This window comes from Mediterraneibacter sp. 210702-DFI.3.120 (assembly GCF_020561005.1).
GTDB classification, from domain to species: Bacteria; Bacillota; Clostridia; order Lachnospirales; family Lachnospiraceae; genus Mediterraneibacter; species Mediterraneibacter faecis.
Window position 1 is genome coordinate 1 of the sequence record NZ_JAJCNG010000015.1, and the last position, 57,671, is coordinate 57,671.

The following is a 57,671-nucleotide window of genomic DNA, read 5'->3' on the forward strand; positions in this document are numbered from 1 at the left end:
TAGGGCGAATGCCCTTAACCGAAAGGACGTCAGTTCTTTCGGTTGTTGCAGATGCGTAAACTGCGTTCCCCAACTCTAACAAATAGATCCGATAGCCAAAACAGCTGTTTTGCAAACATCTGAATAATAATCAAAAAACAAAAGAGACCATGCTCAACACAGTCTCTCTCTTGTACTATTTTATTTTCTTTCAACTTCTCTCGGAAGACGTTCGTACAACCATGTCATACGTTTCAGTCTCTTCACCGTCTCTTCATCAAACTGTCCCTTCTCCATTCTCCAGGTCCAGTTTCCGCCAAGTGTAGACGGTACATTGATTCTCGCCTTTCCATCCAGGTTCAGTAAATCCTGCATCGGAGTTACGCAAAGGTTCGCCTTACTGCTCATTGCAAGTCGGATGAAATCCCACGCCAGATCATCTTCATCCAGGCGTTGTGCATTCATATACTCTTTTGCAAAATCTCGCGTCGCTTTATCTGTACTGTGATACCATCCTCTTGTTGTATCATTGTCATGCGTACCCGTATATACAACACTGTTTTCCGGATAATTATGCGGGAGATATGCAGAGCCTCCATTTGGATCAAATGCAAACTGTATTACTTTCATTCCCGGGAATCCACTGTCGGATAGCATCTGAAGTACACTTTCTGTCAGGAATCCAAGGTCTTCTGCAATAATATTCAATTTGCCAAGTTTTTCTTCAATTGTACGGAACAGATCCATTCCCGGGCCAGGCATCCATGTTCCATCCACGGCTGTCTTATTTCCATAAGGAATGGAATAATATTCGTCAAATCCACGGAAATGATCAATTCTTACTACATCATATAATTTGAGACAATGACGGATTCTCTTAATCCACCAGTCGTATTCTGTCTTTTTATGATATTCCCAATTATACAGCGGATTGCCCCACAACTGTCCTGTTGCAGAAAAATCATCCGGAGGACATCCTGCTACTGCCACCGGATTATTCTCTTCATCAAACTGGAATAACTCCGGAGATGCCCATGTATCTGCACCGTCAAATGCAACATAAATCGGAATATCTCCAACGATCTGAATTCCCTGTTCATTTGCATAAGCGTGAAGCTGTGACCACTGTTTATCGAATTCATACTGCTGGAATTTGTAAAAATCAATCTCTTCTGCAAGTTCTTCTCTCGCATTCTCAAGTGCTGCTTCCTCGCGGTTTTTCAGGGCTTCTTCCCATTCATTCCAGCTAATTCCACCTTTGCTGTCCTTGATTGCCATGTAAAGACTATAATCATCCAGCCAATACGCATTTTCTTTGATAAAGTTATCATATGCTTCATCTTTTTCGAAACGCTCAAATGCCTTTTTCAGCACTTTAAATCTTGAATTGTAGATTTTTTCGTAATCAATACTGCCTGCCTGCTCTCCAAAATCATACACTTTACATTCTTTTTTTGTCAGAAGTCCTTCTTTGATCAGTGTCTTCAGATCAATAAAATATGGATTTCCAGCATATGTGGAGAAAGACTGGTACGGGGAATCCCCGTATCCAGTCGGTCCAAGCGGCAGAATCTGCCAGTAACTCTGTCCAGCCTCTTTTAACTGATCAATAAATTTATACGCCTCTTTTGAGAAACAGCCAATTCCGTATTTTGATGGCAATGAAAATACCGGTAATAATACTCCGCTCGCTCTTTTCACGTTCTTCTCCTCCTCTTACAGATGCCAGATATCTCTGTTGTACTCTTCAATTGTTCTGTCAGATGAGAAATACCCTGCTTTTGCAATATTTACAAGTGCTTTCTTAGCCCATGTTTTCTGATCTGCATAAGCTCTCAATGCTTCTTCTTTCTTTTCTTTATAGCTGTCGAAGTCAAGAAGAGTCATGAACCAGTCTTTACTGATAATCTCATGCTGCAGTCTCTCAAGATTCTCTTTCTCTCCAACTTTCAGAACTTCCTCGCTTGTAATAAAGTCAATTGCTGCCTTGATCGCAGGATTCTTCTCATAGAAATCTCTTGCGACATAATCAGCCTTTGCATAATGCTCGATTACTTCATCACTGGATGCACCGAATACAAAAATGTTATCGTTTCCAACGAGTTCATGAATCTCAACATTTGCTCCATCCTCTGTTCCGAGTGTTACAGCTCCGTTCAGCATGAATTTCATATTACCTGTTCCACTGGCTTCTTTAGATGCAAGTGAAATCTGCTCAGAAATATCACAAGCCGGAATTAATTTTTCAGCCTTTGTTACGTTATAATTCTCAACCATAACAACCTTCAGGTATGGACTTACCTCTGGATCATTGTTGATGATCTCCTGCAGACAAAGAATCAAATGAATGATATCTTTTGCGATCACATAAGCCGGTGCTGCCTTTGCTCCAAAGATAGCTGTCACCGGTGCAGCCGGAATCTTTCCTGCTTTGATCTCAAGATATTTATCAATGATATATAATGCATTCAGCTGCTGACGTTTGTACTCATGCAGACGTTTGATCTGAATATCAAAGATTGTATCAGGGCTTACTTTTACTCCCTGTGTCTCTTCCAGATATTTGCAGAGTGCTTCTTTATTTGCATGTTTAATCTCTACTAATCTGTCAAGAACCTTCTCATCATCCTTAAATGCAAGAAGTTTCTCAAGTTCAGCTGCATCTTTCTTGTATCCCTCTCCGATCAGTTCATCAAGAAGCTCTGTGAGAGCCGGATTACAATGTAGTAACCAGCGACGGAATGTAATACCATTTGTCTTATTGTTAAACTTCTCTGGATAAATCTTGTAGAAATTATTCAGTTCTGTCTCTTTCAGAATCTCTGTATGAAGAGAAGCAACACCGTTTACACTGAATCCGTAATGGATATCAATGTGTGCCATATGAACTGTATCATTTCTGTCAATAATAGAAACGCTTTCATCTTCATATTTTCTTCTTACTTTATCATCCAACACTTCGATGATCGGCATCAGCTGCGGAACTACCTTCTTCAGGTAATATACAGGCCATTTTTCCAGTGCCTCTGCAAGGATTGTATGATTTGTGTATGCACATGTCTTAGAAACAACTTCGATCGCCTCATCCATGTCTAATCCTCTCTCTACAAGAAGACGGATCAGTTCCGGAATTACCATTGTCGGGTGAGTATCATTGATCTGGATCACTGCATAATCAGCAAGATCATGAAGGTTGCATCCCTTTGCTGTACATTCATCAAGAATCAGCTGTGCTCCTGCACTTACCATGAAATACTGCTGATAGATTCGAAGCAGTCTTCCGTTCTCATCACTGTCATCTGGATATAAGAAAAGTGTCAGGTTCTTCTCGATGTCTTCTTTATTAAAAGCAATTCCATCCTCTACGATTGTCTCATCTACAGAGTCAATATCAAAGAGATGTAATTTATTTGTCTTATTGTTATATCCTGTTACTTCAATATCATACATTCTCGCATTTACATTAAGTCCTTTGAAAGATACCGGATAAACAACATCTGTCTTTTTCAGCCAGGATTTTTCTTCAATCCATGGATTCGGAGTTTCTCTCTGAAGGTTATTTTTAAACTCCTGTTTGAAAAGTCCAAGATGATAGTTCAGTCCGACACCGTCTCCTGCAAGTCCAAGTGTTGCGATTGAATCAAGGAAACATGCTGCCAGTCGTCCAAGTCCACCATTACCAAGTGACGGCTCTGGCTCTACTTCTTCGATTTCTGCAATATTCTTACCGTTCTGTGCAAGTACATCTTTTACTTCATTAAAAATACCAAGGTTGATCATGTTGTTAGAAAGCAGTTTTCCGATCAAGAACTCTGCAGAAATATAGTAAAGTTTTTTCTTACTATCTGTACGTTCCTTTTCTCCTGCCATTTCCTGCACCATACTAAGAAGTGCTCCGTAGATTTCTTCATTGGAAGCCTGTGCAATCTCTTTACCAAGTTTCTGCTGTAATGTTTCCTGAATGTTCATTTGAATAATCTCCCTTCAAATCTGATTCTGTTTTTATGTTACATACTTTGTTTCTTTGTTTTTAACTTATGATTGTATTTTAATACGATTATCTTCAAATATCTTGCAATATACTTGCACTTTATTGTACAATACTATCATTCTTATAATTCAATCTAGTTTGACCAGCAGGTGTGTCAGATATCATTTTATTGAAAGGATCTCATTTTTATATGAACATTAACGAATATCAGAATTATCATGAAACAAAAGCGCATACATCCGCAGAATTTCCTTATAATACTTATCTCTGCTCGATCCCTCTCGATTTCCCTGGAGTACCACTGCACTGGCACGATGAGTTGGAACTTGTTGTCATTAAAAGAGGGCAGGGTTTTGTTTCTGTGGACTTTGATAAGCGTCTGGTTCACAGTGGAGATATTATTATTATTCCCCCTAGATGTCTCCATGCCATCGAACAGGATGATACTTTTAAAATGGAATACGAAAATATTATTTTCAAACCAGATTTACTTTCTTCCGGAGCAAACGATCTGTGCATGATTCAATACATCGTTCCACTTCTTGACGGTTCTCTTCCTATTGAATATTTTCTCACTCCGGCTCTCGGATCTTTTGAAGCCTTAAGCAATTGTATCCGACAGATTGACCTTGTCTGTGCTGATCAGACACCTGGATGGCAACTTGCTGTGAAAAGTTCTCTGTTTAACTTTTTCTTTCTTCTGATCTCTGAACGTCAGAAAAAAACAGTCTCCACTTCCTCCAATTCCAAATCTTTGGAGAAAATGAAAACTGTTTTAAAATACGTAGAAAATCATTATACAGAAAAACTAACGATTGATGACATGGCTGAACTTACTTATTATAGTAAATCCCATTTCATGAAGTTTTTCAAAGCCCACATGGGAATCGGATTCACTGAATACTTAAATGATTACCGACTTACAATGGCTGCCAGACTTCTCAAATCATCCGATGACTCTATTCTGATGATTGCTGATGCCAGTGGTTTTGACAACCTGTCCTACTTCAACCGCATTTTCAAAAGAAAATATGGTATTTCGCCTGGGGCTTACAGGAAAGCATAGTAACTATCCAGAAACAATTATGAGTGATAATACAGTTCGATTGGATCAATCGGATCAAATGGATGTTCTTCTTCCATTTTCTTATTCCGCCCACGACGTTTCATTAGCTCACCACTCTTGTTGTATACCCAGAAAGAATATACAAGGAGCTTATTTACCTTCCCGATCTTCTCTTTTGTCGTCTTATTATAATAGACACCACCTGTCTTGAATGCAGTCTTCTTATGAATCAAAGAGATCAGCTCAGTCTCTGTTTTAACCGGCTCCGGCAAAATTGTGTATGCCCGTCCGACACAGTCTGTCTTGTGGGAATCACTTCCACCGGTCATCACCTTACCGTATTTCTCTGCCAGTTTTAAGGCACCAGCATTAGAATCCTTCGGTTCACAACAATTGAATGTCTCAATAAAATCAAATCGTTTAACAATCTCAGGTGAGAGGTAGTATCTTCTCGCATGAGTGAAACTCATGTACTTTTCTCCGCATGGATGTGCCGGTCCCAAAACTCCACCATTACGGTGAACCAAATCGATCAGAAGTGCAAGCGGCATTCCACGCATCTCAAGTAGACGCATCTTTACACCCTCTGGCATAATTACAAGAATATGCCCTGCATCTCTCGTATCATATTCAATTCCTTTGAGTACCACAAAATCGGTATGTTTCTTTCCTTTTAAATTCTTCTTCCAGTAGCGGTAGCCATTATATGTGTCGTGATCCGTGATCACCATTCCCTGAAATCCGTGTTCCTTGAGTATCGTGATATATTCCTCAATCCCTACCCTGCTGTCTATGGACCCCTCTTTCACGTGACAGTGCATGTCTATCTTCATATTTGAGTCCTCCTTTTCCGCAGTCCTGATTTTATAAAAAGTACTATGTGAAATAACTTTATTTTCGTTCTTTAAAAAGACTGCTTATTGATAAATTCATTATACCTCGTTTATATAGGAGTGACAAGCAGCTCTTTAATTACGGAAGTTGAAGAGTTACTGTTCAATATCTGATTCGTCACTTTCATTGCAGATTCCACACCGAATCGAAGTAAATAATAATCCTCAACACTTTTCAAATCTTCCCATGCAATCGGAAGAATTTCAACTTTATATTGTTCCTGCACGTTCTCTCAATTCCTTTCTTGCTTCGGAGATACTTCTTGTCTTTGCTCCGTTTAACCTTTCTTCTTCTGCCTGCATGATTTTCGCACGAAATTCCAATGCCTGTTCCCTTTTCTCAAAGGCATCAATATTCATAAATACTCCGTCATCCTCGTCATTTTTTGTTATATAAATCGGTTCACTCGTTGACCTTGCAAGATTGGAAATAGTAGAATAATCGTTTCGTAATGTTGCTGAAGCCTTGATAATATTTGTTTTCCGAATACACTTTGTTCAGAATGTTAATAAGAGCAAGAACAGGCACCACATACGGTAAACTGTTCTTGCTCTTATGTTACATACTTTCAAAGGGATGAGGTAAAGCGGGCTGATACCCGTGGTAATAGTAGAACTGGCATTGCGACCATTCAATTAAATTTTAGATCCCAATTGAAAGAATCCTGGTTCAACAAATCTTACTGCACCTTCGCAATATCGATCAGTGACAGTTTCTTAATATCTGTATTCTCAAGACTTGTGATCAATGCATATGCTGTGTCAATTGCAGTCAGTACATTCACACCTGTCTCGATTGCATTTCTACGGATTACAAATCCATCTCTTGAATGCTCTGCACCCTGTGCCGGGATATCGATAACAAGATCGATCTTATGTCCGAGGATCAGGTCAAGAAGGTTCGGTGATTCCTGCTCGATCTTACGAACCGGAGTAGCCTTTACTCCCGCCTCATTCAGCGCGCGTGCTGTTCCGCTTGTAGCAAAGATATGGTATCCAATCTTCTCAAATCTTCTTCCGATCTCTACTGCATCTGCATGGTCTTCATCGCGGACTGTCATGATCATGTTTTTATGCTTCGGAAGCTTGATTCCAGCTCCGATAAATGCTTTGTAAAGTGCTTCATCAAATGTCTTTGCAATTCCAAGACACTCTCCTGTAGACTTCATCTCAGGTCCAAGGCTGATATCAGCTCCGCGGATCTTCTCAAAGGAGAATACCGGCATCTTAACCGCTACATAATCAGCTTCCGGCTGAAGTCCCGGTGTGTATCCAAGATCTTTGATCTTCTTTCCTGTGATAACCTGTGTTGCCAAAGGAACAATCGGGATACCTGTCACCTTACTGATATATGGTACTGTACGGCTGGAACGTGGATTTACTTCGATTACATATACATCATCTTCGCCGCACACAATAAACTGGATATTGATCATACCGATAACATGGAGTGATTTTGCAAGTCTTCTTGTATACTCAGCAATCTTTGCTTTTGCTCCTTCTGTCAGGCTCTGTGCCGGATATACGGAAATACTGTCTCCGGAGTGGATTCCTGCACGCTCGATATGTTCCATGATACCCGGGATCAGGATATCAGTTCCGTCGCATACTGCATCGACCTCAATCTCTTTTCCCTGAAGGTATTTATCTACAAGGATCGGGTGATCCTGTGCGATTCTGTTAATGATTCCGATGAATTCATCAATATCATTGTCGTTGATCGCAATCTGCATTCCCTGTCCACCCAGAACGTAGGAAGGACGAACCAATACAGGATATCCAAGTCTGTTGGCAACTTCTTTCGCTTCTTCTGCTGTGAATACTGTTCCACCTGTCGGGCGTGGAATCTCGCACTCTTCAAGAATCTCATCAAAGAGCTCACGGTCTTCGGCTTTGTCTACATTCTCTGCAGATGTACCAAGGATCGGTACTCCCATCTTCATAAGTGCTTCTGTCAGCTTGATTGCTGTCTGTCCACCAAACTGTACAACTGCTCCATCCGGTTTCTCAATATCAACGATACTCTCTACATCTTCCGCTGTCAGTGGCTCGAAGTACAGCTTATCAGCAATGTCAAAGTCAGTACTTACTGTCTCCGGGTTATTATTTACAATGATTGTCTCATATCCGTCTTTTGCAAATGCCCATGTACAATGTACAGAACAGAAGTCGAACTCGATACCCTGACCGATACGGATCGGACCGGATCCAAGAACAAGTACTTTCTTCTTATCTTTTGTCTGTTCAACTTCATTCTCGCTTCCATATACAGAGTAGTAATATGGTGTCTCTGCGGCGAACTCTGCTGCACAAGTATCTACGATCTTATATGCTGCAACGATACCGTTTGCATGACGCATATCGTGAATTTCCTGCTCTGTCTTACCTGTCAGCTGTGCGATCACATTATCCGGGAACTCGATACGTTTTGCTTCTGCAAGAAGTTCTGGTGTAAGTTCCTGTGTCTTCAGAGCTGTCTCCATCTCTGTGATGATCGCAAATTTATCGATAAACCACTCATCAACTTTTGTAATCTCGTGGATCAGATCGTAAGAGATTCCTCTTCTGCATGCTTCTGCGATTCTCCACATACGCATGTCATCTACTTTCTTCAGCTGATCGATCAGTTCATCATCTGTCAGATCTGTGAAGTCATAAGACATCAGACTGTCTACATGCTGCTCCAGAGAACGGATTGCTTTCATAAGAGCTCCCTCGAAGTTATTACAGATGCTCATAACTTCTCCGGTTGCTTTCATCTGTGTTGTCAGTGTTCTCTTCGCACTGATAAATTTATCAAATGGAAGTCTCGGGATCTTAACTACTACATAGTCAAGCATTGGCTCAAAACTTGCATAGGTCTTCTGTGTGATTGCATTCTTGATCTCATCCAGATTGTATCCAAGTGCGATCTTCGCTGCAACCTTCGCGATCGGGTATCCTGTTGCTTTGGAAGCAAGTGCAGAAGAACGGCTTACACGAGGGTTTACCTCGATTACACAATATTCAAATGTCTCTGGGTGTAATGCATACTGTACGTTACATCCACCTGTGATATTCAACTCACTGATAATGTTCAATGCGGAAGTACGTAACATCTGATATTCTTTATCGCCCAGTGTCTGAGAAGGTGCGACTACGATACTGTCTCCAGTATGAACTCCAACCGGGTCAATATTTTCCATATTACATACTGTAATACAGTTTCCTGCTCCGTCACGCATTACCTCGTACTCGATCTCTTTCCATCCTGCGATACAACGTTCAACAAGAACCTGACCAACACGGGAAAGACGAAGACCATTCTCAAGAATCTCTACTAACTGCTGAGAATCATGTGCGATACCACCACCGCTTCCTCCCAGTGTATAAGCAGGACGAAGAACAACCGGATAGCCGATCTTATTTGCAAATGCAAGTCCATCTTCTACATTTTCTACAACGAGAGAAGCTGCAACCGGCTCACCGATCTTCTCCATTGTTGCCTTGAATTCCAGACGGTCCTCTGCCTTCTTAATGGTCTCAGATGTTGTTCCGATCAGGCGTACATTATTCTCTTTTAAGAATCCAGCCTCTTCGAGTTCCATTGCAAGGTTCAGTCCAGCCTGTCCTCCAAGTGTTGGAAGTACACTGTCTGGTTTCTCCTTTTTGATCAGCTGCTCAACAACCTCAATTGTCAGTGGCTCGATATAAACACGATCTGCGATATCTTTATCTGTCATGATTGTTGCAGGGTTTGAGTTGAGAAGTACAACCTCAATCCCTTCTTCTTTCAGTGAACGGCAGGCCTGAGTTCCAGCATAATCGAACTCCGCAGCCTGTCCGATGACGATCGGACCAGAACCGATAACTAATACTTTTTTGATACTATTATCTCTTGGCATTATTTCTCTCCTCCCATCATCTCAAGAAAACGATCGAACAGGTATCCTGAATCCTGTGGTCCCGGGCATGCTTCCGGATGGAACTGAACTGTAAAAATGTTCTTTCCAACATATGCAAGTCCTTCGTTTGTTCCGTCATTTACATTCTTAAATGCAGGAACTGCAACGTTTGGATCAATCTTGTCTTCATCAACAACATAGCCGTGATTCTGTGAAGAAATGTAGACTCTGCCTGTCTGAAGATCTTTCACCGGATGATTTCCTCCGCGATGTCCGTATTTTAATTTGTAAGTTGTACCACCTGTTGCAAGTGCCATCAACTGATGTCCAAGGCAAATGGCAAATATTGGGATATCTGTTTCATAAAGCTTTTTGATTTCTTTGATAATTGATGTACATTCTGCCGGATCTCCAGGTCCATTGGAAAGCATAATGCCATCTGGATTAGATGCGATGATCTCATCCGCTGTTGTATCGGCCGGATAAACGGTCACTTCGCAGCCGCGATCATTTAAAGATTTTGCGATGTTTTTCTTAGCTCCGAGATCAAGAAGTGCAACCTTCTTGCCTGTTCCTTCTAAAACGTATTTCTCCGCACATGTAACTTTGGAGACAACACCTTCTACCTTATAATTCTTCAACTTAGAGATTACTTCATCAAGATCGTAATTCTCGTTTGTTGTGATCATACCATTCATGGTACCTTTTTCTCTTAAAATCTTTGTAAGAGCACGAGTATCAACTCCCGCAATACCCGGAATATCATATTTCTTGAGGAAATCCTGAATTGTACCTTCACATCTGAAGTTACTTGGCATTCTGGATAACTCCCTCACAATATATCCATCTGGCCACGCCTTTAATGACTCCATATCCGGTGTAATTCCATAATTACCAATCAGCGGATATGTCATAACCACTGCCTGTCCCGCATAAGAAGGGTCCGTCAGTACCTCAAGATATCCTGTCATTGAAGTATTAAACACGATCTCACTGATCATATCTCTCGTCGAACCAATGCTTGTTCCTGTAAACACAGTACCGTCTTCCAAAATAAGAAACGCTTTCATCTGTTCACCCTTTCCCTTCGTAAAAATATTTTTTCTCAAAAGGAAGGCGCTCATGGAGTCTTTATCCCAGAGCGCCCTCTTTCTCAAATTGTAAAGATTATACTACAGCATGAGAGACATTTCAACATCATTTTTGATGAATAACTTAGTACTTTTATTAATATATATTGGTATTTTTTACTTATAAATGGTATTTTATGCATTTTTATGAATACCAGAAGATCATTATGATCCGCTTTCTGTCATCCACGGCATACGTATATTTCACTTCTTCCAATTGTCTAAAGTCAACAAGAAACTGCGCCGCCTGTGGAATCAAATTATCTATAATTTTCTCTTTTGCAACTTCATAAACAGCATTTTCCGAAAAGCGGATAGCAAACATTTCCTGTTCCTGTTCTATCCCTGCTTTCATTTTTTCATAGATTTCATTCTCATCAAATGTTTCATAGTACAGACCGTTGATTCGATAATATTCCAGATCATTGGAATCGCACACCGGATACGGCACAAAATCATCCTGCTGATGATCTGTAAAAATTTCTTCATCTGTACAACATAGATACTCATAATTCACAAGATCATGAGGCAGCGTTTCTCCCGTCTCATTCTCCTGAAAGATCGGATCTCCGAAAGTCACATCCATCTGATAATACTTATCATTACATTTCACTATATTCCATGCATGTGCCCCCTGCTCTTTTACTGTTCCCACAACGTAAATACATTCTATTCCCATCTGTTTCAACAGATATTGCGCTGCCCTGGAATATCCTGCGCAGACGGATTTTTTCCCAACCAAAGAACTATAAATATTCTGATTATCCAATGCGTTTTGATCATAATCCACAGTATCTACAAGATATTTGAAAATGTACTTGATCTTCTCATACGCTGTCTCACATCCCTGTGCACCTGCAAGTGCCTCTTGTGCCGCATTTTCAATCTGCTCCCGTCTGGATTCTCTCTGATCTGGTGTACAGATATAAGACGGATGAAACTCTGTGTAGTCTTTGTATACCGTCATTTTTGAGCTGCCGTCACACCAGAACAATTCCGGCCGGTCATACATCAGATATTCGTATATCTTTCCTGCCTCGTCATTCTCGCCTGCATGAAGAAGAATGGTCTCTTCCATGGAACGAACCCCCTGCAGGATCTCACGATAAACCTGTTTTTCCTGCTCCGACAGCTGCTGATAATAAAAACCATCTGCAACATCTTCTTCTGATACATTTAACTCCGGAAATTCTATTTTCTGACCAGAATCAGACAAAAGGACATTTCCAGACTCACGGAATAATCCTGGTACTACTTTTGTCATCTTTAATACACCTGCCACTCCGATGATCACAAGAAGAAGCACAAGAAACACGAATCCTTTTCTTGTTGTTTTTCTATTTCTTCGTCGTTTTTTCCTTCGTCTTCTGTCTCTTTCCATTAATTTCACTGTCTCCTGTCTGAACTGTTCCTGTACTTTATGAAAGCTCTGCTATTCTTGACACGCCAACATAAATTTCCGATATCTTATACCATGTTTTATAATCTATCTCTCCTGTTACCGGAAGACCGAATATAGATTGAAATTTCCGGACAGCCGCTTCTGTTTCAGGTCCATAGATTCCATCTTCCGTCAATTTGGGGATTTCCGGATATGCACCTGCAATCACATTCAGTTCTTCCTGTATCTGACGCACTTTGGGGCCTTGTGAACCTTGTTCCAGTGTATATCCCGGCCAGGAGGACGGAATACCTGAGATTGCTTCTGCCGTATTGATATACATATCGTCACCATAATAATACCTTAGAATTTCAATCGGAGAAAATCCCTGTTCTCCCAGACTTTTTGACCCCCACTGTGTCAACCAATTTGGACAGCTCACCCTGCGGCCATCACAATACTGTGTCAGGATTGGCTGGCGCACATTCGGCCGTGACAGATAGTCTGCAAACAGTTCATCCACAATCACTGAAATAGGCTCAAATATATTGCGCTCCGGGATCCATTTATGGTCAAATGCCGTTGATGATGTAATTGTAAAATCAAACCCTTTATTTCGATACCATTCCGTATAAACCCTGTTTAAAGTGAATGACATAATTGCCAGCACATTTGCCCTTATGGTGTCTGCCGGCCAGGTTGCATAGATTTCACTTGATGCGACATTTTTTATATAATCTTTGTACTTCACATAATAATTCTGTGCTGTAGAATCCCGCGGAGATCCATCATGTACGATAATATATTCCGGTACAACCACACGGCTCAAGACAATTTCTCCTGTTTCATTTACCGGCTTAATCTCTTCCTCTGCAATCTTCGGAGGATAATTTCCATATAAAGTATGAGCAGGGATGACGAATACCTGCTCTTCTTCCCTGCTCTGATCCTTTTGTTTCATGCGTATATTCTGGATTGCCTTTGTGTTTGCCAGGATCTCTGTTCCCGAAACACTGATCGACTCAAATCCTTCTGCTTCAATATTCAATGTATATTCTGAATATGGTTGACGTTCTTCGTTCTCATCCAGACTCCATTCTTCCGGTGGTGCATTCAGTTCAACCAGTTCTGTCTGACCGGAAGAATCCGTGACTACCTGCTCTAATATACTTTCCGGAATTCCTGTATAAGAGATGGAAATCCGTGCTTCTTTTACTGGAAATGCATTCACAGAAGATGTAACATTTACCTGCAGCTGACCACGATCGATCAGATTCTCCTGCGTTTCTTTGCTTTCAATTGAACCTTGTATCGGTTGAAAAAGTTTCATAGTTTGTCTCCCACATCTGATTCGTTTCCTTTTTCCAGTATATGCGGAAAACTCCTATTCTTTCCTGTTTTCTACACAAGTTTCAGAATGTCATTAAACATAATAACAACCATCAATGCCATCAGAAGCACAAATCCTGCAAAATGTACCATGCCTTCTTTCTCAGGCGGTACTCTTTTTCCACGAACGGCCTCAATGATAAGGAATACAAGACGTCCACCGTCCAACGCCGGAAGCGGTAACAGATTCATCACACCCAGGTTGGCGGTCAGAAGTACTCCTATATTGAGAAGATTTAAAATCACTACTACCATGCCTGCCGGAGCTGCTTCCTGATAAACGTTATCTACCGCACTGACAATTCCAACCGGACCGGAAAGATCTTTTACTCCTACCTTTCCACCAACTAACATTTTCAGACTGTCAACTGTATATGTGATCCAATACTTCACCGTATATGCTCCGTATCGAACTGTTCCAAACAGACCCGGACGAACCATCTCACCACCTGTAATTCCAAGCAGAGGAAAAGCATCTCCCTCATTCTGTTTTGGTTCCAGCACAACTGTATAATCCTTACCGTCACGCTCATACTCAACTTCTACACTTTTTGTTCCCGCATGCATCATATTATACAGACTGATATCGTTCCAGATATGAACTGATTTTCCTCCGATCTTCTTAATCACATCTCCCGGTTCGATACCTTCTTCCTGCGCTGAATATCCATCTGTCACATTACTGACAATCGGTGCTCGATATCCCGTCCAGCCAATAATAATCATGCAGAGGATCCATGCAAGAATAAGATTGAACACTGGACCTGCAACAATTACTGACATTCTTGCCCAGACCGATTTGCTGTTAAAGCTCCCTTCAGACATATCATCCACATCATCTTCTCCCATCATGCAGGCTCCGCCAAACGGAAGAAGCTTTAAGCTGAATTTTGTTTCTCCAAACTGTTTTCCAAAAATAGTCGGTCCAAGACCCAGAGAGAATTCATCCACACGGATCTTATTCTTCTTTGCAAGCAGAAAGTGTCCTAATTCGTGAAAGATTACAATCGCACTGAATAGCAGAATTGCCAAGATTATGCCCATACATTACCACCTGTTTTTAATAAATTCATATGTTTCCTGTTCTGTCTTTAGTATCTCCTCAACGGTTGGAGCCGCAATATTTTTATGCGCTTCCATACACGCCTGAATAATTTCAGGAATCTGGAGATACTTAATCTTTCTGTCAAGGAACAGCGCAACTGCTTTCTCATTTGCCGCATTTAATACAGTCGGAAGGGAACCTCCTGTTCTTCCCGCTTCAAAAGCAAGCTTCAATCCATAAAATGTTTCCAGATCCGGCTGTTCAAATGTGATCTGCTGAAGTGTCGAAAAGTCCAGTCTGTCACCCGGAAGATAACGACGTTCCGGATAATAGAGTGCATACTGGATTGGAAGTTTCATATCCGGTGTTCCAAGCTGTGCGATCACTGCACCATCTTCATATTCCACCATTGAATGAATGATACTCTGTGGCTGCACAACAACCTGAATCTGATCTACATCCACTCCAAAGAGCCATTTCGCCTCAATCACTTCAAGACCTTTGTTCACCATTGTAGATGAGTCAATTGTAATCTTGCGTCCCATTGCCCAGTTTGGATGTTTCAATGCATCCTCTACCTGGATGTTCGCCAGATCTTCCAGTTTCTTTCCTCTAAATGGTCCACCGGATGCCGTCAGGAGAATCTTGTGCAGAGCCTTCTGCTGTCCTCCCTGAAGAGACTGGAAGATTGCGCTGTGCTCGCTATCCACCGGAAGAATAGAAACCCCTTTTTCCTTTGCCAGCGGCATAATGATATGTCCTGCTGTGACCAGTGTCTCTTTATTTGCCAAAGCAATATCTTTTCCTGCATTAATTGCTTCAATTGTAGGAAGAATTCCAATCATTCCAACAATTGCTGTCACAAGAATCTCTGACTCCGGCTGTCTCGCTACTTCAAGCAGTCCATCCATACCGCTTACTACTTTAACATCCAGATCATTTATTTTGTCTTTTAATTCATTTGCTCTTTCTTCTTTCCAAACTGCTGCCAGTTTCGGCTTAAATTCTCTGATCTGTTTCTCCAGGAGATCAATATTATTCCCTGCTGCAAGTGCTGTAACCTCCAGATCGCCATTTGTCCTGACAATCTCCAATGTCTGTGTTCCTATGGATCCTGTGGATCCCAAAATTGCAATTTTCTTCATCGTAACTTTTTACCTCTATTCTGCTCTTATGTTACAATCCACAAAACTGTGGATCAGCAACGCATCTATCACACATATATCTCCTTTTACAGAAACAGGGAAAGATAGAAAATAATAGGTGCTGTAAAGATAACACTGTCAAAACGGTCAAGAATTCCTCCATGTCCCGGAATCAGTTTTCCATAATCTTTAATGTTGTGGTATCTCTTGATCGCAGAAGCTGCCAGGTCGCCAATCTGTGAAATTGCTCCACCAACCGCACCGATAATCGCATATTCCAATATATCTGCTGCCGCATTTCCCCAGTAGTTAATTGCAAGTCCATACAATACTCCGATCAATGCTGCACCAAGGATTCCTCCGATTCCACCTTCTATTGATTTCTTCGGACTTAAAATCGGTGCCAGCTTGTGCTTTCCGATCAACATACCGACACAGTATGCACAAGTATCACATCCCCAGGAGCATACAAACACAAGCCATACCGAGAAGATTCCTCCCGGAAGATTTCTTGTCTGATAAATGTAAGAGAGCATCACTGCCACATAGAACATTCCAAAAAAACCGGCAAAAATCTGCTGTGTATTATATTTCGGATAGGAAAATACAAGAACCGCCATCTGGCAGATCAAAAAAGCCATAAACAGCATAACAAACCAGTTTAAGGATTCTCCCGGAAGAAGCGGTTTAAAATATAATAACCCATAATACAGGATTGCAAAAATATATCCGACAATTCCTGGTGCCTTCTTCTCTATGTGAAATACTTTATACAACTCTGTCATTCCGATCAGGCTGATTAATAACAAAACTGCAAAGAGCAGGTTTCCGCCCGTGATCACTGTGACAAGCGCGATGATCACTAATAGTATTCCACTTAGTAACCTTGTTTTAAACATCTTTATTCCGCCTCCTCTACTCCGCCGAATCTTCTATGCCTGCGGTTATATTCTTCCACCGCTTTTATAAGCTCTTCTTTCGTAAATGCCGGCCACGGAATATCTGTAAAATAAAACTCTGAATAGGCCAGCTGCCAAAGCAGATAATTCGATAATCTTTGTTCTCCGCTTGTACGGATCATCAAATCCGGATCCGGAATGTCATTTGTATCCAGATAAGAATTAAATAATGATTCATCGATCGTGTCCGGATTTACCTTGCCGGCCGCACAATCCTTCGCAAGCTTTCTGGCTGCTCTTGTGATCTCATCACGGCTTCCATAATTCAGGGCAATTGTAAAATTAAGCCCTCCATTGTTGGCTGTTGCCTCTTCCAGTTCTCTGATCCGGCTCTTGATATCCTCATCCAGCGGTTCAATATCGCCGATCACACGGATCTTCATATCATTCTTTGCCGCTGTCTTCAGACATGTTTTCATGTAATTTCTTAAAAGTTTCATCAGTGCATCCACTTCATTCTGTGGTCTGCTCCAGTTTTCTGTAGAAAATGCATAGACTGTCAGGTACTTGATTCCCATACGCCATGCTTCTTCACAGATCTTCTCAACGTTCTTGGCTCCCTGTGCGTGTCCGTAATTTCTCGGCATTCCTTTTGATTTTGCCCAGCGTCCGTTTCCATCTAAAATAATCGCAATATGCTGTGGTACGTTCATTTTCTTATCCTCTCTGTCGCAACTTTCTTTAAAGAAGAAATGGAGGCCTTAAATAAGCCTCCATGTTCTTAAAAACTTATCTGCGTACAAATAATCTGTAAACAGTTTTTCCACATTACAATCTGACAATTCAGCTCTGCTGTTTTTCGATTTAGACTGTCATGATTTCCTTGGACTTCGCCTCTACCATTTTGTCAATCTTAGCAACATACTTGTCTGTGATCTTCTGAAGTTCATCTTCAAGATCTTTGATCTCATCTTCAGAAATTTCCGTTCCTTTCAGTTTCTTGAAAGCAACATTTCCATCACGACGGACATTACGTACAGCAACTTTCGCTTCCTCACCTTTTTTCTTAACATCTTTTGCAAGTTCTTTTCTGCGATCCTCTGTCAGTTCTGGGAATACCAGACGGATAGATGTTCCATCATTTGTCGGGTTGATTCCGATATCAGATGTAAGAATTGCTTTCTCAATTGCCTTGAGCATGCTCTTCTCCCATGGCTGGATCTGGATCATACGTGCTTCCGGTACAGATACATTCGCTACCTGCTGGATCGGTGTTGGTGTTCCGTAGTAATCAACTGCCAGCTTATCCAGTACATGTGGGTTTGCACGCCCTGCACGGATTGTAGCAAGTTCTCCATCCAGATTGTTAATTGTCTTTGTCATCTTATCATCATAGATTTTGTTTTTTTCATTCATGCTGTAATTCCTCCGCTATTTAAAATAGTTTATACAGTAACTTTTGTTCCTGTGAATTTTCCCTGCATTGTATTTACAATACTATTCTCTTCATTAAGTCCGAATACAAGCATCGGCATCTTATTCTCAAGACAGAGAATGGATGCTGTCAGATCAACTGCTGCGAGTTTCTGATCGATCACTTCTTGAATAGAAATTTCATCATACTTCACTGCTGCCGGATTCACCTTCGGATCACTGTCATAGATACCGTCAATTGCCTTTGCAAGAAGCATTGCATCTGCCTCAATCTCGATTGCACGGAGAACTGCACCTGTATCTGTTGAGAAATATGGATGTCCTGTTCCACCTGCGAAAAAGATCACCTTGCCTTCTTCCAGTGCTGCAACTGCTGCATCCTTTGAGAACAGAGATGTAAATGCTCCGCATACAAAAGGTGTGAATACTTCTGTCTTCATTCCTACATGACGGAAAATATCTGACACATAGATACAGTTCATAACTGTTGCAAGCATACCGATCTGATCTGCTTTTGTACGGTCAATTGTCTCACTTGTTCTTCCTCTCCAGAAGTTTCCTCCTCCTGTTACGATTGCTACCTGCACACCTTCATCTACAAGCTGTTTTACCTGCTTCGCAACTCCGATACAAGTTGCCTCATCAAATCCAGTCTTCTTCTCGCCTGCAAGAGCTTCTCCGCTCAGCTTTAACAATACTCTTTTCATACCGTATAGCTCCTTTAAATTCTATCTTTCAGTGCCTGTTCTGTCTTTTTCACACAAACCATAATTCAAAGTATAATGGCACTAACCTAACTTAGAGTATAACATAAGTTTCCACATTTGTCATGACCGAAGCGTGAAATCCTTATTTTTTTCAAAAAAAGAACCGATTTCTTTCAGGCAATGTTTCTATACGAAAAATCCTGATGAAATCGATTCTTTTCATGATTATTAAATTTGCCTACATAATAAGCATTGAAAACAGCACTGTAATAATTCCACAGATTCCGATTGCAAGACCGCTCATTGCACCCTCGATCTCACCAATTTCAATTGCCTTTGATGTTCCGACTGCATGACTACATGCACCGATCGCAAGTCCTGCTGCCACAGAATCCTTCACATGGAATATTTTGATCAGCGTCGGAGCCAGAATACTTCCAAGAATCCCCGTGAAAATAACAGCAACCACCGTAATCGGCACTACACCACCTGCCGGCTCAGAAATACTCACTGCGATAGGTGTTGTCACTGACTTAGGGATCAGTGAAACTGTCATGCTCTGATCCAGTCCAAATAATTTGCACATTCCAAACACGCTTGCCATAGATGCTGCTGATCCTGCAGTACATCCAACTACAATTGGAAGCCAATATTTCTTCAAAACATCAATTTTTGTATAAATTGCAACCGCAAGACATGCTGTTGCCGGAGCAAGAAACATATTGATCAAAGCCCCGCCCACATCATAGCTATCATATGGAATATCAAAAATCAAAAGGACTCCTACAATCAATACAATCGCAACGATCAGCGGATTACAGATCGGTGTCTTTAATTTACTATGCAGCTTTTCTCCTATCCAGAATGCTACCACACTCAACCCTACTCCAAAATAAGGAGATGCCATTAATTCTTTCATGCTTTCTTTCCTCCCTTTTTCTTCTCCATCAATTTCACTGTCAGCGTAACTACATACGCTGTCACAGCAAATGTTACAATCGTGGATACAACACAGATTACAAGAAGCTGAAGTACTGTACTTTTTAAAATGTCAAAATAATTAATGATACTTACTCCTGCCGGTACAAAAAAGAATGCCATATTTCCTAATAAGAAATCTGCTTTTTCCTGCACATGCTCAATCTTTAAGAACCCGGTCAGCAGACAGATCAACAATAAAATCATACCGATTACACTCGCCGGAAAAGAAAACGGCAGATAATGTTCGATTACAAGACTGACCCAGCAAACACCGAATATCACACCAAACTGTTTTAAAATCTTCATTTGTTTTACCTCTTTTTAATATGTAAGCCTACATGTCAAGTTCCAGAAACGATTCTTTCGTCAGTTTCTGTCAATCTCATGCCAGGAGAACTCTCTCTTCACATGACACGCTTTTTAGATTAGCACTGCGCACTCTATCCGTCAATGTGATTATTCATGAAATAATCACACTATTTTGCATGTTTTTTTGATATATTTCTTCAAATAATCCAAAAGACATTGACATCTAATTGTATATGTTTTATGATACATATGTTTTCGCACTTTAAACAACTAAAATTTTACAGTACGAATATTAAGGAGGATGATAAAAAATGATTATTGTTTTGAAACCTCATACTTCTGAGGAAAATATACACCGTGTCGAAAATCTTGTAAAAAAGCACGGACTTGACACTCATCTGGTTCAGGGAACCGGAATGACGATCATCGGATGTATCGGAGATACAACACTGATCGATCCAAGACAATTTGAAATTGACACATGTGTTGACAAAGTTATGCATGTACAGGAGCCTTATAAGCTTGCAAATCGCGCATTTCATCCGGAAGACTCTATTATTGATGTTTCCGGTGTTAAGATTGGCGGTGAACATTTAGGACTGATTGCAGGACCTTGTTCTGTAGAATCCTATGAACAGGTCCTTGAGATTGCTCAAAAAGCAAAGACATCCGGAGCAAATCTTCTCCGCGGCGGCGCATTCAAGCCAAGAACAAGTCCTTACGCTTTCCAGGGACTCGGACTTGAGGGACTTGATATTCTCTGTGCAGTCAGAGAAGAAGTCGGACTTCCTATTGTCACAGAACTCATGTCTTCCAAGTATCTGGATGTATTCAACGAGAAGGTTGACCTGATCCAGATTGGTGCCCGCAACATGCAGAACTTTGATCTTCTCAAAGAATTAGGACAGGTTGATCGCCCAATCTTGTTAAAGAGAGGACTGAATGCCACATACGAAGAATGGATCATGTCCGCTGAGTATATCATGGCATCCGGTAATGAAAATGTCATTCTCTGTGAACGTGGTATCCGTACTTTTGAGACTTTTACAAGAAACACTCTGGATCTTCAGTGTATCCCTGTTCTTCGCAGCAAGACACATCTTCCGATTGTTATTGACCCAAGTCATGCTGGCGGAAAATGGTGGCTTGTTGAGCCTATGGCAAAGGCTGCAATTGCTGCAGGTGCTGACGGACTTATGATTGAAGTTCACAACAATCCGGAAGCTGCCCTTTGTGACGGAGCCCAATCTTTGAAACCTGAGAAATATGATGTTCTGCTTCAGCAAGTTCGTCAAATTGCCGAAGTAGTCGGTAAAAAATTCTAAGGAGATCGTCATGAAATTAACAGTTGATCTTGGACCGAATTCTTATCCGATCCATATTGAAAATGGAATCCTTGCAAAAACCGGAGAACTTGTAAGCGAAGTGTTCTCCGGAAAAAAAATCATGATCGTTTCAGATGACAATGTTTTTCCTCTCTATGGAGAAATTATCACAAAAGCATTGTCTGACTCAGGGTTTGAATGCTACTCTTTTGTTCTGCCTCACGGCGAACCTACTAAGAGTTTCCAGTCTCTGCCTAAGATCTATGAAGCATTAATAAATGCAAAACTAACACGAAGTGACCTGCTCATTGCACTTGGTGGCGGTGTGATCGGTGATCTTGCCGGATTTGCTGCCAGCAGTTATCTGCGTGGAATCAAATTTGTACAGATTCCAACCTCACTTCTTGCGCAAGTCGATTCTTCCGTTGGTGGAAAAGTTGCGGTAGATCTTTCACAGGGAAAAAATCTTGTTGGTGCATTTTATCACCCAAAGGCAGTCATCATTGACCCAGATGTGCTAAATACATTGCCAGATCATTTCATCAGTGATGGAATGGGCGAAGTGATCAAATATGGATGCATCAAAGACAAAGAGCTTTTTGAGCTTTTATGTAAACATACTTCCTTCGATGATTTAAAGCCGAAGCTGACACAGATTATTGCACGCTGCGTTGATATCAAAAGAATCGTTGTCGAAGCCGATCAGTTTGACCTTGGAGAACGTATTCTTCTGAACTTTGGACACACACTTGCGCACACGATTGAACAGCACTTCAATTATGAGCGCGAAAGCCATGGAGAGGCTGTTGGAATTGGTATGTATCAGATTACAAAGATTGCAGAAGAGAAAGGATTAACCACATCCGGATGCGCAGAACAGATCAAAAAGGCATTGGAGATTTATAAACTTCCGGACAACTCTAATTTACCGATTGATGTACTGACTGATGCAATTTCTTTGGATAAAAAGAACCTGAATAATCACTTGAATGTTGTACTTCTTCATGACATTGGAGACAGCTATGTATATCCAACAGATGTCAGCTTCTTTGACGGTGCCGGTATTGTATAACAGAAATACTTTATGAACAAAGAATGTGCCTTGGCACATTCTTGCGCCTGCGGCGGTCGCTTACGACACCTACCTTGTACGCCGCAGTGCGCATCCTGAGCGGAGCGTTTTTTATATATTAGAAAAGGACTTTCCTAATATATAAAAAACAGGATCCGCCATTTTTATCTTTACTGACAGATCCTGTTTTCTATTTTCTGTTAAATTAATCCATAATGCTTCATGGCATATGCAATTCCATCATTTTCCACTGTCTTTGTAACAAACTCAGCATATGAATCCAATACCGAATCATGTCTGCCCATCGCAATCGCATGCTCCGCATATTCAAACATCGCCAGATCATTACTGCTGTCTCCGAAGACATACGCACGACTTGCATCCATGTCATATCTTTCCATAATAAACTGACATGCTGTCGCTTTAGAAAATCCCTTCTGAATTACCTCATAGGCCTTTCCGCCACGGTCAAGTGCTTCCATGTCATCTCCAAGATACTTACGAAAAGAATCAAAATCACTCTTATCATCTACGTAAACAAATAACTTATCATATTCAAATCTTTCGCTCTCTAAAGACTGTTCGATTCCTATTCCTCTAGATGCAAAATATCTTCTTGTAGATTCTAACCTGTCAAATCGTGATATGTGCCCAGGAAAATAACAATCCTCTTGTCCTTCCGCAATAACACCAAGATTACATTCTTTTGCTTTTCGCAGCAGTTCTATACCTCTCTGCTTCTCAATCGAGCTTTTTAGCAAAACTTCATCATGTTCTGTAAGATATGTCCCACAGCCACATAAATACCCATCAAATTGGAATTTTCTCACCTCTGTCGGAATACTACAGATTGTTCTGCCTGTATTAATAAACAGCAGATGTCCTTCCGCTCGTGCTTTTTCCATTGCCTCAATCGCACTTTGCGGTACCTCTTTTGTCACTTCACTCAACACTGTTCCATCAATATCAAAAAACAAGATTGCTCTTTCCATTTTACTTAATCCTAACTCTTATCTATTCTTAAACATTTCTACTATGTCAACCATCTCCTGAGACGGATTGGAGATTACAGCAGTTTGTATAACTTTACACGGTGCATTATTTTTCACTTCATCAACCGCTGCTGTTACTGCTGATACACTGCCACCTACAAAAACAAGTGCATGTCCACCGCACTTTGTGTCCTGTGTCACATACTCTACTTCTGCAGTCTTTAACATGCGGTCAACTACGATCACCGCATTGGATTCTCCTTTTACCTCTACCAGGCCATATGCTCCATATTTCTTCATCTTATTTCCCTTTCTTTTCCTTCTCTGATTTCCTCACAAAACAATACTCTTCTCATATGTACAACAGACAATTGAACAAACACCTATTTATTAATTGTCATTGCAATTGCTTTTTCCGTATCCTCAGAAGGTGATGCAATCACCGTATGGGAAACAATCTTCGTCAACGGTCTGGCTACATCCAGTGCTGCTTCCATTGCAGCCTTCACGTCAGAGACACTTCCTCTCATCTTCACGCAGGCTCCTGCCGCAAGACGATTTCTCTCCACACCCTGAATCTTTACTGCTGCTGCTTTTGCTGCCGCATCAAGTGCTACAAAACAGATACACTCACTTTCCAGTTCAAATACGCCGATTGCCTGGTTTCTGTAATCCTCTGCCATCTCTTTCTCCTCTTCTTTCTGCTGTTCTGATCTTCCAACAGTTTTGCATATCATATAGCTTTATTATAATACACACCTGGCACTTAATCAACTAAAACAGCAACTAAAATTCATCAAAAAGCAACATGAAGAAGTTGATTTTTTGTGGTTTTGTTACTATTTCACAACTTTGTGAACTGATAACAGTCTTGATTCCACATTTATTCAACTTCTTCATGATTCATATCTTTCTTCTATTTTAAAATCTGTCTGTTATTTTGCAGACTCCACATTCACAGCCCCAAGGTTCATTTTGCGGAAAACTACAACAAGTACTTTTCCAAGTGCCAGAACGAGAATTGCTGCTGCGATTGCTTCCGGAATACCGGATGCTGTCACAGTTCCCATCACCAGACCGAATACTGCTGTAAGTGCAACTTCTTTCGCCTCGGCATACTGCTGTGCAAACAGGAAATAGATACTTCCCATTACAGTGACAGTATTCACCATTGAACCAACGAATCCCACAATCGGAAGTGCGATAAACTGATTCAGTTTAATCTTTGTAAAAAGTACCCACAGCCATCCTGCTACCACACCGATCAGAATTCTGCATCCAACAGATATCCAGATTGCCTTCAACGCCCCAGGAATTCCGGTTGTACTTAAAAATGGTGAAAATGCAAAGGATAAGAGTGTCGGAGCCATTGTATTACTGACCAGAGAGCATATACCAAAAACTGCTCCAAGAATTGCTCCTGCACCAGGTCCTAACAGAATTGCTCCGAGGATCACCGGAATATGAACTGTTGTTGCCTTAATGATAGGAAGCTGGATCATACCAAGCGGTGTATTGGCCAGTACGATCACGATCGCTGCCATAAGTGCAACACTAACCATCCAACGAGTGTCATGTTTCTTTGTTTTCATTATTCAATTCCTCCTTGTTATCATTCCCAACTTGCGGGATACAATACAATTACCGGATTAGTATATCATTCCTTTGCCTGCTCAACAAGTATAAAAAGAAATACAATTTCATATATTCTATTAACAATTTTCCGAGGTGAACGAATGAAACTCTCTCTTTCCCGGAAATGTATCCATTTTCCCATACACCCTTTGAAATCAAAAAAATATTGCATTTTATTTCTTATCTTCTCTTATTTTTCAGGTATTGGAGCTGGATTTCTTAAAGAACAGATTTTCGCTTTTTCTAATGAGTCAACTTCGGCTCGCCCCTCTCCTGTCAACCAGAACTCCGTGACTTCTATTCCCCGGACGATTTCCTGTGCCCTTCCTGATCTCACACTTTCTTCAGAAGGAAACTGGGGGTTAAGTTTTCAGGAAGAAGGCAAAACTCCTGTTGGAAATGCTTCGATCCAGGAACTTGCATCTATGGATGCTTATTACGCACAGGATACGTCTGAAAAAGTTCTGTATCTTACTTTTGATGCCGGTTACGAAAACGGAAATACACCTGCCATCCTTGATGCACTGAAAAAACATCAGGTAAAAGCCACTTTTTTTGTTGTCGGAACCTACATTGACTCTGAGCCTGAACTGATCCGACAGATAATAAAAGAAGGACACACCGTGGGAAACCATACCTGGCATCACCCCGACATGTCCCATATTTCTTCTATAGAAGATTTTCAAAAAGAACTGGAATATGTAGAAACTGCCTATAAAAACGTAACCGGAAAGAATATGACCAAATACTATCGGCCTCCTCAGGGAAAATACAGTGAAGCTAATCTTCAAATGGCAAAAGAACTTGGTTACAAAAGTTTCTTCTGGAGTCTCGCCTATGTAGACTGGTATCAGGATAACCAGCCATCCAAAGAAGAAGCTTTCTCCAAACTCCTCGGAAGGATTCATCCCGGAGCTATCGTTCTGCTCCACAGCACATCTTCCACTAATGCTGAAATCCTGGATGAACTACTGACCAGATGGGAAGAGATGGGATACCATGTACAGCCCCTTGAAAATATCCTTTCCACTTCATCTGCCACCGTCCAGCAACACACGTAACTATAAATTTTCAACCGCTGCTTTCTCGATTGCAAGACCCTTAGCATATGTTTCCATAAATTTCTCGTATCCTTCCACATCTTCCGCAACCGGATCCATTCCTGTTCCCACTGCATCATGGAATACTTTGTTCTCAAGATAATCTGTCAGCGATTCCTTGTCCTCTTTCTTAATAAGGTAATCGGCAAGCAGTGCGATTCCCCATGCACCACCTTCACCTGCTGTCTCCATAACATAAACCGGTGTATCGATTGCTCCTGCAAGGATTCTCTGTCCAACACCTTTTGTCTTAAACAATCCGCCATGTCCCATCATTCGATCCAATGCAACATGTTCTTTTTTCAGAAGGATATTCATTCCTGTCTTCAATGCTCCAAGAGAAGTATAAAGATGCACTCTCATAAAGTTTGCAAGATTAAATTTGCTGTCAGGTTTACGAACGAACAACGGTCTTCCTTCGTTAAATCCTGTAATATGCTCTCCTGAGAAATAGTTGTAAGCCAGAAGTCCGCCACAATCGGAATCTCCTTCTAATGCTTTGTTATAAAGTGTTCCAAAAATCTGGTTCATATCTGCTGTCATTCCCATACTCTCTGCAAATTCACGGAACAGATTCACCCATGCATTCAGATCTGATGTACAGTTATTACAGTGTACCATCGCTACAAGATCTCCGGCCGGAGTTGTTACGAGGTCAATTTCTTCGTAAGGCTTTGTCAAGTCTTTCTCAAGTACTGCCATTGCAAATACACTTGTTCCGGCAGATACATTTCCTGTACGGACAGCAACGCTGTTTGTTGCAACCATTCCTGTTCCGGCATCTCCTTCCGGAGGACACATTGGAATTCCGGACTGAAGTGTTCCTGTAGGATCAAGCAGTTTTGCGCCTTCTTCTGTCAATACACCTGCGTCTTCTCCGGCAACAAGAACTTCCGGAAGGATTTCACGGATCTTCCATGGGAAATTCTTCTCTGCTGTAAGTTCATCAAACTGATCCATCATCTTCTCATTAAATTTCTTAGTAGCTATGTCGATTGGGAACATTCCTGCTGCATCACCATTTCCGAGCACCTTCTTGCCGGTCAGTTTCCAATGGATATATCCTGCAAGTGTTGTAATATAACGAACATCTTTTACATGTTCTTCACCATTTAAGATTGCCTGGTACAGATGAGCAATACTCCAACGCTGCGGAATATGATAAGAAAAGAGCTCTGTCAGTTTTTCAGAAGCTTCTTCTGTGATCGTATTTCTCCAGGTACGGAACGGAACAAGCAATTCATCATTCTCATCAAACGCAAGATATCCATGCATCATTGCGCTGACTCCGAGTGCTGCAAATTTTGTAAGCTTCACATTATATTTTGCTTCTACATCTTTCACAAGATCCTGGTAACATCCCTGAAGACCATTCTGGATTTTCTCCATGCTGTATGTCCAGACATTGTCTACAAGCTGATTCTCCCAGTCATAACTTCCGGATGCGATCGGACTTTTATCCTCATCAATTAAAACTGCTTTGATTCTTGTAGAACCAAACTCAATTCCAAGCACCGCTTTTCCTTCTTCGATTGTTTTCTTAATCTCTTCTTTTCCTCTCATATTTTTGCCCTCCTATAAAAAATGCGGCGTATAACTCATTTAAGTAAGTCATCGCCGCATCCGATTTTATAACATATGTTTTCTAAGCTCTTCTCCGCTCTTTGCGCTTAAGTATGCAGGTGCAATATCAAATACTGTCTTGCATCCGCTCTGTCCTTCGCTTGCCAGTCTGTAAGCTGCTCTTGCATAAGCGATCAGTACAGATGATGTAAATTCCGGATTGGAATCCAGTTTCAGACTATATTCGATCAGGTGCTTATTCTCACCATTCCATCCTGTCTTTCCGCTGCGGAGTACAAATCCACCGTGCGGAATTCCGCTGTGGTTTGCTTTCAGTTCTTCTTCACTGATAAAGTGTACTGTTGTATCATAATCTGAGAAGTAGTTCGGCATTGTCTTGATCTCTTCTTCTACCTTCGCCGCATCTGCTCCTTCTTCCAGTACAACGAAACACTCTCTTGTATGTTTCTGTCTTGTTGTAAGTTCCGGATTCTCTCCGTTTCTTACTGCTTTCAGTGCAGCCTCTACCGGAATTGTGTACTGCTTTCCGTCTTTGACACCTTCAACTCTGCGGATTGCATCAGAATGTCCCTGGCTTACACCTTTGCCCCAGAATGTGTAATCATTTCCATCTGGAAGAATTGCATTCGCATACAGTCTGTTCAGTGAGAACATTCCCGGATCCCAGCCCACGGAGATGATTCCTACATGTCCGCCTTCTTTTGCGGCTGCATCTACATTTGCAAAATGCTCCGGGATTCTTGCATGTGTATCAAAACTATCGATTACATTGAACATCTTTGCGTAAACAGGTGTCTGTTTTGGAAGGTCTGTTGCGCTTCCTCCGCAAATTATCATAACATCAATCTTATCTTTCCAGTCTTCTACGTCTGCTACATTACAAACTGTCGCAGTCTCTGTCAGAATCTTGACATCTTCCGGATTTCTTCTTGTGAACACTGCCACAAGCTCCATATCATCATTCTGCTTTACTGCGCACTCAACGCCTCTTCCAAGATTACCATAACCTAAAATACCAATTTTAATACTCATACTTAAACTCCTTTTTACTCCGCAGATCTGTCTGCTTTGCATTTTCTTAGCGGACAGATTTACGGAGACTTTTTTTCTAATTAGATATTATACCTTTTCGTTTTCTTCATTTCAATGAATTTTCGATAAATTTTTAAGTATTGAAGGTTATCCTCTTAATGATTTTTTATTTTCTAAATGCAAGTTCATTCCATCTGAGTTCATTTTTCAGATTACGGATTGTTGTATCTTTATCAATATATACAGCTTCGATTCCCATCATTGCTGCCCAGTCACCCATCTGTTCTGCAGTGATATCATAAGAGAATGCTGTATGATGTGCACCACCGCAAAGAATCCAGGCTTCAGCTCCTGTTGCGAGATCCGGCTCCGGTGTCCAGAAGTTTGTTGCTACTGGAAGCTTCGGCATTGGTTTTTCATTTTTCTTGCAGTCAACTGTATTGATGATCAGGCGGAAACGATCTCCAAGATCGATCAGTGATGTTGCAATACCCTTTCCTTCTTTTGATGTAAATACAAGTCTTGCAGGATCTTCTCTGTCTCCCATAGAAAGTGGATTTACCTTGATGCTGATCGGACCATCTGCGATAGATGGGCAGATCTCAAGCATATGAGCCTGAAGGATTCCTTCTTTTCCAGGCACAAAATTGTATGTATAATCTTCCAGCATCGATGTTCCTTTTGCATCTTTCATGCCTTCTGTCATGATCTTCATGATGCGGACCATAGCTGCTGTCTTCCAGTCTCCTTCAGCTCCAAATCCATATCCCTTCTGCATCAGACGCTGGATCGCAAGTCCAGGAAGCTGTTTGAGTGCACCGAGATCTCCAAAGTGTGTAACGATTGCCTGATAGTTTTTCTCCTCAAGGAAACGCTCGAATCCAAGCTCAATCTGTGCCTGAACAGCAACATGTTTTCTGAACTCTTCCGGATCTCTTCCTTCAAGAAGGATCTCATATTTGTCATAATACTCTTCTACTAATGTATTTACATCTGCTGCGCTTACAGCATCTACAGACTCTGCGATTTCATTTACCGGATAAGCATCTACTTCCCATCCGAATTTAATCTGTGCCTCTACTTTGTCACCTTCAGTAACAGCAACATTTCTCATGTTGTCTGCAACTCTCATGACACGTACATGGCTGCTTTCGATCACACCAACTGCTGTACGCATCCAGGAAGCGATCTTCTCCTGAACCTTCTCGTCTGACCAGTGTCCAACAACAACTTTTCTCTCGATTCCAAGTCTTGTGAAAATGTGTCCGAACTCACGTCCACCATGTGCTGACTGGTTCTCATTCATGAAATCCATATCGATCGTGTCATATGGGATCTCCATATTGAACTGTGTATGAAGGTGAAGCAGTGGTTTTCTGAACTCCTGAAGTCCAAGAATCCATGATTTTGCAGGTGAGAATGTATGCATCCATGTAATGACACCGGCACATTCATCATCAATATTAGCTTCATTAAAAGTCTTACGGATCAGTTCGTTTGTGATCAATGTTGGTTTCCATACAACTTCATATGGAAGAACTCCAGACTCATTGAGCTTCTCTACGATAATCTTGGCATGCTCTGCTACATGCGCCAGACATTCATCTCCGTAAAGATCCTGTGAACCTGTGCAAAACCAGAATTTGTACTCTTTCTTCTTTAACATTTTTGTGTCCTCCTTGTTATAAAATGTTTATAGTTATTTTTTATTTATCACTTAATTTGTTATTATGTTATACTTGACAGTTATTATTTTGCTGTATTCTGTCCGTAATAGGCATTCGCACCATGTTTTCTATAGTAATGCTTATCCTGAAGTTCCTGCGGAGCCGGTTTTACCTGCGGATTGATCATCTCACATCTTGCTGCCATCTTTGCAACTTCTTCTGCAACAACTGCATTGTGAACTGCTTCGTGTGCATCTTTACCCCATGTAAATACACCATGATTCTTACAAAGAACTGCCGGAACTGCAATATAATCTTTCTTCTTAGCTTCAAACTCATCTGCAATCAGAACTCCTGTGTTCTTCTCATATGCTTCCTCAATCTCTTCTTTCGTCAGATTACGCACGCATGGGATTTCTCCGTAGATGTAATCTGCATGTGTTGTTCCGTAACATGGGATATCTCTTCCTGCCTGTGCCCAGCTTGTTGCCCATGCAGAATGTGTATGTACAACACCACCGATTTTTGGAAAACGATTATAAAGAACAACATGTGTCGGTGTATCGGAAGATGGATTGTAACGTCCCTCTACTTTATTTCCGTTCAGATCAACAACTACCATATCTTCCGGAGTCAGCTTATCATATTCAACTCCACTTGGTTTAATAACAAAAAGTCCGCTTTCTCGATCGATTCCACTTACATTTCCCCATGTAAATGTAACCAAATCGTATTTTGGAAGCAGCATATTTGCCTCATACACTTCTTTTTTTAACTGTTCTAACATTGTTCTTCTCCTTTCGTCTACTGTCTACATGACTTCATTATATAATTTCACAGAATTTCGCATCACAAGTTCCGGTGCAAATTCCGCTGAGTACATTTCCATATTTTTATCAATCTTATCCAATATAATCTGTGCTGCACACTTTCCAATCTCATTCGCCGGATTATTCACCGACGTGATTGGTACTTCACTAAATCTTGCAAGACTGGAATTGTCGATTCCAATAACGGAAATCTGATCTGGCACTTTGACTTCCGCACTTTGCAGTACCTTGACCAGTTTACTTGCAATCTCATCATTGTAACAGACACAGGCCGTACATCCATCTAAACGTTTCAGGACTCTGTCACTTTCCATCTCCATTTCCCGGATATCTTCCGAATCAACCCATAAAATCTGACGATTTTTAATCTTAAGTGAATGCTCCATGAGTGCCTTTGTGTATCCTGCATATCGCATTCTTCCCTGCCCGTCATCCGCCTTGAAGATTCCGGCGATTCTTGTATGTCCACATTCTAAAAGATGTTTTGTTGCAAGATATCCAGCTTTCTCATCATCTAGACTGACATGTGGAATTGTGAGATTCTCATAGAAACTATTCACAAACACAACCGGTATTCCTGATTTCTGTAATTTCTGATATAAATCTAAATTCGGATTCGGAAGCCCACTTTTTACAGGCTCTGCAATCAAACCATCAATTCTTCTTGTTCTCAAAAATTCTTCCAGATGCATCCGCTCCTTTGCTACAGAATTGTCTGTCATTGCAATTTGAAGTATTCCGCCTGCCTGTGTTACCTTTTTTTCAATTTCCCGGATAATAACAGGAAAAATATAGGTATCGATATACGTCAGCATTACTGCGATTCGTTTTTCTTCATGATCTGCTCTTCTTTCTGTATTTCCAAGAAGGATTCCCGCATCTTCACATATATAAGAGCCACTTCCGCGTCTGCTTTCCACAATATTCTCTTTTACTAATTCTTCCAATGCCCGTCGTACCGTCTGACGACTGACCTGGAATTGTTCAGATAGTTCCTGTTCTGAAGGAAGCTTCTCTCCGGAAACCATTCTTCCCGACCTGACTTCCTCCTGAATCCAGGTTACAATTTTTTCAAATTTTTTCATTCGCCCGTGACCTCTCCATACAATTAACCATAATTACCGTTATCACTTACAGTGTTCTGATTATCATTGCTCTGATCAGTACTTTTTCTTCATGTACTTAATATACAACAATACATGTCACAATACAATTCGCAGTATACCCAATCTTTTTCTTCTGTTTTTTATGTAATAATATATAAAAATAAGAAGTTGTATTGTTTTTCTATTTATTTTTCAATACAGCTTCTTATAATTTTAAACCTGATTTAAATTTTTTCTCCTTTTGCTTCAAATTTTCCTCTTGCATTTTTCACTTTTTCGGTTCATAATAGCATCAGACAAAGAACTAAATATTGTCAAAGGGGAGCTGGTCAGAACCGGCTGAGAGGAGACGTGTTACCGTTTCGACCCGTTTAAACCTGATTTGGATAATGCCAACGGAGGGAATTGATACCATGTAATGATTGAGATGCCCTTGCATCTCTTTTTACTTCGGACAGCTGGTAGGATCTTCACTCAGGTGAGGATCCTTTTTTACATTTGAAAGGAGACTCAAGTTATGAAACAGACAACAAACACAAAAAAACTGGCACTTGCAGGTGTTCTCACCGCTCTTGCCATCGTTGGAAGCTTTTTAAGCTTTCCTGTAGCCGGAAGTAAATGTGCACCGGTTCAACATATGGTAAATATCTTTGCAGCCGTACTTCTTGGTCCCGGCTGGGGCGTTGGAATTGCATTCTGTGCAAGCCTTCTACGCAACATACTTGGAATCGGAAGTCTGATGGCTTTCCCGGGTAGTATGATTGGAGCTCTCTGCTGTGGACTTGTTTACAAGAAATGTAAGAATTTAAGCCTTACTTGTCTTGCAGAGGCACTTGGAACAGGTATTCTCGGAGGAATTGCTGCTTATCCGGTTGCTTTATTCCTTATGGGAGCAGCACCGGCAGGATTATTTATCTATGTGATCCCATTCCTGATCTCAACAGTAGCCGGAAGTATCCTGGCATTCCTGCTGATTTCAGTATTCCAGAAAAGTGGAGTAATGGCACAGCTTTTCCCGACTTCATAAGTTGTTCTATGCGATACATTGGGGACACCACCTTGTACCGCACAAGAAAATGCAGAATCAATCTGTAATCACCGGAGTTTTCCGTTAATAACCTCTTTATTTTCCAGTTATTAACATCTCTCCGCTGAAGGCGTCAGCATAATTTTTCTACTCATTCACTGGAAGTGTAGGTTAATAGTTACATCTCCTGTCCACATTCGTTCATGTGCAGGAGGTAGTAGCTTTTCTCGTGTACGCTGTCCGTGTTTTGCTGACGTCATAATATTTATCAATTCACATGTAAGAACGGAGGCAAAACAACATGAGAAACTACACAACCCAGATGGATGCAGCCCGCAAGGGGATTCTCACCCCGGAAATCAAAACAGTAGCTGAAAAAGAACATATGGAAACTGACAAACTGATGAAGCTTGTCGCAGAAGGAAAAGTTGCGATCTGTGCGAACAAAAACCACAAAGCACTGAACCCGGAAGGTGTCGGAAGCATGCTCCGCACAAAGATCAATGTCAATCTCGGAGTTTCCCGTGACTGCAAAGATTATAATATTGAGATGCAGAAAGTAATGAGCGCAGTAGAACTCGGTGCGGAAGCGATCATGGATCTTTCCAGCCATGGAGATACACAGCCATTCCGTCGCAAACTGACTTCTGAATGTCCTGCTATGATCGGTACAGTTCCTGTATACGACAGTGTCATTCATTATCAGAGAGATCTTGCAACTCTGACTGCACAGGATTTCCTTGATGTCATCCGTATGCATGCAGAAGACGGTGTTGACTTTGTTACACTTCACTGCGGAATCACAAGAAAAACAATTGAACAGATCAAAAAGCATAAACGTAAAATGAACATTGTAAGCCGTGGAGGAAGCCTTGTATTCGCATGGATGAGCATGACAGGAGAAGAGAACCCATTCTACGAGTACTATGATGAGATTCTTGATATCTGTGAAGAATATGACGTGACGATCTCACTTGGTGATGCGTGCCGTCCTGGATGTCTGGCTGACGCTACAGATGTATGCCAGATTGAAGAGCTTGTACGTCTCGGCGAACTGACAAAACGTGCCTGGGATCATAATGTTCAGGTTATGGTAGAAGGACCTGGACATGTACCGCTTGATCAGGTTGCAGCTAACATGAAAGTGCAGCAGACCATCTGTATGGGAGCTCCTTTCTATGTTCTTGGACCTATCGTTACAGATATTGCTCCTGGATATGACCATATCACTTCCGCGATCGGTGGAGCTGTTGCGGCAATGAACGGTGCTTCCTTCCTCTGCTATGTAACACCGGCTGAACACCTTGCTCTTCCAAATGTTGAAGATACAAAACAGGGAATCATTGCTTCTAAGATTGCAGCTCATGCTGCTGATATTGCCAAAGGAATTCCTGGAGCAAGAGATATCGATGATAAGATGGCAGATGCCCGCCGTGTTCTTGACTGGGATGCACAGTTTGAATGCGCTCTGGATCCTGAAACTGCAAAAGCAATCCGCGACAGCAGAAAACCGGAGGACGACCACAGCGATACTTGCAGTATGTGTGGAAAGTTCTGTGCAGTAAGAAGTATGAATAAGGCACTGGCCGGGGAATATATTGATATTCTGTAAGTATCCGAAATACGTATAGCATTTTGGGAGATTAATTCCAAGCAGTTATAATTAAGGGAATGCGGTTAAAGAATCGCTTTCCCTTTTGCATTTACGCGATCAAACGAGTCAAAGTCCATGCTTGCACTATGCTGATCACACCTATGATCGATGCTCTCTGAAAACCTGTTATATATCCCAAGTAGACTTGTCTTTAAGAGGATAATAAGCTTCTACCATGGCTTTTTGAACAGTTACAACAAATTTCATCTTAATTGTTGTAATCGATAGCTTTTAATATTTCTATATTATCTTATTCCGGATTCACAATCTTCCCGGCAACTGCACATGCCGCTGCTGTTCTCGGGCTTGCAAGATAAATCTCTACCTTAGATGTTCCCATACGCCCAAGGAAGTTTCTGTTATTCGTTGCTACAACTCGTTCTCCGTCAGAAAGGATTCCTCCTGTTCTTCCGCAGCACAGTCCGCAACCCGGATGTGTGATGATTGCACCTGCTTCTGCCAGAATGTCCAGCGTCCCGTCTGCCAGTGCCTGTCTGTAGATCTTGCGGCTTGCCGGTGTAACGATCAACTTCACAAAGTCCGCAACTTTCTTCCCTTTGAGTACTTCTGCTGCAGCTCTGAGGTCTTCCAGACGTCCGTTTGTACAGGATCCAATGAATACCTGATCAATCTCTGTTCCCTCTAACTCACTAACGTCTCTAATCTTATCAACCTGGGACGGACATGCCATAACCGGAACGAAATCCTCTGCCTTATATGTCATTGTCTTCATATAGACAGCATCTTCATCTCCAACAAGGCTTTTCTGGTAGTCGTTGAGTTCAATCTCACAATATTCTGCCGTCTTCTCATCTGGTGTGAAAAGAGCACATTTTGCTCCTGCCTCGATTGCCATGTTTGCCATTGTCATACGGCTTGCAACTGACATATTCTCAATCGTGCTTCCCGAGAATTCCAGTGCTCTGTAAGTTGCTCCGTCCGCACGGAGATCTCCGATCAGTCGGAGAATGATATCCTTGGACATTACATTTTCCGGAAGTTCTCCGTCAATCACAACTTTGATTGTCTCCGGAACTTTGATCCACATTGTACCGGTTCCGAGAATACTTGCCATTTCTGTATAACCGATTCCGGATGAAAATGCACCGACACAACCATAAGTTGTCGTATGGCTGTCTGTTCCGAATGCGATATCTCCAGGTTTCACATATCCGGCTTCTGTCATCAACTGGTGACAGATTCCGTCGCTTCTATGTACGTGAGTCAATCCATATTTTTCTACAAATTCATCTCCTTTGTGGAAATGTCTTGTGTCATCCTGCTGGCTTGCCGGAACCAGGTGGTCATAAATCAAAACCACTTTATCCGGATCGTGAAGCTTTGTAAATCCCATCTCTTCAAATTTATCTGCTACAAAAGGAATGAAAATATCATGGATCATGCATCTGTCAACATTGACTGTCACGATATCTCCCGGCTTTACTGCCTTTCCTGTATTATGTCTGATAATCTTTTCAATAATCGTCTCGCCCATCATGCTCTCCTTTCTGCTCAATCCTCAAGTCCATTCAGCTTGCGCATAGCTTTTACAAGTCCGCCTGCCTGAATGATGCTCATCAGATTCTCCGGCAGAGAAGCGATCGGATATTCTTTGCCATTATAGTCTACATGCTGATTCATCACGACATCAATTGTGTCGCCTTCTTTCATATCATCATGCAGATCCGGCTGCTCGATCAAAAGCAGACCATTGTTGATTGAATTGCGGAAAAAGATTCTTGCAAATGATTTTGCGATCACACACTGGATTCCAAGTGCTTTGATGATCTCCGGTGCCTGCTCTCTGGAAGATCCACATCCAAAGTTCTTTCCTGCAACGATGATATCACCTTTCTGGATCTGTCCTGCCAACTCCGGACGAAGCGGACTGAATCCATACTGTTTCATATCGTCAATTGTTTTCAGTGCAAGATACTCTGTCGGGATGATGATATCAGTATCGATATCATCTCCGAGTACCCACACCTTTCCTGTAAATTTATCCATAGTTCACCTCAAAATATATAAGTTCTTCTCTGTGTAAATTATCTCTTGTTCCCATCACCTTACAGATCAGATGCAAGTGCGATCTCACCCTTAATTGCTGATGCTGTAACTGTTGCTGCGGATCCAAGATATACTTTTGAACTTGGGTGTCCTGCACGACCCTTGAAATTACGTGTTCCTGTACTGATCAGAACTTCGTTTTCACCGATAACTCCCTGGCAGCTTCCCCAGCAGACGCTGCAATTCGGATTCATTACAATTGCACCTGCCTCCATGAAAATGTCAAGAAGTCCTTCCTTAAGAGCCTGGCGGTAAATTGTCTGGCTTGCCGGAACAACAAGGAAACGGACCTTATCTGCAACTTTCTTTCCTTTGATGACTTCTGCTCCGACACGAAGATCTTCAATACGTCCATTATTACAAGAACCTAAAAATGCTTCATCAATCTTAATTCCACGCACTTCCTTTGCCGGACTTAAATTATCTACAAAATCAGGTTTTGCCACGACCGGTTCCACCTTAGATAAATCGATTGTATACTCTCTGATGTAATGTGCATCCGGATCACTGTGGAATACAGCTTTCGGCTCACGGCCATGCTCTTTCAAATATTCCATTGCTTTTTCATCTGCCTCGAAGATACCCGTCTTGGCTCCGGCTTCTACTGCCATGTTGCAAAGTGCGATACGATCACTGATGCTCAGTGTCTTTGCTCCTTCTCCTGTGAACTCCATCACCTGATAGTTACATCCGTTCGCACCAACCTGGCCGATAATCGTCAGGATCAGGTCTCTTGCATAAACACCTTCCGGAAGTTCTCCGATCAGATTGAATTTCACTGATTCTGGAACGAGTACCCAGGACTGTCCTGTCACCATTCCATAAAGGAAGTCTGTACATCCGACACCTGTACCGAACGCTCCGAGTGCTCCGTAAGAACAAGTATGGCTGTCAGCTCCGAAGATCAGTTCTCCCGGACGGACATAGTTCTCCATCATAACCTGATGGCAGACACCCTTTCCTTCCCAGAAGTCAATCCCGTTCTCTTTTGCAAAATCTCTCATTTTCTTCTGAGATGCCGCTGTCTTCGGACTGTCTGATGGCACATTATGATCCACAATGAATACCAGTTTCTTCGGATCTGCAATACGAGGATTCTTTAATTTGTTATTATACATATCCACAGTAAGATGCGTCGTTCCATCATTACTCATCATTCTGTCCAATGTTACTGTATGGATATCTCCCGGTTTTACGCTGTCCACACCGGCTGCAGCAGCGATGATCTTCTCTGCGATTGTCATTCCCATAGTTCTAGTCCTCCTTATTCAGTGAAGCGATCAGTCCACCCTGATTCAGAATATTCTGCATATACTCCGGCAGCTTTGTACAGGAATAAGTCTTTCCATTCGCCTCAGCTGTTCCGTCAGACATGCGAAGTTCCATTGTATCGCCTGTCTTCACCTCATCCGGAAGTTCCTTACAGACAATAACCGGAAGTCCGATATTGATTGCATTTCTATAGAAGATTCTTGCAAATGATTTCGCAATGACAGCCTGTACTCCAAGTGCTTTGAGCACACCCGGTGCCTGCTCTCTGGAGGATCCACAACCAAAATTCTCTCCTCCGACTACGAAATCTCCCGGTTTTACTTTTTTCGCAAAATCCGGATCTAAAGATTCAAATGTATGACTTTTCATCTCATCTAAGTTCGGCAGAAGCAGATACTGGGATGCGATGATCTGATCTGTATCAAGATCATTATGAAATTTAAAAATTGTACCTTTTTCCATAATAATAATGTCCTTTCTGTTGTCCTGTGGATAAATTGTATCAATTTAACGTGATGAAGTCCATGAACTATTTTAACAAATCTTCATCTTATTTTGCATTGATTTTCTATATCATACTTCCACTTCGAATGGCAGAAGATCTAAAATATCTTTCTGCACATCGATTCCAGGATATACTTCTATCAATTTCAGCCCCTTCGGTGTCAGGCGAAACACACAGCGTTCAGTCACATAAAGTACCTTCTGTCCATTTGCGATTGCACGTCTGGCAGAAAAACTGATACTCTTGACTCGATCTACAAATTTCGAAATAGAACCTTCCTTCTCAATTTCAACAATCCCCTTCTTCTGTGAAACTTCCAGTCCTTTTGCCGTAAAGCTGAAACAGAAAACAACGGTTGGTGTCTTAGCTGTGATATTCGCAAATCCTCCGATTCCGGCAAACGCTCCCGGTCCACGGTGTGCATTCACATTTCCTTCTTTATCCACTTCAAGCGCGCCCATAAAGCAGACATCGAGACCACCATTATCATAAAGGTCAAACTGGTTTGCCATATCATAGACAGATGCCGCACCGATCATTGCTCCAAATGCTTCTCCTGAAACCGGAAATCCTCCGATTCCTCCGGACTCAACCGTCAATGTCACCATATCAAGCATTCCACTCTTTCTTGCAAAACGAGAAACCATCTCCGGAATGCCGATTCCAATATTTACAATATCATCTACACGTAATTCCTTCGATGCACGTTTTCCGATGATATTTGCCACCGTATTGTTCTTTGACTGTTTCACTGAGACAGAATCTAAACGCTCACTCCATGTGTTCCACTCTTCATATGGAATCTCAAAGCTTCCAGTCAGTGCTGTATAGGCTTCATTTCTTGCTTCCGGTTCTGCCACAACGATCGCATCTACCAGACATCCCGGAATAATTGCATTTCTCGGTCGTGACGGGGTGTCCACCAGGCGGTCTACCTGTACGATCACCTTGCCGCGATTCGCTTTTACTGCCTGACAAATAGACAGCGCATCACCGGACATAAACATATCGTCAAAAGTAATATTTCCCTTTCGGTCTGCTGCTGTTCCTTTAATCAATGCAATATTAATTTTCGGTAATTTATAATAGAGAAATTCCTCTCCATCCACTTCCACATGCCTGACCAGTGAATCATCAATTGAGATTCTGTTAATTCCAGGCCCTTCTTTTCTTGGATCTACAAATATATCCAAGCCAACCTTTGAAAGTGCACCCGGGAGACCTCCGGCCTGTGCACGGATTGCATGTGAAATGCATCCAAGCGGAAGATTGTATGCCTCAAACCGGTCTTCTAAAACCAGTTTCTTTGTACTGAGCATTGCTCCAAAATGCCCGCAGATAAGCTTGTCCACAGCACCCTCTCTGATGTATCCTTCTGCATTATGTTCATCATCCCAGACACCAAAACCGGCACTGGAAATCATTGTCAGATGTGTTGGGGACTGCATCTTCTGGTATCTTCTGTAAATTGCTTCGTGAAGTTCAATTGGATTCTCTATTCCGACAAATGAATTCACACAGATACAGTCTCCGTCCCGAATCAGCCGGATTGCTTCATCGGCAGTCATTATTTCATACATGGCGTGTTTTCTCCTAGTTCTCTAAAATATCTTTGGAATACATTATACACTATCTTCAGAGATCAATCATTACAAATCATACAATTATTTTCCATTTGTCTCATTATTCCAACCATTTGGTTACTCAATTCCATGTAAAATCATTAAAAGTGCAAAAAACGAGACAAACCTGTTCACACTATTTGCAGGAGGGATTAGAACTATGCCAAAACGAACACCTACTACCGGAGAGAAGAATCTGATCGGCAAAAGGCTCATTGAACTTCGTCGGCAACACCATATGTCACAGAGACTTTTAGCTTACAAACTCCAATTGCGCGGATATGATATGGACAAAAATGTAATTACACGAATAGAAACCAACAAACGTTACGTTACAGACATAGAATTGAAAGCTCTAACTGAGATCTTCGACGTTTCTTATGAATATCTCATTGAGGGAAAAGACATCCTTGAACCTTAACGGATGATAGAAACGGAGGTGAAACTATGGCAAATATTCAACTTGCGGATAATCTACGGCGTTTGAGAAAGCAATATAACTACACACAGGCTCAGATCGGCAAAAAGCTGCATATCACTCATCAGGCTTATTCAAATTATGAAACCGGTGTACGTGAACCAAACCTTCAACTTCTTGCTGAACTATCCTGGATCTATCACACCTCTGTCGACTCGCTTATCACTCAGTACTGCAATGCAAAGAATCCATCATCAGTTGAAGTAAAAAACTATTTCTGTATTAAAATTGAAAATAGTGAAAACGACATTCTTCTTACAAAAAATGAAGTGAATTTACTTTTGAAATACCGTTCTGCTGGAGAAGCTGAACGTAAACTTGCACATGAAGCTTTAGATTTTACTGAACGTTGATTTCTATTTCAAAAAGAACTGAACCCATTGACATTAATTATCTGGGTTCAGTTCTTTTTTATCTCTACTTTCTTCTACGCTGATATTGCATTTCCTGTATACAGCTGATAATACTTACCTTTCTCTTCAATCAACTGGTCGTGTGTACCTCTCTCGATAATCCTTCCCTGTTCAAGTACCATGATACAGTCAGAATTACGAACTGTTGACAAACGGTGTGCGATCACAAAGGTAGTACGCCCATGCATCAGCCGGTCCATACTTTCCTGGATAATACGCTCTGTGCGAGTATCGATTGAACTTGTTGCCTCATCCAGAATCAATACCGGTGGATCTGCTACTGCCGCACGGGCAATCGCAAGAAGCTGTCGCTGTCCCTGACTTAAGTTTGCTCCATCTCCGGTGATCACCGTGTCATATCCTTCCGGAAGTCTGCGGATAAATCCATCTGCATTTGCCAGCTTTGCCGCTGCAATGATTTCTTCATCTGTTGCATCCAGCTTTCCAAAACGAATATTATCTTTCACTGTACCAGTAAACAAATGTGTATCCTGCAATACGATTCCAAGAGAATGTCGAAGATCTGCTTTCTTGATCTTGTTAATATTAATTCCGTCATAGCGGATCTTACCATCCTGAATATCGTAGAAACGATTGATCAGATTTGTAATTGTCGTCTTACCGGCTCCTGTTGAACCTACGAAAGCAATCTTCTGCCCCGGTTCTGCATATAGCTTCACATCATGAAGGACGATTTTGTCATCATTGTATCCGAAATCCACTCCGTCAAATACAACATTTCCTTTTAACTCAACATAATCAACAGAACCATCTGCCTGATGTGTATGTTTCCATGCCCAGCGGCCAGTACGTTTCTCACTTTCTGTCAGTTTTCCATTCTCTTCTTTCGCATTAACTAATGTAACATAACCTTCATCCACTTCCACTTTTTCATCCAGAAGTGTAAAGATACGCTCCGCACCTGCGAGTGCCATAACAATCGCATTCAGCTGCTGGCTCACCTGGTTGATCGGCATACTGAAGCTTTTATTAAATGTAAGAAAACTTGCCAGACCGCCCAATGTAAATCCACCGACATGGTTAAGAGCAAGTGCACCTCCAACGATTGCACACATTACATAACTGATATTTCCAATCTGCGCATTCATAGGGCCGAGGAAGTTTGCATAAGTATTTGCACGGTCTGCGCTTACAAACAGATTCTCATTCAACTTTTTGAATTCTGTCTTACTTTCTTCTTCATGACAGAATACCTTCACAACCTTCTGGCCGTTCATCATTTCTTCAATATATCCGTTGACCTTACCAAGATTCTTCTGCTGCTCAAGGAAATATTTTCCACTCTGTCCGGCAGCTTTCTTTGTTCCCCAGATCATGATCGCAACCATAACCATCGTCACTGCTGTCAGTGGAATATTCAAGATCAGCATACTGATAAATACACTGACAATTGTAAATCCACTGTTGATAATCTGCGGAATACTCTGGCTTACCATCTGTCTGAGTGTATCAATGTCATTCGTGTAGATTGACATAATATCACCATGCGCATGTGTATCGAAATATTTAATTGGAAGTTTTTCCATGTGACTGAACAGATCATTTCTCATGTTCATCATCATTCCCTGTGTCACATTGATCATAATTCGGTTGTAAGTATAAGTTGCCACGATTCCGACTCCATAAAAGCAAGCAACTTTTCCGATTGCATGTGCAAGCGGTGTAAAGTTCGGTGTATCACTGGACAATAAAAACGGTGTAATGTATTTATCAATCAAATCTCTTGTGAACATTGTTCCCTGAACATTTGCAATAACTCCTACAAAAATAAGGATGAATACTATAATGCAGTGAAATTTATAATCCCGGAAAATATAATCCATCAAACGTTTAAGTAATTTCCCAGGATTTTCCACTCTATTCTTTGGTTTTCCCATTGGTCCGCGCATTATGCTTCACCTCCATTTTCATCAAAATCTCCGCCTCCCTGTGTCTGAGACTCATATACCTCGCGATAAATCTCATCTGACACAAGCAGTTCATCATGTGTTCCGAATCCATGAATCTTTCCTTCATCCATCACAATAATACGGTCTGCATCCTGAACACTGGATACACGCTGTGCAATGATCAGCTTTGTCGTATCCGGAATCTCTTCACGGAATGCACGTCGGATCTTCGCATCTGTTGCAGTATCAACAGCACTTGTACTGTCATCAAGAATCAGGATCTTCGGCTTCTTTAGCAATGCTCTTGCAATACAGAGTCTCTGCTTCTGACCACCGGACACATTGTTTCCGCCCTGTTCAATATGCGTATTATATTTATCCGGGAAGCGCTCGATAAATTCATCTGCACAGGCCAGTTTACATGCCTGGATACACTCTTCATCTGTCGCTTCTTTGTCTCCCCAACGGAGATTGTCTAAAATACTTCCTGTAAATAAGACATTTTTCTGAAGCACTACAGACACCTGATTACGGAGCACCTCAAGATCATATTCTTTTACATTTTTTTCACCAACCAGAATCTCTCCGTCCGTGACGTCATACAGACGACTGATCAGATTGACCAGACTTGTCTTCGCACTTCCGGTTCCTCCGATAATTCCAATCGTTTCTCCGGAACGAATCTCCAGATTGATGTCTTTGAGAACCTTCTCTGCACTGTCTTTCTTATAAGAAAAGTCTACATTTTTAAATGTAATGCTTCCGTCTGCGACTTCATATACCGGATGCTCTGGATTGTGAATATCTGTTTTTTCATTCAGCACTTCCGCAATACGGCGCATACTTGCCATACTCATGGAAATCATGACGAAAACCATCGAAAGCATCATAAGACTCATAAGAATATTCATACAATAGGCAAGAAGACTCATCAGTTCTCCGGTTGTAAGAGAATCCACAACAATCATCTTTGCACCAAACCAGCTGATTAAAATGATACAGGTATAAACTGTAAACATCATGATCGGCGCATTCCAGATAACATTCTTCTCTGCTTTTACAAAAATATCATAAATATTCTTACTTGCGCGTTTGAATTTACTTGTCTCTTCCTCTTCTCTTACATATGCCTTTACAACACGGATTGCAGAAACATTTTCCTGAACAGACTCATTCAATGCGTCATATTTCGGAAATGCCTGTTGGAAATATGCAGTTGCATGACGGATAATAAAAAACAAAATAATTCCAAGAATCAAGACTGCCACAAGATAAATACTTGCCAGCCTTGCATTGATTGCAAGTGCCATCACCATCGCACATATCATACTTGCCGGTGCTCTCATCATCATACGTAACATCATCTGATACGCATTCTGCACATTTGTTACATCTGTTGTCAGACGCGTTACCAGTCCTGCTGTACTGAAATGATCAATATTTGCAAACGAATATGTCTGAATCCGATCAAACATTGCATTTCTCAAATTCTTTGCGAAACCTGTAGAAGCCTTTGCTCCATAACGTCCTCCCGCCATTCCGGCAAGCAGGCCTAAAAATGCTGCTACGATCATGATTCCACCCACTTTATAAATGTGGTGGATATCACCCGTATTAACCCCTTTATCAATGATCGATGCCATCAAAAACGGGATCAATGTCTCAAATAAAACTTCAAGAATCATGAAAATCGGTGTCGCAATCGATGCTGTCTTATACTCTTTTACTTCTTTTAATAAAGTACGAATCATGAATTCTCTCCTCTCATTTTTCTTAGATTGAGATGAACCTTATGAGTCACTCTCAAAAATGCCTGTAATTCTTCTTCGGTAATTCCTTCTTCCAGTTCTGCGTCCATTCGCTTGAAAATCTCTCCAAGCTTTTCGTGACTTTCGCGTCCTGCCTCTGTCAGCATAACCTTTTTCAACCTTGCATCACTCGCAACCGAAGCACGACAGACAAGTCCTTTCTTCTCTAAAGCCTGAATGATATTCGTTACTCCCGAACGGCAGATTCCGAAATACTTCTCTATGTCTTTCTGATAAATCTCTGCATCCTGATGTTCATAGAGATAACGCAAAATCCATCCATGCATAAGGGTTACTTCATCCAACCCTTCCGCTTTTACTCTCGCCTCAAGTAATTTTGAAATGGAACGATCCATTTTATGTACCTGTGGACCGATATGAAAATGTTCTTCACACAAAATTGTAATCCTCCTTTCTATCTTCACACGCAGGAACTGTTTACCAGTGAATTGTTCATTTGTGAACAGTTCCCACATAAACAAGTTTATCACATTGGTTTTTAATGTCAATAGAAAATATTAAGTTGTCTTCTATTTTTATTTTGCAAAAGAAAAGCTCACAGCTGATCATATACAACCAGCCGTGAACTTTTTATTCTAAGTTTCATAATATGAATGAATCTATATTTACATTCTATCTCTCAGCACATGATACAACTCTGCCTCTGTATAATACTGATACGGATTTACATAAAGGAAAGTTAAGATTCCAAACGTACATGCCCCCAGCAAATTCCAGCCGATAAAGGAAAGATCCAGCACAAACGCATCCCATTTATTCCCCATCATCATTCGTTTGCTCTCCGCAAAAATCTCCTGTCTGCTCATCTCCGGATGGTCAAGCAGAAGATACGGTACCATTGCATATTCATATCCTTTGATCACACCGGGAACAATAAATAACAGTGACCACAATGTAAGATAAATTGTTTTCAGAAGCATCGTCATACGTACTGTCTTATTGCAATCTCTTACCATACGGAAAATATCTTTCACATCCTGTCTTCCGTCTCTTCCATTTTTGAAAAATTTACAACAGCCGACAGTCATTGGATTCCATAGGAAATAGGCAATAGCCAGATATACAATAAATGAAATTACAACCACAACTGCTACAGTTGCTGCAATCCCAAACATTAGGATCGGATGAAAACCTTGTATCGAAGTTTCCACCTCACTATTCTTATTTTTTAGTACATTATAAGAATGCGTAAATCCATTTCCCAAAAGAAATGTATAAATCAATGCTGCAAGAACAGAATACCAATAATTCTGTTTCAACAGGAACTTTGCTCTTCCCTTTAATTCACTTCTTGTCCACAACATAAAAATCCCTCCTGATGTCATTCTGTTGATCGAACTGATTGCTACATAATCATTATAGCATATTTCATCTTCCAGAAATATCTCAAGAGGGATATTTTTCTTAATTTGTAACTGTTCAGAGCCAAGCAAAATTTCAAAAATAGATGTAAAATGCTTGCATTTTTAAGACGGTTTTTGAAATTTTATTTGGCGGATACGCCACACCTTCAAAATGCGTAGCATTTTGAAGGTTGGCTCTGAACAGTCACCTTAATCTTTTGATATCTACATGCCATCCGGATACTCTACTCCTTCCGGTAGTGGATCCCAGTCATTCAATCCCAATGACTGTTTATATCTGGCACGATCCAATGTCAGTATTTCCACAGGCTCATTCAGATAATCCATGAGCTCTTTGATACCTTCCCGCGTCTTATTATTTACTTCGAAAATGCGCTCACATCCGGCATTCTTCATCCAAAGTCTCACCATATCAACATTTGCGTACGGTGAATCAATCTTTGTAATGATTCCGATCAATGGACGTTGGATAAAACATCTGCTTCCAGGTCCGAACAGATTGAACGGTTCATCTGCAGCCTGCACCATAGCAATCACGTCTGCCTCAAATGAAAAACAGGCAAGTCCAACACTGAAATGCTTAGACTCTGCATACTCTCCCGGAGAGTCGATCGTATCATCTTCTGTATTCGTATACTGTGTCTTCACATAATGCAGTTCTTCTCCCTTAAGAGCCTGCGTCAGTGAAGTCTTCCCCGCTTCACTTCTCCCCATCAAAAATATCTTTTTCATCCTGTTACGCCTCTGTCTTCTTAACTTCTATGAACCTCGCACACTGCAAAGCCAAGTCTCTCATTAAAAAATCGAACTACTTCTTCCACCGCTGTCTGTACCTGTGTCAATCCGCCGGTCAGAATTAGTGTCCCGCAGAATCTGTCCATAAATCCAATCTCAACATCTGCGCTCTTGAATGCTACATCTGCAGCAACCACAACTGCTTCCCACGGTGTAAAACGCAGAAGTCCGATAGACTCTCCTGTGTGATCCTCACCTTCATGAGTTCCAATATGTAATCCCAGATTCTGGTAAATAACCTCATCTGATCTACTGATAATATGCGCCATGCAGACTTCCTTCCCCGGCACGCGCACACGAGTCATACGAAGCTTCTTTCCTTTCAGATTCTCATAGTCATCATGAAACAGACGCTCCATGAGCTCTTCTCTCGTTATACGTTCCCGTTCCATAAGCGCACTTCCTATCGTTTTGTAATATCACAGACTACATAACCAAGAGAATCTCTGAAATAATCCACAACTTCTGTCAATGCAGATGTAACATCAGAAATCTCTCCTGTAATAATCAGTGTGCCTGTAAAACGGTCTGCGAATCCAAGATAAACATTACCGCTTTTCACTGCAATATCAGATGCGATAACTGCTGACTCCGGTGGAGTCATATTCATAATTCCAATTGCAGAAGAACGATAATCCAGATGTGGATTTAATCCGAGTTTCTGATAAATAATCGGAGCCGGACCTCCCATTACATGTGCAAATGTAATCTCCTTACCTGCAACTGTTTCCTGTACAATTCTAATCTGTTCTCCGTGATCATTCGCCATCTGTCAGTTCCTCTCTTTCACATAGATTCTGTAATTCTCATTCATACAATCCTGTATGTTAATCCACTAACATTCTCTGTTCACAGCCAGTCTCGTTACTGTTCACACGATGTGACCAGCAACACATCTCGCCATTTTAAATCGCCTTTGGCGATGGGGCGAGATGCATTCAAGCCAAAACATGCATCCTCCGTGTCAATCAGCGAAGTGATTGACACGGGAGTGAACAGTAACCCAGTCTCAGCTATAAACTCTCTTACTATAAATAATACTATCTATATGCCTTTCTGTCAAGGAGATTCCAATAAATCTCAACACGCTTTAATTAAGAATCAACAAAATCCAACTGTTTTATTTGTAAAAACAACAAAAACTCAAGTTTCTTTTTTATACATAAGAAAAAAGGGAAGTTTTTCACCTGCAATACACAAACACACTTCATGTAATTTCTGCAAATGAAAAACTCCCCTTTATTTTAACTATTAACTTCTATCAATTTACACTTCTTCTGCAATCTCTCTTGCTACGAACACACCACTTGCTGATGCATGGGACAATGAATGTGTCACTCCACTTCCGTCTCCAATCACATACAGGCCCTTGTGTTTTGTTTCAAGATGTTCATCCAGTTTCACTTCCATATTGTAGAACTTAACTTCTACACCATAGAGCAGTGTATCATCATTTGCTGTTCCAGGTGCGATCTTATCCAAAGCGTAGATCATCTCAATGATTCCATCAAGAATACGTTTCGGCAATACAAGGCTCAAATCTCCCGGTTCTGCGGAAAGTGTCGGTGTCAGAAAACTCTCTGCAATACGTGCCGGTGTACTTCTTCTTCCTCGGATCAGATCACCAAAGCGCTGTACAAGAACGCCACCTCCAAGCATATTAGACAGGCGTGCAATACTTTCACCATATCCATTACTGTCTTTGAACGGCTCTGAAAAATGTTTCTCCACAAGAAGCGCAAAGTTTGTATTCTCTGTCTGCTTCGCCGGATCTTCATAGCTATGTCCGTTTACTGTAACGATTCCGTTTGTATTCTCATTTACAACGATTCCATTCGGATTCATACAGAATGTTCTGACTTTATCTTCAAACTTCTCTGTTCTGTAGACAATCTTGCTTTCATACAGTTCATCTGTAAGGTGTGAGAAAATAACTGCTGGAAGTTCCACACGAACTCCGATATCTACACGGTTGGATTTTGTTGTGATATCGAGATTTTCACATACTTTTTCCATCCATTTACTTCCGCTTCTTCCCACAGAAACGATACATTTCTTACATTCATCTACACCATCCTTTGTAATCACGCGATATCCGCCGTCAATCGCTTCCACATCATCTACATGACAGTTAAAACGGAACTCTACAGTATCTTTCAACTTTGCATAGAGATTCTCAAGAACAACATAGTTGATATCTGTTCCAAGATGACGAACAGATGCATCCAAAAGATTCAGCTTATTCTGCATACAGAGTTTCTTAATATGTGTTCCTGATGTGGAATACATTTTTGTACCCTCACCACCAAATTTCACATTGATCTCATCTACGTAATTCATCAGCTCAATTGCTGTCTCTTTACCGATATACTCATACAATGTTCCACCAAAATTATTTGTGATATTGTATTTTCCATCTGAAAATGCTCCTGCTCCACCGAATCCACTCATAATCGCGCATGTCTTGCAGTTCACACAGCTCTTAATCTTCTTTCCATCGATTGGGCATTTTCTCTTCTCCAGTGGATTGCCGGCTTCAAATACCGCCACCTTCAATTCCGGTGCTTTCTCTACCAGCTCATAAGCTGCAAAGATTCCCCCAGGTCCTGCACCGATAATAATTACATCATAATTGCTCATATATTTTTCTCCTTTCAATTACTTCCTTGTTTCTTAACTACACTACTCTTCGTCTCTTAATTTCAAGATTCCGACAATCAGCGTCTTTATATCATCAAAAATATAATCAAACGCACCGGCCTGACACATATTTATAATGACCATACCAACCGGAACAGCAAGGATCATCCAGATCACACCACCAATTCGATATCCAATATAAATCAAAAGCAGTGTAACCAGCGGATTCAATCCGACACTGTCTCCGACAAGCTTCGGCTGGATCAGCTGTCTGACAATTTGCGTAATTGCATAGATCACAACAAGCATAATCGCACGTTTATAATCTCCCATAAAGACTGCATATATAGCCCATGGAATCATCGCAGTTCCTGTTCCAAAAAATGGTAGGAAATCTAGAAATGCGATCAAAAATGCAGACAATACAAAGTAATGGACTCTCAAAAATCCAAGTCCTACAGCCAAAATCAAAAATACAATTCCCATGATCTTAAACTGTGCCTTGAAATATCCACCAACCGCATATTTCAGGTTATCTATCACCATGATCATTCGTTCAGTTACTGACTTTGGCGCAATCTGTTTGACCCATGTCACAACTTCTTCTCGCTCTGAGATAAAGAAATAAGAAGACATAACCGCAACGATTGTTGATACCAGATAACTTGGCACACGCTTTGCGATATTTCCTGCGGCACTTACCGTTGGCTCACTGATTTTTGACATCAGATTTCCCATCGTGTCATCCAAATTCGCAACAGTTGTCGTCCATCCATTCTGGATTCCATCCGGCAGTTTGCTAAAAATTCCGGACATAGAAATTCCAATTTGATGGAGTCCTTTTTCGAGCTGCACATACATTTCCGGGAAGTCTTTGATCAGACTGCTGACTTCTGAAACCAGCCAACTGACAGCAAAGTAGCCCAGCGTCCCCATCAACGCCAGGACTCCGATAATAATCAATGCGGAGCCTAATTTTTTTCTGATCTTCAAACGTTTTTCTAACCAGTTAACAACCGGTGTGGCGATGGATGCAATGATCCATCCAACCACAAACGGCATGAGAAATCCAAGTAATTTCCATCCGATCAGTATAAATCCAACTGTTGCTGCTATGCTGAAAAGCAAGCTTACGGCAACTTGCCAGTATGGGCGCTTATTTGTCATCCTCTGCCCCCTCGTCATTTCCATATCCGAGATATTCTGTCTCAATCAATTCCCAAATCTCATCTCTTCCCTGTTTTGTCTGGGATGAGAATGGAATTACTTTTGTTCCAGGAACAAGCTGCAGACCTGTCTTCAGCATTTTAATATGCTTCTGTACCTGACTGCGTTTAATCTTATCAAGCTTTGTTGCGATAATGATTGGCTGATATCCCTGATCCAGGATCCACTGATACATCATTTTATCATTCGCAGATGGATCATGACGGATATCGATCAAAAGGAATACTGCCTTAAGCTGTTTTGATGTATGCAGATAACGCTCGATCAGTTTTCCCCACTGAATCTTTTCCTGCTCAGAAACCTTTGCGTATCCATACCCTGGGAGATCGACCAGATACATTTCCTCATTAATCGTATAGAAATTGATTGTCTGTGTCTTTCCCGGTGTTGCTGAAATTCTTGCATAAGACTTACGGTTCATCAGTGCATTAATCAGTGATGATTTTCCTACATTTGATTTTCCCGCAAATGCGATCTCAGGCTTATCGTTTTCCGGAAGAACGCTTGTGATTCCACAAACTGTTTCCAGATTTATATTTTTAATGACCATGTCGTTTACTCCTCCTTTCATTCTATTTTATTGCAATCTGCTGTCAGAAGCAATCTTTTTATCTTGTCAGTGCTTTCTTTAAGACTTCTTCCATTGTCTCAACCGGAATGATTTCCAGACCTTTTGTAATTTCAGAAGAAAGTTCTTCCACATCTGCTGTATTCTCTTTTGGAATAAGCACGGTCTGTATTCTTGCATTTTTAGCAGCAAGAAGTTTTTCTTTCAATCCTCCAATCGGAAGCACACGACCTCTCAAGGTGATTTCTCCTGTCATTGCGAGATCTGCGCGAACTTTCTTGCCTGTCACAGCAGAAAGCATTGCTGTTGCCATTGTGATTCCGGCTGATGGTCCGTCTTTCGGAACTGCACCTTCCGGAATGTGCACATGAATATCATGCTTCTCGAAGAAATCTTCTGCGATTGCATATTTTTTGCTTACAGATCGAATATAACTGATTCCGGCACGGGCGGACTCTTTCATTACATCTCCAAGCTGTCCTGTCAGCATGATTTCTCCCTTGCCCGGCATTACATTCACCTCAATCTGAAGCGTATCTCCTCCGACACTTGTCCACGCAAGTCCACGTACGATACCGACCTCCGGTGCTGCATTTGCCATCTGATAAGAATATTTCTCTTTTCCAAGGAATTTATGAAGATTTCTATCTGTCACAGTAATCTTCTCTTTCTCGGTTGTAAGAAGCTCTTTCGCCGCCTTACGGCAAATATTTCCGATTTCGCGTTCTAACTGACGAACACCTGCTTCTTTCGTATAGTTATGTGCGATCTTCCAAATTGCTTTCTTGCTAAATCTGAGCTGTTCGTCTGTAATCCCATGCTTTTCCAGCTGCTTTGGAATCAGATGTTCTATTGCAATATGAAGTTTCTCGTTTTCTGTATAACTTGTAATCTCGATGATCTCCATTCTGTCCAGGAGTGGTCTTGGAATCGTCTGTAAGGTATTCGCTGTTGTGATAAATGTAACCTCTGACAGATCCAGTGGCACTTCCAGATAATGATCGCGGAACTTACTGTTCTGCTCACTGTCCAGTACTTCCAAAAGTGCAGAGAACGTATCCCCTTTATAGTCTGTACTTACTTTGTCAATCTCATCCAGAAGGAGTACCGGATTCTTCACACCTGCTGTACGGATTCCATTTGCAATTCTTCCAGGCATTGCCCCTACATAAGTCTTGCGGTGACCGCGAATCTCAGCTTCGTCACGTACTCCTCCTAAAGAAATGCGCACAAACGGTTTCTTAAGAGAACGTGCCAGGGACTTGGCAATAGAAGTTTTACCTGTTCCCGGAGGTCCCACCAGACAAAGAATCGGGCTCTCTCCCTTCTGTGTCAGTGTTCTGACAGCCAGGAATTCCAGGATTCTTTCTTTCACCTGTTCCAATCCATAATGATCTGCCTCTAAAACTTCTTTCGCATAGTTAATATCTGTATTATCTTCGGCACATTTATTCCACGGCATCTCCAGGATTGTCTCAATATAAGTACGGATCACTCCATTTTCTGCCTGAGAACCGATCGTGTTCTTAAACCGTCCAATTTCCTTATGGAGCTTTTCTTTTACTTCTTCCGGTGCATCTAATTTGCTACATGCTTCTTCGAACTCATCTGCATCTGAAAATGTAGTATCTTCACCTAATTCCTCGCGAATCACCTTCAGCTGTTCTCTTAAAAGATATTCTTTTTGATGCTTATCTACTTTATTTTTTACTTTCCTTTGGAGTTCTTCTTTGATCTCCATGATCTGCATCTCATTCACAAGCTTCAATGATAATTTCTCATATCTACTCCAGAAATCCAGCTCTTCCAGAAGTTCCTGTTGATCCTTGTACTTCAATGGAATATTCGCAGCCACTTCATTTACCAGACGTTTTAAATCCGTAATATCAAGAATTTCTGCAACAGATTCTTTGGAAATCTTTCCATTCTTTGCTGCATATTCTGTAATAATTTCCTTCAATCCGCGCATCATTGCTTCCTCATTCAGATCATCCGGAATCGTGATCTCCTGTTCTTCCAGAACTTCTACTTCTGCACGAAGATAAGGATCTGTCTCTTCAATTTTCTTAAGAACCGCACGGTTCTTTCCTTCCACGAGAACCCTTACAACTTTCTTTGACAGCTTGATCAGCTGCTTCACAGATGCAACTGTTCCAATCTCATAGACATCGTCCTGTCCGGGGTTCTCTGTCTCTATTGATTTCTGGGCAACCAGAAATATCTCCTGCTCTTCAACCATTGCCTGTTGAATTGCAGCGATGGAGCGTTCTCTGCTCACATCAAAATGAACGATCATCTCCGGCATGATTGTTAATCCTCTTAAGGCAACCATAGGGAGACTTCTTGTCTCGTTGTCCAATTCAATTCCTCCTCGTTAGAAAAGGCGGGTAGGATGGTACTCCCATCACTCCCGCCTCGTTTTATACTCCGCAACTGTTTGCAGGATTCCTGTATCCAGTTACTATTTGCTCTCAGATGTCAGGAATGATTTTCTATCCTCACTATCACGAGTATACTTCGGTTCTTCCACTCCAAGAACCGCTTTCTTCGTAATGCGGCATTCCTTGATTGTCTTATCTGACGGTACTGTAAACATCGTATCCATCATGATATTCTCCATGATCGCACGGAGACCTCTCGCACCTGTCTTACGCTTCAATGTTGTCTCTGCTATTTCTAACAGAGCATCTTTATCAAATTCAAGCTTCACGCCATCCAGCTCCAGAAGCTTCTGATACTGTTTTACAATCGCACTTTTTGGCTCTGTAAGAATGCGTATCAATGCATCCTTATCCAGAAGATCCAATGATACTGTCACCGGAAGTCTTCCGACCAGCTCAGGAATCAAACCAAACTTTACAAGATCCTGTGGAAGTGCTTCCTGAAGAAGTACATCCATATCGTACTCATGTTTTGATGCGATCTCTGCATTGAATCCGATTGATTTTCTATCGATTCTTGTCTCAATGATCTTATCGATTCCTTCAAAAGCACCACCACAGATAAACAAGATGTTCGTTGTATCAATCTGGATCAACTCCTGATGTGGATGCTTTCTTCCGCCCTGCGGTGGAACAGACGCAACTGTTCCTTCGATGATTTTCAAAAGTGCCTGCTGAACACCTTCTCCGGAAACATCTCGTGTGATGGATGGATTTTCTGATTTTCTTGTGATCTTATCAATCTCATCAATGTAAATGATTCCGTGTTCTGCACGCTCGATGTCTCCGTCTGCTGCCTGAATCACCTTAAGGAGAATATTTTCAACATCCTCTCCTACATATCCTGCCTCTGTCAGTGCTGTAGCATCTGCGATTGCAAATGGAACATTCAGGACTTTCGCAAGTGTCTGTGCCAGAAGTGTCTTACCACATCCTGTTGGTCCAAGCATCAGGATATTACTCTTCTGAAGTTCTACTCCAAGATCCTGTTCTGCCAGAATTCTCTTATAATGATTGTAAACTGCAACAGAAAGAACTTTCTTTGCCTCATCCTGTCCAATCACATATTCGTCCAGAAAAGCTTTCATCTCTTCCGGTGTCAGGAGATTAATATCGTCAAGTGCAGCTCTGTCATTAAAATCTAATTCTTCCTCAATAATCTCGGTACAAATAGCAACACAGTCATCACAGATATAGGTTCCGTTCGGTCCTGCGATCATCTTACGAACCTGGGACTGTGTCTTATTACAAAACGAGCATCTTACGATATCCTCAGTCTTTTTTCCTGCCATATTCTGTCACCTCAATAACCAATTAATGGTTTACTATTACTTCGTCGATCAGACCGTACTCTTTCGCCTCTTCTGCAGACATGAAATTGTCACGCTCTGTATCCTGCTGGATCACTTCCAGCGGCTTTCCTGTGTTTGCTGCCAGGATCTCATTCAATTTCTTCTTTGTACGAAGAATATGTTCTGCTGCAATCTGAATCTCTGTTGCCTGTCCCTGTGCACCACCGGATGGCTGATGAATCATGATTTCAGCGTTCGGAAGGGCAAATCTCTTTCCTTTCTTTCCACCGGAAAGCAGGAATGCGCCCATGCTGGCTGCCATACCGATACATACTGTTGAAACATCACACTTGATGTACTGCATTGTATCGTAGATTGCCAGACCTGCTGTTACAGATCCTCCCGGGCTGTTAATATACAGCTGGATATCCTTATCCGGATCGTCTGCCTCCAAGAACAGAAGCTGTGCAACGATCACGCTTGCTGACACATCATTTACTTCTTCTCCGAGGAAAATGATACGCTCCTTTAAAAGTCTTGAATAAATATCATAGGAACGCTCTCCGCGGCTTGTCTGCTCAATGACATAAGGTACTAAACTCATATGCTATCCTTCCTTTTCTATATGATTGTCGCTATTTGCAATAGTTATTACCAGCAACGCATAATTATTGTTCTGATCCTTACTCCCGAATCAGTCCTCATCCTCTCACTTCTTATAGAAAGAGAAAAGGCACACCTGATATACAGGCGCACCCTCTCAAGAAATCTAATAAATGATTAGCCTTCTACAGATGCATCAACGATCAGAGTAACTGCATCCTGTACTGCAATATCCTCTTTCATCTGCTTCTTCTCGTTCTCACCCATGAACTCTTTCAGCTTCTCAACTTCCATCTTGTAAGACTCAGCCATCTTAGCTAACTCTTCATCAAGACGCTCATCAGATACTTCAATATTCTCTGCTGCTACGATTGCTTCAAGAACAAGTCTTGTTCTGATTCTCTTCTCAGCCTGTGGCTTAAGCTCTTCCATCATCTTCTCTTCTGAGAGACCTGTGAACTGGAAGTACTGCTCTACGCTGAGTCCCTGCTGCATAATGCGGCGTGCAAAGTCATCAGCCATCTGCTTAGCCTGAAGGTCAACCATTGGTTCCGGAAGATCGATCTCTGCATTAGCAACTGCCTGCTCTACAGCCTGATCTTCTTTCTTAGCCTTTCCTTCGTTCTCTTTACGCTCTTTAATCTGAGCCTTTACTTCTGCTCTGTAAGCATCAAGTGTCTCAGCCTTCTCGGAAACGTCAGATGCGAACTCGTCATCTACTTCTGGAAGCTCTTTTGCTCTGATTGCATGCACTGTGCATTTGAATACAGCTTCTTTACCCTTCAGATCTTCTGAATGATAATCTTCTGGGAATGTAACCTTAACTTCTACTTCTTTGTCGATCTCAGCTCCGATCAGCTGCTCCTCGAATCCCGGAATGAAAGAACCAGATCCGATTGTCAGTGGATAGTTCTCACCTTTTCCGCCTTCGAATGCAACACCATCAACGAATCCTTCGAAATCAAGTGTAACATCATCTTTATCTGCTACAGCTCTGTCTGTAACCTCAACGATTCTTGCGTGCTGCTCACGAACCTTCTCGATCTCCTCGTCAACTTCCTTCTGTGTTACTCTTGTAGAATATTTGTCAACTTTAAGTCCTTTGTACTCTCCAAGTTTAACTTCCGGTTTAACTGCAACTTCTGCTGTGAAGATGAATGATTTTCCCTTCTCAAGCTGAACGATATCAATTGTCGGCTGGGAAGCAATCTCAAGTTCACTCTCATCATATGCTTTTGCATATGCCTCAGAGATCATGCGGTTTGCTGCCTCATCATAAAATACTTCCGGTCCGTACATCTTCTCGATCATCTGACGCGGAACTTTTCCTTTACGGAATCCCGGAAGGCTGATTTTGCTGCGCTCTTTTAAGTAAGCTGCCTGCAGTG

52 protein-coding genes, 1 pseudogene and 1 riboswitch (1 of these 54 running past the window's edge) are annotated in these 57,671 nt (G+C 41.4%); of the genes and pseudogenes, 8 read left to right on the plus strand and 45 right to left on the minus strand.

The features are described 5' to 3' along the window. Positions 1-180 precede the first annotated feature (180 nt). Together malQ and LI162_RS09185 are read right to left on the minus strand one after the other, a co-directional pair. Positions 181-1,680: a 4-alpha-glucanotransferase gene (gene malQ, locus LI162_RS09180; RefSeq protein WP_227156353.1), complete on the minus strand. Its 1,500-nt coding sequence runs from the start codon at positions 1,678-1,680 to the stop codon at positions 181-183. Positions 1,681-1,695: 15 nt separating this feature from the next. After that, the gene (locus LI162_RS09185) at positions 1,696-3,948 is read right to left on the minus strand and encodes a glycogen/starch/alpha-glucan phosphorylase (RefSeq protein ID WP_020436670.1); all 2,253 of its coding nucleotides are present in this window, start codon (positions 3,946-3,948) and stop codon (positions 1,696-1,698) included. A gap of 212 nt (positions 3,949-4,160) precedes the next feature. Here LI162_RS09185 and LI162_RS09190 point away from each other — a divergent pair, with 212 nt between their 5' ends. Beyond that, positions 4,161-5,036: an AraC family transcriptional regulator gene (locus LI162_RS09190; RefSeq protein WP_015529668.1), complete on the plus strand. Its 876-nt coding sequence runs from the start codon at positions 4,161-4,163 to the stop codon at positions 5,034-5,036. A 17-nt stretch (positions 5,037-5,053) separates the two neighbouring features. On the opposite strand, the gene LI162_RS09195 is transcribed toward LI162_RS09190, so the two are convergent. The 15 genes and pseudogenes from LI162_RS09195 to LI162_RS09265 all read right to left on the minus strand — a co-directional run bounded on the left by LI162_RS09195 (position 5,054) and on the right by LI162_RS09265 (position 20,230). Further along, positions 5,054-5,869, minus strand: coding sequence for a PHP-associated domain-containing protein (locus LI162_RS09195; protein ID WP_015529667.1), 816 nt, complete (start codon positions 5,867-5,869; stop codon positions 5,054-5,056). 110 nt (positions 5,870-5,979) lie between these two features. Then, positions 5,980-6,156: a hypothetical protein gene (locus LI162_RS09200; RefSeq protein ID WP_226901264.1), complete on the minus strand. Its 177-nt coding sequence runs from the start codon at positions 6,154-6,156 to the stop codon at positions 5,980-5,982. Continuing rightward, positions 6,140-6,403 carry a type II toxin-antitoxin system Phd/YefM family antitoxin gene (locus LI162_RS09205; protein ID WP_226901265.1) on the minus strand — a complete coding sequence of 88 codons (264 nt, stop codon included), beginning with the start codon at positions 6,401-6,403 and terminating at the stop codon, positions 6,140-6,142. Before LI162_RS09205 ends, LI162_RS09200 begins: the two co-directional genes overlap by 17 nt. Positions 6,404-6,609: 206 nt before the next feature. Beyond that, positions 6,610-9,813, minus strand: coding sequence for a carbamoyl-phosphate synthase large subunit (gene carB / locus LI162_RS09210; RefSeq protein WP_155204554.1), 3,204 nt, complete (start codon positions 9,811-9,813; stop codon positions 6,610-6,612). Then, positions 9,813-10,883, minus strand: a complete 1,071-nt coding sequence (locus LI162_RS09215; protein ID WP_055148336.1) for a carbamoyl phosphate synthase small subunit — start codon at positions 10,881-10,883, stop codon at positions 9,813-9,815. The genes carB and LI162_RS09215 overlap by 1 nt, the downstream gene beginning before the upstream one ends. A 205-nt stretch (positions 10,884-11,088) precedes the next feature. Continuing rightward, a complete protein-coding gene (locus LI162_RS09220; RefSeq protein WP_055148321.1) occupies positions 11,089-12,324 on the minus strand; it encodes a transglutaminase domain-containing protein in 1,236 nt (411 codons plus the stop codon). Positions 12,325-12,361: 37 nt separating this feature from the next. Further along, the gene (locus LI162_RS09225) at positions 12,362-13,654 is read right to left on the minus strand and encodes a peptidoglycan-binding protein (protein ID WP_015529662.1); all 1,293 of its coding nucleotides are present in this window, start codon (positions 13,652-13,654) and stop codon (positions 12,362-12,364) included. Between the two features lie 71 nt (positions 13,655-13,725). Next, positions 13,726-14,757, minus strand: coding sequence for an RIP metalloprotease RseP (rseP, locus tag LI162_RS09230; RefSeq protein ID WP_054752364.1), 1,032 nt, complete (start codon positions 14,755-14,757; stop codon positions 13,726-13,728). A 3-nt stretch (positions 14,758-14,760) separates the two neighbouring features. Then, positions 14,761-15,903 (minus strand): 1-deoxy-D-xylulose-5-phosphate reductoisomerase, encoded by a 1,143-nt coding sequence (gene dxr / locus LI162_RS09235; protein ID WP_020436664.1) that lies wholly within the window; start codon positions 15,901-15,903, stop codon positions 14,761-14,763. 86 nt (positions 15,904-15,989) lie between these two features. Further along, the gene (locus tag LI162_RS09240; RefSeq protein ID WP_055148315.1) at positions 15,990-16,802 is read right to left on the minus strand and encodes a phosphatidate cytidylyltransferase; all 813 of its coding nucleotides are present in this window, start codon (positions 16,800-16,802) and stop codon (positions 15,990-15,992) included. A gap of 2 nt (positions 16,803-16,804) precedes the next feature. Next, a pseudogene (locus LI162_RS09245) lies at positions 16,805-17,530 on the minus strand (isoprenyl transferase); the annotation flags it as partial. Positions 17,531-17,666: 136 nt separating this feature from the next. Then, positions 17,667-18,218: a ribosome recycling factor gene (gene frr / locus LI162_RS09250; RefSeq protein ID WP_015529657.1), complete on the minus strand. Its 552-nt coding sequence runs from the start codon at positions 18,216-18,218 to the stop codon at positions 17,667-17,669. Between the two features lie 29 nt (positions 18,219-18,247). Beyond that, a complete protein-coding gene (pyrH, locus tag LI162_RS09255) occupies positions 18,248-18,943 on the minus strand; it encodes a UMP kinase (RefSeq protein WP_015529656.1) in 696 nt (231 codons plus the stop codon). 238 nt (positions 18,944-19,181) lie between these two features. Next, the gene (locus LI162_RS09260) at positions 19,182-19,862 is read right to left on the minus strand and encodes an LrgB family protein (RefSeq protein WP_117498096.1); all 681 of its coding nucleotides are present in this window, start codon (positions 19,860-19,862) and stop codon (positions 19,182-19,184) included. Beyond that, entirely contained in the window at positions 19,859-20,230 is a 372-nt protein-coding gene (locus tag LI162_RS09265) for a CidA/LrgA family protein (RefSeq protein ID WP_020436660.1), read from the minus strand. The genes LI162_RS09260 and LI162_RS09265 overlap by 4 nt, the downstream gene beginning before the upstream one ends. 314 nt (positions 20,231-20,544) lie before the next feature. On the opposite strand from LI162_RS09265, the gene aroF reads away from it, so the two are divergent. Further along, positions 20,545-21,558, plus strand: coding sequence for a 3-deoxy-7-phosphoheptulonate synthase (gene aroF, locus LI162_RS09270; RefSeq protein ID WP_117498098.1), 1,014 nt, complete (start codon positions 20,545-20,547; stop codon positions 21,556-21,558). A 10-nt stretch (positions 21,559-21,568) separates the two neighbouring features. Continuing rightward, positions 21,569-22,630 (plus strand): 3-dehydroquinate synthase, encoded by a 1,062-nt coding sequence (aroB, locus tag LI162_RS09275; protein WP_054752358.1) that lies wholly within the window; start codon positions 21,569-21,571, stop codon positions 22,628-22,630. 200 nt (positions 22,631-22,830) lie between these two features. Here aroB and LI162_RS09280 read toward each other — a convergent pair whose 3' ends face one another. From LI162_RS09280 to LI162_RS09295, 4 genes are all read right to left on the minus strand, one after another. After that, positions 22,831-23,622 (minus strand): HAD family hydrolase, encoded by a 792-nt coding sequence (locus LI162_RS09280; protein ID WP_227156355.1) that lies wholly within the window; start codon positions 23,620-23,622, stop codon positions 22,831-22,833. Positions 23,623-23,640: 18 nt separating this feature from the next. Beyond that, positions 23,641-23,922 carry a BMC domain-containing protein gene (locus tag LI162_RS09285; RefSeq protein WP_015529650.1) on the minus strand — a complete coding sequence of 94 codons (282 nt, stop codon included), beginning with the start codon at positions 23,920-23,922 and terminating at the stop codon, positions 23,641-23,643. 83 nt (positions 23,923-24,005) lie between these two features. Next, a complete protein-coding gene (locus LI162_RS09290) occupies positions 24,006-24,305 on the minus strand; it encodes a BMC domain-containing protein (protein ID WP_015529649.1) in 300 nt (99 codons plus the stop codon). A gap of 252 nt (positions 24,306-24,557) precedes the next feature. Then, positions 24,558-25,214 carry an ECF transporter S component gene (locus LI162_RS09295; RefSeq protein WP_020436657.1) on the minus strand — a complete coding sequence of 219 codons (657 nt, stop codon included), beginning with the start codon at positions 25,212-25,214 and terminating at the stop codon, positions 24,558-24,560. A gap of 192 nt (positions 25,215-25,406) precedes the next feature. Between LI162_RS09295 and LI162_RS09300 the strand changes: the two genes are divergently transcribed. Next, complete coding sequence (locus LI162_RS09300) at positions 25,407-26,318, plus strand: delta-lactam-biosynthetic de-N-acetylase (protein ID WP_227156362.1); 912 nt, start codon at positions 25,407-25,409, stop codon at positions 26,316-26,318. Here the strand turns inward: LI162_RS09300 and LI162_RS09305 are convergent, their stop codons facing one another. The 5 genes from LI162_RS09305 to LI162_RS09325 all read right to left on the minus strand — a co-directional run bounded on the left by LI162_RS09305 (position 26,319) and on the right by LI162_RS09325 (position 32,555). Then, complete coding sequence (locus tag LI162_RS09305; RefSeq protein WP_155204563.1) at positions 26,319-27,920, minus strand: xylulokinase; 1,602 nt, start codon at positions 27,918-27,920, stop codon at positions 26,319-26,321. Positions 27,921-27,986: 66 nt separating this feature from the next. After that, positions 27,987-28,973, minus strand: a complete 987-nt coding sequence (locus LI162_RS09310) for a diaminopimelate dehydrogenase (protein WP_144367100.1) — start codon at positions 28,971-28,973, stop codon at positions 27,987-27,989. Positions 28,974-29,139: 166 nt separating this feature from the next. Beyond that, positions 29,140-30,639, minus strand: a complete 1,500-nt coding sequence (gene araA, locus LI162_RS09315) for an L-arabinose isomerase (RefSeq protein WP_020436653.1) — start codon at positions 30,637-30,639, stop codon at positions 29,140-29,142. A gap of 83 nt (positions 30,640-30,722) precedes the next feature. Beyond that, complete coding sequence (locus LI162_RS09320) at positions 30,723-31,427, minus strand: L-ribulose-5-phosphate 4-epimerase (protein ID WP_055148293.1); 705 nt, start codon at positions 31,425-31,427, stop codon at positions 30,723-30,725. Between the two features lie 24 nt (positions 31,428-31,451). Next, on the minus strand, positions 31,452-32,555 hold the full coding sequence (locus LI162_RS09325; RefSeq protein WP_226901259.1) for a GntR family transcriptional regulator: 1,104 nt from the start codon (positions 32,553-32,555) through the stop codon (positions 31,452-31,454). Between the two features lie 329 nt (positions 32,556-32,884). Continuing rightward, positions 32,885-32,998: riboswitch (TPP riboswitch) on the plus strand. A 95-nt stretch (positions 32,999-33,093) separates the two neighbouring features. Between LI162_RS09325 and thiW the strand changes: the two genes are divergently transcribed. Further along, positions 33,094-33,603, plus strand: a complete 510-nt coding sequence (thiW, locus tag LI162_RS09330; protein ID WP_015529641.1) for an energy coupling factor transporter S component ThiW — start codon at positions 33,094-33,096, stop codon at positions 33,601-33,603. Positions 33,604-33,904: 301 nt separating this feature from the next. Further along, positions 33,905-35,215, plus strand: coding sequence for a phosphomethylpyrimidine synthase ThiC (gene thiC / locus LI162_RS09335; protein ID WP_015529640.1), 1,311 nt, complete (start codon positions 33,905-33,907; stop codon positions 35,213-35,215). A gap of 292 nt (positions 35,216-35,507) precedes the next feature. Here the strand turns inward: thiC and LI162_RS09340 are convergent, their stop codons facing one another. From LI162_RS09340 to LI162_RS09360, 5 genes are all read right to left on the minus strand, one after another. Beyond that, positions 35,508-36,752: a 3-isopropylmalate dehydratase large subunit gene (locus tag LI162_RS09340; protein WP_020436471.1), complete on the minus strand. Its 1,245-nt coding sequence runs from the start codon at positions 36,750-36,752 to the stop codon at positions 35,508-35,510. 17 nt (positions 36,753-36,769) lie between these two features. Beyond that, a complete protein-coding gene (locus LI162_RS09345; RefSeq protein ID WP_055148288.1) occupies positions 36,770-37,264 on the minus strand; it encodes a LeuD/DmdB family oxidoreductase small subunit in 495 nt (164 codons plus the stop codon). A 59-nt stretch (positions 37,265-37,323) separates the two neighbouring features. Continuing rightward, complete coding sequence (locus LI162_RS09350) at positions 37,324-38,574, minus strand: 3-isopropylmalate dehydratase large subunit (protein WP_015529636.1); 1,251 nt, start codon at positions 38,572-38,574, stop codon at positions 37,324-37,326. A 4-nt stretch (positions 38,575-38,578) separates the two neighbouring features. Further along, positions 38,579-39,058, minus strand: a complete 480-nt coding sequence (locus LI162_RS09355; RefSeq protein ID WP_015529635.1) for a 3-isopropylmalate dehydratase small subunit — start codon at positions 39,056-39,058, stop codon at positions 38,579-38,581. Positions 39,059-39,169: 111 nt separating this feature from the next. Continuing rightward, positions 39,170-40,681, minus strand: a complete 1,512-nt coding sequence (locus LI162_RS09360) for a CoA-transferase (RefSeq protein WP_055161697.1) — start codon at positions 40,679-40,681, stop codon at positions 39,170-39,172. 202 nt (positions 40,682-40,883) lie between these two features. Here LI162_RS09360 and LI162_RS09365 point away from each other — a divergent pair, with 202 nt between their 5' ends. Together LI162_RS09365 and LI162_RS09370 are read left to right on the plus strand one after the other, a co-directional pair. Continuing rightward, a complete protein-coding gene (locus LI162_RS09365; RefSeq protein WP_055161700.1) occupies positions 40,884-41,144 on the plus strand; it encodes a helix-turn-helix domain-containing protein in 261 nt (86 codons plus the stop codon). Between the two features lie 26 nt (positions 41,145-41,170). Beyond that, complete coding sequence (locus LI162_RS09370) at positions 41,171-41,554, plus strand: helix-turn-helix transcriptional regulator (RefSeq protein ID WP_015529627.1); 384 nt, start codon at positions 41,171-41,173, stop codon at positions 41,552-41,554. Between the two features lie 74 nt (positions 41,555-41,628). On the opposite strand, the gene LI162_RS09375 is transcribed toward LI162_RS09370, so the two are convergent. From LI162_RS09375 to tig, 14 genes are all read right to left on the minus strand, one after another. Then, complete coding sequence (locus LI162_RS09375; RefSeq protein WP_227156364.1) at positions 41,629-43,524, minus strand: ABC transporter ATP-binding protein; 1,896 nt, start codon at positions 43,522-43,524, stop codon at positions 41,629-41,631. Continuing rightward, a complete protein-coding gene (locus LI162_RS09380; RefSeq protein ID WP_227156366.1) occupies positions 43,524-45,275 on the minus strand; it encodes an ABC transporter ATP-binding protein in 1,752 nt (583 codons plus the stop codon). Before LI162_RS09380 ends, LI162_RS09375 begins: the two co-directional genes overlap by 1 nt. After that, entirely contained in the window at positions 45,272-45,730 is a 459-nt protein-coding gene (locus LI162_RS09385; protein ID WP_226865947.1) for a MarR family winged helix-turn-helix transcriptional regulator, read from the minus strand. The genes LI162_RS09380 and LI162_RS09385 overlap by 4 nt, the downstream gene beginning before the upstream one ends. Before the next feature lie 228 nt (positions 45,731-45,958). Further along, positions 45,959-46,657 carry a DUF975 family protein gene (locus LI162_RS09390; protein ID WP_227156367.1) on the minus strand — a complete coding sequence of 233 codons (699 nt, stop codon included), beginning with the start codon at positions 46,655-46,657 and terminating at the stop codon, positions 45,959-45,961. Positions 46,658-46,921: 264 nt separating this feature from the next. After that, positions 46,922-47,449 (minus strand): EutP/PduV family microcompartment system protein, encoded by a 528-nt coding sequence (locus LI162_RS09395; protein WP_015529623.1) that lies wholly within the window; start codon positions 47,447-47,449, stop codon positions 46,922-46,924. A 20-nt stretch (positions 47,450-47,469) separates the two neighbouring features. Then, entirely contained in the window at positions 47,470-47,904 is a 435-nt protein-coding gene (locus LI162_RS09400) for a BMC domain-containing protein (protein ID WP_015529622.1), read from the minus strand. Positions 47,905-47,915: 11 nt separating this feature from the next. Continuing rightward, a complete protein-coding gene (locus LI162_RS09405) occupies positions 47,916-48,281 on the minus strand; it encodes a BMC domain-containing protein (RefSeq protein WP_020436463.1) in 366 nt (121 codons plus the stop codon). 497 nt (positions 48,282-48,778) lie between these two features. Then, positions 48,779-50,152: an NAD(P)/FAD-dependent oxidoreductase gene (locus LI162_RS09410; protein WP_226901255.1), complete on the minus strand. Its 1,374-nt coding sequence runs from the start codon at positions 50,150-50,152 to the stop codon at positions 48,779-48,781. Positions 50,153-50,194: 42 nt separating this feature from the next. Next, positions 50,195-51,319, minus strand: coding sequence for a sporulation integral membrane protein YtvI (gene ytvI / locus LI162_RS09415; RefSeq protein WP_020436462.1), 1,125 nt, complete (start codon positions 51,317-51,319; stop codon positions 50,195-50,197). After that, positions 51,309-51,929: a ribosome biogenesis GTP-binding protein YihA/YsxC gene (yihA, locus tag LI162_RS09420; protein WP_015529618.1), complete on the minus strand. Its 621-nt coding sequence runs from the start codon at positions 51,927-51,929 to the stop codon at positions 51,309-51,311. The genes ytvI and yihA overlap by 11 nt, the downstream gene beginning before the upstream one ends. 58 nt (positions 51,930-51,987) lie before the next feature. Further along, complete coding sequence (gene lon, locus LI162_RS09425) at positions 51,988-54,279, minus strand: endopeptidase La (protein WP_442919960.1); 2,292 nt, start codon at positions 54,277-54,279, stop codon at positions 51,988-51,990. A gap of 129 nt (positions 54,280-54,408) precedes the next feature. Further along, positions 54,409-55,680, minus strand: a complete 1,272-nt coding sequence (gene clpX / locus LI162_RS09430; protein WP_227156371.1) for an ATP-dependent Clp protease ATP-binding subunit ClpX — start codon at positions 55,678-55,680, stop codon at positions 54,409-54,411. 22 nt (positions 55,681-55,702) lie between these two features. After that, positions 55,703-56,284, minus strand: coding sequence for an ATP-dependent Clp endopeptidase proteolytic subunit ClpP (gene clpP / locus LI162_RS09435; RefSeq protein WP_015529615.1), 582 nt, complete (start codon positions 56,282-56,284; stop codon positions 55,703-55,705). Positions 56,285-56,460: 176 nt separating this feature from the next. Then, positions 56,461-57,671, minus strand: the 3' portion of a protein-coding gene (gene tig, locus LI162_RS09440; RefSeq protein ID WP_020436459.1) for a trigger factor. It continues 79 nt past the right edge of the window; the window shows 1,211 of its 1,290 coding nt (coding positions 80-1,290); its start codon lies off the right edge, out of view; it ends in the stop codon at positions 56,461-56,463.

What these genes read in the sequence shown, in the direction of transcription:
- LI162_RS09185 (WP_020436670.1), bottom strand. Translation starts at nt 3,948, where the DNA reads ATGAACATTCAGGAAACATTACAGCAGAAACTTGGTAAAGAGATTGCA.
- LI162_RS09190 (WP_015529668.1), top strand. Translation starts at nt 4,161, where the DNA reads ATGAACATTAACGAATATCAGAATTATCATGAAACAAAAGCGCATACA.
- LI162_RS09195 (WP_015529667.1), bottom strand. Translation starts at nt 5,869, where the DNA reads ATGAAGATAGACATGCACTGTCACGTGAAAGAGGGGTCCATAGACAGC.
- carB (WP_155204554.1), bottom strand. Translation starts at nt 9,813, where the DNA reads ATGCCAAGAGATAATAGTATCAAAAAAGTATTAGTTATCGGTTCTGGT.
- LI162_RS09215 (WP_055148336.1), bottom strand. Translation starts at nt 10,883, where the DNA reads ATGAAAGCGTTTCTTATTTTGGAAGACGGTACTGTGTTTACAGGAACA.
- LI162_RS09220 (WP_055148321.1), bottom strand. Translation starts at nt 12,324, where the DNA reads ATGGAAAGAGACAGAAGACGAAGGAAAAAACGACGAAGAAATAGAAAA.
- LI162_RS09225 (WP_015529662.1), bottom strand. Translation starts at nt 13,654, where the DNA reads ATGAAACTTTTTCAACCGATACAAGGTTCAATTGAAAGCAAAGAAACG.
- rseP (WP_054752364.1), bottom strand. Translation starts at nt 14,757, where the DNA reads ATGGGCATAATCTTGGCAATTCTGCTATTCAGTGCGATTGTAATCTTT.
- dxr (WP_020436664.1), bottom strand. Translation starts at nt 15,903, where the DNA reads ATGAAGAAAATTGCAATTTTGGGATCCACAGGATCCATAGGAACACAG.
- LI162_RS09240 (WP_055148315.1), bottom strand. Translation starts at nt 16,802, where the DNA reads ATGTTTAAAACAAGGTTACTAAGTGGAATACTATTAGTGATCATCGCG.
- frr (WP_015529657.1), bottom strand. Translation starts at nt 18,218, where the DNA reads ATGAATGAAAAAAACAAAATCTATGATGATAAGATGACAAAGACAATT.
- pyrH (WP_015529656.1), bottom strand. Translation starts at nt 18,943, where the DNA reads ATGAAAAGAGTATTGTTAAAGCTGAGCGGAGAAGCTCTTGCAGGCGAG.
- LI162_RS09260 (WP_117498096.1), bottom strand. Translation starts at nt 19,862, where the DNA reads ATGAAAGAATTAATGGCATCTCCTTATTTTGGAGTAGGGTTGAGTGTG.
- LI162_RS09265 (WP_020436660.1), bottom strand. Translation starts at nt 20,230, where the DNA reads ATGAAGATTTTAAAACAGTTTGGTGTGATATTCGGTGTTTGCTGGGTC.
- aroF (WP_117498098.1), top strand. Translation starts at nt 20,545, where the DNA reads ATGATTATTGTTTTGAAACCTCATACTTCTGAGGAAAATATACACCGT.
- aroB (WP_054752358.1), top strand. Translation starts at nt 21,569, where the DNA reads ATGAAATTAACAGTTGATCTTGGACCGAATTCTTATCCGATCCATATT.
- LI162_RS09280 (WP_227156355.1), bottom strand. Translation starts at nt 23,622, where the DNA reads ATGGAAAGAGCAATCTTGTTTTTTGATATTGATGGAACAGTGTTGAGT.
- LI162_RS09285 (WP_015529650.1), bottom strand. Translation starts at nt 23,922, where the DNA reads ATGAAGAAATATGGAGCATATGGCCTGGTAGAGGTAAAAGGAGAATCC.
- LI162_RS09290 (WP_015529649.1), bottom strand. Translation starts at nt 24,305, where the DNA reads ATGGCAGAGGATTACAGAAACCAGGCAATCGGCGTATTTGAACTGGAA.
- LI162_RS09295 (WP_020436657.1), bottom strand. Translation starts at nt 25,214, where the DNA reads ATGAAAACAAAGAAACATGACACTCGTTGGATGGTTAGTGTTGCACTT.
- LI162_RS09305 (WP_155204563.1), bottom strand. Translation starts at nt 27,920, where the DNA reads ATGAGAGGAAAAGAAGAGATTAAGAAAACAATCGAAGAAGGAAAAGCG.
- LI162_RS09310 (WP_144367100.1), bottom strand. Translation starts at nt 28,973, where the DNA reads ATGAGTATTAAAATTGGTATTTTAGGTTATGGTAATCTTGGAAGAGGC.
- araA (WP_020436653.1), bottom strand. Translation starts at nt 30,639, where the DNA reads ATGTTAAAGAAGAAAGAGTACAAATTCTGGTTTTGCACAGGTTCACAG.
- LI162_RS09320 (WP_055148293.1), bottom strand. Translation starts at nt 31,427, where the DNA reads ATGTTAGAACAGTTAAAAAAAGAAGTGTATGAGGCAAATATGCTGCTT.
- LI162_RS09325 (WP_226901259.1), bottom strand. Translation starts at nt 32,555, where the DNA reads ATGAAAAAATTTGAAAAAATTGTAACCTGGATTCAGGAGGAAGTCAGG.
- thiW (WP_015529641.1), top strand. Translation starts at nt 33,094, where the DNA reads ATGAAACAGACAACAAACACAAAAAAACTGGCACTTGCAGGTGTTCTC.
- thiC (WP_015529640.1), top strand. Translation starts at nt 33,905, where the DNA reads ATGAGAAACTACACAACCCAGATGGATGCAGCCCGCAAGGGGATTCTC.
- LI162_RS09340 (WP_020436471.1), bottom strand. Translation starts at nt 36,752, where the DNA reads ATGGGCGAGACGATTATTGAAAAGATTATCAGACATAATACAGGAAAG.
- LI162_RS09345 (WP_055148288.1), bottom strand. Translation starts at nt 37,264, where the DNA reads ATGGATAAATTTACAGGAAAGGTGTGGGTACTCGGAGATGATATCGAT.
- LI162_RS09350 (WP_015529636.1), bottom strand. Translation starts at nt 38,574, where the DNA reads ATGGGAATGACAATCGCAGAGAAGATCATCGCTGCTGCAGCCGGTGTG.
- LI162_RS09355 (WP_015529635.1), bottom strand. Translation starts at nt 39,058, where the DNA reads ATGGAAAAAGGTACAATTTTTAAATTTCATAATGATCTTGATACAGAT.
- LI162_RS09360 (WP_055161697.1), bottom strand. Translation starts at nt 40,681, where the DNA reads ATGTATGAAATAATGACTGCCGATGAAGCAATCCGGCTGATTCGGGAC.
- LI162_RS09365 (WP_055161700.1), top strand. Translation starts at nt 40,884, where the DNA reads ATGCCAAAACGAACACCTACTACCGGAGAGAAGAATCTGATCGGCAAA.
- LI162_RS09370 (WP_015529627.1), top strand. Translation starts at nt 41,171, where the DNA reads ATGGCAAATATTCAACTTGCGGATAATCTACGGCGTTTGAGAAAGCAA.
- LI162_RS09375 (WP_227156364.1), bottom strand. Translation starts at nt 43,524, where the DNA reads ATGCGCGGACCAATGGGAAAACCAAAGAATAGAGTGGAAAATCCTGGG.
- LI162_RS09380 (WP_227156366.1), bottom strand. Translation starts at nt 45,275, where the DNA reads ATGATTCGTACTTTATTAAAAGAAGTAAAAGAGTATAAGACAGCATCG.
- LI162_RS09390 (WP_227156367.1), bottom strand. Translation starts at nt 46,657, where the DNA reads ATGTTGTGGACAAGAAGTGAATTAAAGGGAAGAGCAAAGTTCCTGTTG.
- LI162_RS09395 (WP_015529623.1), bottom strand. Translation starts at nt 47,449, where the DNA reads ATGAAAAAGATATTTTTGATGGGGAGAAGTGAAGCGGGGAAGACTTCA.
- LI162_RS09400 (WP_015529622.1), bottom strand. Translation starts at nt 47,904, where the DNA reads ATGGAACGGGAACGTATAACGAGAGAAGAGCTCATGGAGCGTCTGTTT.
- LI162_RS09405 (WP_020436463.1), bottom strand. Translation starts at nt 48,281, where the DNA reads ATGGCGAATGATCACGGAGAACAGATTAGAATTGTACAGGAAACAGTT.
- LI162_RS09410 (WP_226901255.1), bottom strand. Translation starts at nt 50,152, where the DNA reads ATGAGCAATTATGATGTAATTATTATCGGTGCAGGACCTGGGGGAATC.
- ytvI (WP_020436462.1), bottom strand. Translation starts at nt 51,319, where the DNA reads ATGACAAATAAGCGCCCATACTGGCAAGTTGCCGTAAGCTTGCTTTTC.
- yihA (WP_015529618.1), bottom strand. Translation starts at nt 51,929, where the DNA reads ATGGTCATTAAAAATATAAATCTGGAAACAGTTTGTGGAATCACAAGC.
- lon (WP_442919960.1), bottom strand. Translation starts at nt 54,279, where the DNA reads ATGGTTGCCTTAAGAGGATTAACAATCATGCCGGAGATGATCGTTCAT.
- clpX (WP_227156371.1), bottom strand. Translation starts at nt 55,680, where the DNA reads ATGGCAGGAAAAAAGACTGAGGATATCGTAAGATGCTCGTTTTGTAAT.
- clpP (WP_015529615.1), bottom strand. Translation starts at nt 56,284, where the DNA reads ATGAGTTTAGTACCTTATGTCATTGAGCAGACAAGCCGCGGAGAGCGT.